At 27.7% G+C, this 41,986-nt stretch carries 38 protein-coding genes and 1 pseudogene; 10 read left to right on the top strand and 29 right to left on the bottom strand.

The features are described 5' to 3' along the window. Nucleotides 1–129: 129 nt before the first annotated feature. The 4 genes from KGF50_RS07850 to pepI all read right to left on the bottom strand — a co-directional run bounded on the left by KGF50_RS07850 (nucleotide 130) and on the right by pepI (nucleotide 4,767). A complete protein-coding gene (locus tag KGF50_RS07850; RefSeq protein WP_227847550.1) occupies nucleotides 130–1,539 on the bottom strand; it encodes a VWA-like domain-containing protein in 1,410 nt (469 codons plus the stop codon). 3 nt (nucleotides 1,540–1,542) lie between these two features. Next, nucleotides 1,543–2,673 (bottom strand): ATP-binding protein, encoded by a 1,131-nt coding sequence (locus tag KGF50_RS07845; RefSeq protein WP_227847549.1) that lies wholly within the window; start codon nucleotides 2,671–2,673, stop codon nucleotides 1,543–1,545. A gap of 12 nt (nucleotides 2,674–2,685) precedes the next feature. Continuing rightward, entirely contained in the window at nucleotides 2,686–3,489 is an 804-nt protein-coding gene (locus tag KGF50_RS07840; RefSeq protein WP_227847548.1) for a hypothetical protein, read from the bottom strand. 396 nt (nucleotides 3,490–3,885) lie between these two features. Then, entirely contained in the window at nucleotides 3,886–4,767 is an 882-nt protein-coding gene (pepI, locus tag KGF50_RS07835; RefSeq protein WP_227847547.1) for a proline iminopeptidase, read from the bottom strand. 456 nt (nucleotides 4,768–5,223) lie between these two features. Between pepI and KGF50_RS07830 the strand changes: the two genes are divergently transcribed. The 5 genes from KGF50_RS07830 (at nucleotide 5,224) to KGF50_RS07810 (ending at nucleotide 9,785) form a co-directional block, all read left to right on the top strand. Continuing rightward, a complete protein-coding gene (locus tag KGF50_RS07830; protein ID WP_227847546.1) occupies nucleotides 5,224–5,925 on the top strand; it encodes a response regulator transcription factor in 702 nt (233 codons plus the stop codon). Then, the gene (locus tag KGF50_RS07825; protein WP_227847545.1) at nucleotides 5,925–6,866 is read left to right on the top strand and encodes a sensor histidine kinase; all 942 of its coding nucleotides are present in this window, start codon (nucleotides 5,925–5,927) and stop codon (nucleotides 6,864–6,866) included. The genes KGF50_RS07830 and KGF50_RS07825 overlap by 1 nt, the downstream gene beginning before the upstream one ends. Before the next feature lie 93 nt (nucleotides 6,867–6,959). Beyond that, nucleotides 6,960–7,877 (top strand): ATP-binding cassette domain-containing protein, encoded by a 918-nt coding sequence (locus KGF50_RS07820; RefSeq protein ID WP_227847544.1) that lies wholly within the window; start codon nucleotides 6,960–6,962, stop codon nucleotides 7,875–7,877. Beyond that, nucleotides 7,877–8,584 (top strand): ABC transporter permease, encoded by a 708-nt coding sequence (locus KGF50_RS07815; protein ID WP_227847543.1) that lies wholly within the window; start codon nucleotides 7,877–7,879, stop codon nucleotides 8,582–8,584. Before KGF50_RS07820 ends, KGF50_RS07815 begins: the two co-directional genes overlap by 1 nt. A 211-nt stretch (nucleotides 8,585–8,795) precedes the next feature. After that, the gene (locus KGF50_RS07810; RefSeq protein WP_227847542.1) at nucleotides 8,796–9,785 is read left to right on the top strand and encodes an aromatic acid exporter family protein; all 990 of its coding nucleotides are present in this window, start codon (nucleotides 8,796–8,798) and stop codon (nucleotides 9,783–9,785) included. 174 nt (nucleotides 9,786–9,959) lie between these two features. On the opposite strand, the gene KGF50_RS07805 is transcribed toward KGF50_RS07810, so the two are convergent. The 15 genes and pseudogenes from KGF50_RS07805 to KGF50_RS07735 form a co-directional block, all read right to left on the bottom strand. Continuing rightward, nucleotides 9,960–10,979 (bottom strand): sensor histidine kinase, encoded by a 1,020-nt coding sequence (locus tag KGF50_RS07805; RefSeq protein WP_227847541.1) that lies wholly within the window; start codon nucleotides 10,977–10,979, stop codon nucleotides 9,960–9,962. Continuing rightward, complete coding sequence (locus KGF50_RS07800) at nucleotides 10,979–11,653, bottom strand: response regulator transcription factor (protein WP_227847540.1); 675 nt, start codon at nucleotides 11,651–11,653, stop codon at nucleotides 10,979–10,981. The genes KGF50_RS07805 and KGF50_RS07800 overlap by 1 nt, the downstream gene beginning before the upstream one ends. Nucleotides 11,654–11,796: 143 nt before the next feature. Beyond that, nucleotides 11,797–13,704 (bottom strand): FtsX-like permease family protein, encoded by a 1,908-nt coding sequence (locus KGF50_RS07795; protein WP_227847539.1) that lies wholly within the window; start codon nucleotides 13,702–13,704, stop codon nucleotides 11,797–11,799. Then, nucleotides 13,705–14,457: an ABC transporter ATP-binding protein gene (locus KGF50_RS07790; protein WP_227847538.1), complete on the bottom strand. Its 753-nt coding sequence runs from the start codon at nucleotides 14,455–14,457 to the stop codon at nucleotides 13,705–13,707. It abuts the gene before it with no gap. Nucleotides 14,458–14,617: 160 nt separating this feature from the next. Next, entirely contained in the window at nucleotides 14,618–14,974 is a 357-nt protein-coding gene (locus KGF50_RS07785; RefSeq protein WP_227847537.1) for a DUF4180 domain-containing protein, read from the bottom strand. 20 nt (nucleotides 14,975–14,994) lie between these two features. After that, the gene (locus KGF50_RS07780) at nucleotides 14,995–15,456 is read right to left on the bottom strand and encodes a helix-turn-helix domain-containing protein (RefSeq protein WP_227847536.1); all 462 of its coding nucleotides are present in this window, start codon (nucleotides 15,454–15,456) and stop codon (nucleotides 14,995–14,997) included. A 321-nt stretch (nucleotides 15,457–15,777) separates the two neighbouring features. After that, nucleotides 15,778–16,977 (bottom strand): S41 family peptidase, encoded by a 1,200-nt coding sequence (locus tag KGF50_RS07775; RefSeq protein ID WP_227847535.1) that lies wholly within the window; start codon nucleotides 16,975–16,977, stop codon nucleotides 15,778–15,780. Between the two features lie 227 nt (nucleotides 16,978–17,204). Next, entirely contained in the window at nucleotides 17,205–17,528 is a 324-nt protein-coding gene (locus KGF50_RS07770; protein ID WP_227847534.1) for a PTS lactose/cellobiose transporter subunit IIA, read from the bottom strand. A gap of 39 nt (nucleotides 17,529–17,567) precedes the next feature. Next, nucleotides 17,568–18,983: a leucyl aminopeptidase gene (locus KGF50_RS07765; RefSeq protein ID WP_227847533.1), complete on the bottom strand. Its 1,416-nt coding sequence runs from the start codon at nucleotides 18,981–18,983 to the stop codon at nucleotides 17,568–17,570. Between the two features lie 103 nt (nucleotides 18,984–19,086). Beyond that, the gene (locus tag KGF50_RS07760; RefSeq protein WP_227847532.1) at nucleotides 19,087–19,413 is read right to left on the bottom strand and encodes a PTS sugar transporter subunit IIB; all 327 of its coding nucleotides are present in this window, start codon (nucleotides 19,411–19,413) and stop codon (nucleotides 19,087–19,089) included. Between the two features lie 23 nt (nucleotides 19,414–19,436). Beyond that, nucleotides 19,437–20,627: an aminotransferase class I/II-fold pyridoxal phosphate-dependent enzyme gene (locus KGF50_RS07755; RefSeq protein WP_227847531.1), complete on the bottom strand. Its 1,191-nt coding sequence runs from the start codon at nucleotides 20,625–20,627 to the stop codon at nucleotides 19,437–19,439. A 21-nt stretch (nucleotides 20,628–20,648) separates the two neighbouring features. Further along, complete coding sequence (locus KGF50_RS07750) at nucleotides 20,649–21,953, bottom strand: PTS transporter subunit EIIC (RefSeq protein WP_227847530.1); 1,305 nt, start codon at nucleotides 21,951–21,953, stop codon at nucleotides 20,649–20,651. Between the two features lie 488 nt (nucleotides 21,954–22,441). Beyond that, complete coding sequence (locus KGF50_RS07745) at nucleotides 22,442–23,161, bottom strand: GntR family transcriptional regulator (RefSeq protein WP_227847529.1); 720 nt, start codon at nucleotides 23,159–23,161, stop codon at nucleotides 22,442–22,444. A gap of 184 nt (nucleotides 23,162–23,345) precedes the next feature. Further along, a complete protein-coding gene (locus tag KGF50_RS07740; RefSeq protein WP_413926807.1) occupies nucleotides 23,346–24,506 on the bottom strand; it encodes an RNA-guided endonuclease InsQ/TnpB family protein in 1,161 nt (386 codons plus the stop codon). Beyond that, nucleotides 24,478–25,068 (bottom strand): annotated as a pseudogene (locus tag KGF50_RS07735) (IS607 family transposase). Before KGF50_RS07735 ends, KGF50_RS07740 begins: the two are co-directional and overlap by 29 nt. Before the next feature lie 565 nt (nucleotides 25,069–25,633). Between KGF50_RS07735 and KGF50_RS07730 the strand changes: the two are divergent. Genes KGF50_RS07730 through KGF50_RS07720 form a run of 3 tightly spaced genes read left to right on the top strand, consistent with a single transcriptional unit; the run spans nucleotide 25,634 to nucleotide 29,229 of the window. Then, nucleotides 25,634–26,407, top strand: a complete 774-nt coding sequence (locus tag KGF50_RS07730) for a sulfite exporter TauE/SafE family protein (RefSeq protein WP_227847527.1) — start codon at nucleotides 25,634–25,636, stop codon at nucleotides 26,405–26,407. A 14-nt stretch (nucleotides 26,408–26,421) separates the two neighbouring features. Then, entirely contained in the window at nucleotides 26,422–27,465 is a 1,044-nt protein-coding gene (locus tag KGF50_RS07725; RefSeq protein ID WP_227847526.1) for a DUF1254 domain-containing protein, read from the top strand. A gap of 33 nt (nucleotides 27,466–27,498) precedes the next feature. After that, entirely contained in the window at nucleotides 27,499–29,229 is a 1,731-nt protein-coding gene (locus KGF50_RS07720; protein ID WP_227847525.1) for an alkyl sulfatase dimerization domain-containing protein, read from the top strand. A 175-nt stretch (nucleotides 29,230–29,404) separates the two neighbouring features. Here the strand turns inward: KGF50_RS07720 and xylA are convergent, their stop codons facing one another. Beyond that, nucleotides 29,405–30,742 carry a xylose isomerase gene (xylA, locus tag KGF50_RS07715; protein WP_227847524.1) on the bottom strand — a complete coding sequence of 446 codons (1,338 nt, stop codon included), beginning with the start codon at nucleotides 30,740–30,742 and terminating at the stop codon, nucleotides 29,405–29,407. A gap of 69 nt (nucleotides 30,743–30,811) precedes the next feature. Further along, nucleotides 30,812–32,359 carry a xylulokinase gene (gene xylB, locus KGF50_RS07710; RefSeq protein ID WP_413926806.1) on the bottom strand — a complete coding sequence of 516 codons (1,548 nt, stop codon included), beginning with the start codon at nucleotides 32,357–32,359 and terminating at the stop codon, nucleotides 30,812–30,814. 207 nt (nucleotides 32,360–32,566) lie between these two features. On the opposite strand from xylB, the gene KGF50_RS07705 reads away from it, so the two are divergent. Further along, nucleotides 32,567–33,748 (top strand): ROK family transcriptional regulator, encoded by a 1,182-nt coding sequence (locus KGF50_RS07705; RefSeq protein WP_227847522.1) that lies wholly within the window; start codon nucleotides 32,567–32,569, stop codon nucleotides 33,746–33,748. 475 nt (nucleotides 33,749–34,223) lie between these two features. On the opposite strand, the gene KGF50_RS07700 is transcribed toward KGF50_RS07705, so the two are convergent. The 6 genes from KGF50_RS07700 to KGF50_RS07675 form a co-directional block, all read right to left on the bottom strand. Beyond that, nucleotides 34,224–34,628 carry a PTS sugar transporter subunit IIA gene (locus KGF50_RS07700; RefSeq protein WP_227847521.1) on the bottom strand — a complete coding sequence of 135 codons (405 nt, stop codon included), beginning with the start codon at nucleotides 34,626–34,628 and terminating at the stop codon, nucleotides 34,224–34,226. Nucleotides 34,629–34,648: 20 nt separating this feature from the next. Beyond that, on the bottom strand, nucleotides 34,649–35,131 hold the full coding sequence (locus tag KGF50_RS07695) for a PTS sugar transporter subunit IIB (protein ID WP_227847520.1): 483 nt from the start codon (nucleotides 35,129–35,131) through the stop codon (nucleotides 34,649–34,651). 19 nt (nucleotides 35,132–35,150) lie between these two features. Further along, entirely contained in the window at nucleotides 35,151–35,966 is an 816-nt protein-coding gene (locus tag KGF50_RS07690; protein WP_227847519.1) for a PTS system mannose/fructose/sorbose family transporter subunit IID, read from the bottom strand. Continuing rightward, complete coding sequence (locus KGF50_RS07685; RefSeq protein WP_227847518.1) at nucleotides 35,953–36,732, bottom strand: PTS mannose/fructose/sorbose/N-acetylgalactosamine transporter subunit IIC; 780 nt, start codon at nucleotides 36,730–36,732, stop codon at nucleotides 35,953–35,955. Before KGF50_RS07685 ends, KGF50_RS07690 begins: the two co-directional genes overlap by 14 nt. After that, nucleotides 36,732–38,816, bottom strand: coding sequence for a TIM-barrel domain-containing protein (locus KGF50_RS07680; protein WP_255654799.1), 2,085 nt, complete (start codon nucleotides 38,814–38,816; stop codon nucleotides 36,732–36,734). Before KGF50_RS07680 ends, KGF50_RS07685 begins: the two co-directional genes overlap by 1 nt. A 578-nt stretch (nucleotides 38,817–39,394) precedes the next feature. Further along, the gene (locus KGF50_RS07675; protein ID WP_227847516.1) at nucleotides 39,395–39,916 is read right to left on the bottom strand and encodes a CD3072 family TudS-related putative desulfidase; all 522 of its coding nucleotides are present in this window, start codon (nucleotides 39,914–39,916) and stop codon (nucleotides 39,395–39,397) included. 166 nt (nucleotides 39,917–40,082) lie between these two features. Here KGF50_RS07675 and KGF50_RS07670 point away from each other — a divergent pair, with 166 nt between their 5' ends. Next, a complete protein-coding gene (locus tag KGF50_RS07670) occupies nucleotides 40,083–40,649 on the top strand; it encodes a CD3073 family putative ECF transporter S component (RefSeq protein WP_227847515.1) in 567 nt (188 codons plus the stop codon). Between the two features lie 279 nt (nucleotides 40,650–40,928). Here the strand turns inward: KGF50_RS07670 and KGF50_RS07665 are convergent, their stop codons facing one another. Then, nucleotides 40,929–41,357, bottom strand: a complete 429-nt coding sequence (locus tag KGF50_RS07665) for a hypothetical protein (RefSeq protein WP_227847514.1) — start codon at nucleotides 41,355–41,357, stop codon at nucleotides 40,929–40,931. Then, on the bottom strand, nucleotides 41,347–41,727 hold the full coding sequence (locus tag KGF50_RS07660; RefSeq protein WP_227847513.1) for a nucleotidyltransferase domain-containing protein: 381 nt from the start codon (nucleotides 41,725–41,727) through the stop codon (nucleotides 41,347–41,349). Before KGF50_RS07660 ends, KGF50_RS07665 begins: the two co-directional genes overlap by 11 nt. Nucleotides 41,728–41,986: the final 259 nt, after the last annotated feature.

Here is a 41,986-nt window from a genome sequence, read left to right as displayed (position 1 = left end):
AAGTAAAACTTTTATTGTTTAAATAATAAAAAATACATTGACTATTAATCAACGTATTTTTTATTATTTTTGATAGTAAATAAACCATAATAATCAAACAAATTATAAAAATCATATCCAGTATAATATTTATAAAATTGGTGCTTGGCTATTCATTGAGTATCCATCATTTCTAATATCATTTATCTCTAATGCATCATCTTTTGTTTTAACTTTACTAAGTTTTTTAACTGCTCCATAAGGCTCTCTCAGTGAAATTTTATCTCCACTTCCAGAAATAATCCATAAAACTTTATAACCTCTAGGTATTACTTGTAGCTTATTTTCACCCTTACCATCAGTAAAGTAAACTAATAAGTTAATCTTTTTATTATTAGCATATTTGAAAACTGGAGTAAATTTTGTGCCTCCACCTATCTTAATTCTATCTTTTATATCTTTTACAGTTTTTGCTTTATATACACGTCTAATTTCACTGTCACACTCTATAATAGTAATTTCATGATTATAATTTTTAACTATATTAAGAACTTCTTTAATTGCTTGTTTAAATTCTTCATCACTAATACTTCCACTTATATCAATAGCAACTGCTATTTCTGCTTTATGGCTTCTAAGTTCTCCTCTTAAATCTAGTCGACTAGGCTGTCTTCTATTTCGCCTTGTTATAGTCTTCTTTTTATTGCTTTCAACTGTTCCCATCAATCTACTAAGATACAAATTCCATGGCAATTCACCTTTACTATTTTTAAGAGCTGCTATCATATTTTCTAAGTGTGCTGGAATTTTACCTTTTTGAGAACTATCAATAAATTTCTCTGTAAATTCTCTAAGAGTTCTTTCATCTATATCATCGGATTCTTCCCATATATCATGAGTTTTTTCTGGGCTATAATCAGTTTCTATAGTTCCATACTTGTCGCTATCATCTTCTTCACCATCTTCATCTTCTTCTAACAAATCTAATTCAGTTTGAATCTTTTCTACATAATACTCAAAAGGCTCATACGGCTCTAGTTTTAGAGAATATTTTAAATTGACCCATTCTAAAGTAGTAGCATATGGTGGTAAATTATTCAAATATTTGTTTACTACTATATCCATTGCCATATTAATTGCTAATGTACTATACTTTCCTTTTAATTCTTTTGCTCTTACTAAATGCATAGATACTATATGATAAATTTCATGCTTTATTGTACTTTCCATTTGTTCTATATTGAGAGTTAAAAAAATTATTGGATTAAAATATATGACGTATTTAGCTCCTTTAAAATTCACACCTGTAGGACTACTTATATCAAATCTTATCTCTCTTGACATTTGAAACAAAAAATATCCATAGAAATTATCTTTTTCTTCCATAAGGCTTAAATTAACTTTATCTACAAGACTAAAAAATTCATCTTTAAAATCTTTTGGTATATCTACCTCAAATTTCTCATTAGCACGATTTGCCTTTAGCATAGAATGAGTATTTATAATTTCACTAGCTTTAATATAGAGTTCTTTTGCTTGCTTATCAAAATAATTTTCCATATATTATCCCCTTATTAAACGATATGACTCAAAGTAAGATTTTACAAACTCTTCATTCTCTATAGCTTTTTTATACACTTCAATATAGCTATTTCTAATATCTTTCATAATTCCTATCATTAAATCTATAGGATATATCTTTAAGAACTCAATAAATCTATCAATATAATATTTTGATTCATACTCATCATTTTTCATATTTAATTCCAAGTTTTTTAGAATATTTATTGCTGATAAATAAAGTCTTGTATGACTTTCATTTTTTACTCTTTCTACAAGATATTCATCAATAGTATCACCTAAAAAAACATCTTCATAAGATATCAGTGGACTAGAATCTGATTCAATAAAACTTATAAACTCTTCTGCTATAACCTTACCTACATTCCCTTTTATAACATTTAAAAATACTGCTCTAGGAATTGATTTCTTTTTGTCCTTATAAACTTTATAAATTTTAGAAACTCTTTCATAACTTCTCGGAGTTGCTCTTATATCATCTTCATTTGTTTTATTCAGATATTCTGGGAAAGTTGAAATAAACTCTATAATCTTTTTTTCAAGCCCTTCATCTATTGCCCATTTCAACCATTGTGTGTGGTCACTCTCCATATTTAACCAAACAAATCTATTTTCTTGAGCTGAATCCATATCTACAACTTGATAATCGAAGTCTGAACCATATTTACTTGATGGATTCATTGCTGCTAAAATCTTTACATCATCATGTAACTTATATCCATTAATCTCTCTATTTAAAATTAGATTCATAAGTTCTTGTTGTACTGTATGCTCACAACGATTTATCTCATCTATAAATAAAAGAACTGTTTTTCCTTTAGATATTTCTTCATCAATTTCTCTTAGTTTATTATGAACAGCATATACTGTAGTTTTCTTTTCTGTCTTATATCCATTAGAACTAACTCCTACATAAGATTCTATAGTTGGAAGACCACCTATTTCACCCTCTTTAAGTAGATTTCCATCAATTACAATCAAACTCCAATTATTTTCTTTAGCAAGTTTTTTTGCTAGAGCTGTTTTTCCTATTCCACTTTCACCAACTATTAGAGGTACTTCTCCAGTGGATAATATTAAGTCAACACTTTTTAATGTATCTATAAAATTCATTTTTTCTCTCTCCTACATAATTTTCAATTTTTCATCCACAGCTATTTTTTTTGCTGTTTTACTTCCATATTTATAAATAAACATCATCTTGTCTATTGCTATATAATCACTATTTCTGTCTATAATATTGCAATTTAAAAAATCTCTAATATATTTTTCTTCAACATCTTCTTTTGATAGTACTTGTTTTAATGCTTCTTCTAACTCATCCTTAGATATTTTCTTTACAATATACTTAACCACTAAAATATTTACTTTTAAAAATTCTAATATTTTATTCTTATCTAAATTAGTTATAAAGTTAATAGCTGCCTCATTATTCTTAATAGCTATAAGTTCTGTATTATAACTAGGAGAATCTATATATCTTAATGCATCATAACTTATTTTTACTGCCTCTTCTTGTACACTTTCATAAGGTTGTTTTATAAACTTTATTGAATCATAATTTTTTTTTACTGCTAATAATTGTAACTCTTCACTTGGATTTTTAGCATATTTAATAGCCCATCCTGCTTGATTTATAGCTAATTTAATCACTTTATCAGTTGGATTTTGTATATAGTCTAATATACTCCATCCATCATTTACTGCTTTTATCATCATATCTTCTGTTGGGTCATTTATAAATTTAATTGCTCTAATATTGTTGTCAATTGCTAATTCTTGCATCTCTCTAGTTGGATTATTTATATATTCTAATACAAGTCCATTTTCTTTGATAGCTAATAGTTTCATATCATCAGTTGGATTATTTATAGTTGCTATAATATTAGGATTATTTTTTATCATTTCAATAACTTTTGAATTTTCCATAATATGCCTTTCCTTCTATAGTTATTTTTATTTATATATTAATATAATAATCTATTCTTATTTATATAATTGTTTCTTATTATAATAAATATACTTTTTAAGCCATTTTAAACAGAATAATTATACCAATTTTTAAAAAAATTTCTAAAACCTCGGAAAACTAAGTATTTTTAAATTCTGTTATTATATGTTAATTATAGTAGTTTTTTAATAATTTGCATGATTTATTGAGGTTTTAAGACTTTTTTCTCTTTAAATACTTTTAAACTTTTTACAATTGTTCATAATATTCTTATTCAAAATTTATCACATATAAAAAATAATATACTTTATAATAAAATAATAAAAAAAGAGATTAAACAATCAGTTTAATCTCTTTTATAAATTTATATAGGCTTAATCATTTTCGTTTAACCATTTAGTTAGAACTTCTATATATTTATCATTTTCTTCAACAAATGGCATATGTCTTGAATATTCAAATAGTTCCCATTTACTATTAGGGATTCTATCATACATAGTCTTTGCAATATATGGTGAACATAAATCTATCGCTCCACTAGTTACTAAGCAAGGTTCCTTTATTTCATGTAATCTATCTGTAAACTCATATCCAGAAAGAGTCCCTGTAGGAGAAAATTCATTGTATCCCCATCCTACAATATATGCTTCAGAACCAGACTTTTTAGGTCTTCTTAAACATTCAGGAGAATCTTCAGTTACTTCCCCTGCACAATACATCTCCATAAACTTTTCTAATGCATCATTATATTCTTTACTAGAGTAATCTCCAGTATTTACTGCATCAAGTAACGCTTTTTGGTCAGCTTCATCCATATATGATATTCTTCTTTTTTGTTCTTTTTCCCAAAGTTTTGCAGAAGAAAGAGTAGATGAAAGAATATATGACTTAATACCCTTTGGTTTATATTCAAGAGCATACCAAATAGCCTGCATACCTCCCCAAGACTGACCTAATAGATGAATTTCATCAAGCCCTAGATGTTTTCTTAGTTCGATAAGTTCTTTTATCCAAGTGTCCGCATTAAATAGCTCAGGATGCCCTTCTACAAATGAATTACCACAACCAATTTGGTCATACATTATAACTTGTCTTCCACTTTCAGCTATCTTGTCCAATACTTCAAAATAGTTATGTGTAGAACCTGGACCTCCGTGAAGTAGTACTAATGGTTTCTTTCCTTCTGTAGCTTCTCCTACTATACGGTAATAGGTTTTAAAACCTTCAAAAGGCATGTATCCTTCAGTGATTTTCATGTTTATCTCCTCCAATTTGTCATTATGAACAATAATTAAGTTCATTAATAAGGCTATTTAAAACTTCTCATACATATTTAATTATGTATTTTTATCTTTATACTTACTTTTATAAATAGTATAACATAAAAGTTAAAAATCACCATACCAAACCAATTATAAAATCATATTAACTATATAATTTTATTTTTATTAATAATAGTATATACATTTTTGACTATTTTCATTTGCTACAACTATTTTTATTTGCTATTATGATATGAAATAACAAAAAATATCATCATGATGTATACCAGTTTTCTTGCATTTGTAATATTCTTATAAACATACTATACTTAATATCACATAAGCGAGGAAAATCTGTCTATGTCTTAATACATGAATATTTAAGGTATACAAAAAAATTTGAAGATAAATAGGTATAAGAAAAAATAATTACATAGTAAGGAGTATAAAATGAAAATCTTATTAGTTGAGGATGATTTAGAAATCAGTGAAATGTTAAGAACCTTTTTACTTTCTGAGGGTTTTGAAATCACTATTGCATATAATGGAGAAGATGCGTGTGTTAAGTTTGATGAAAAACAATTTGATATTATTTTATTAGATTTAATGATTCCTAAAATTAGTGGTATAGAAGTTATGCAATACATAAGGCAGCGAAATATTGTTCCAATCATCATTATATCAGCTAAAGATTCTGATTCTGATAAAACATTAGGATTAGGTCTAGGCGCTGATGATTATATTACCAAACCTTTTTCAGTTGTAGAAGTCTTAGCCCGCATAAAAGCCAATGTCCGAAGAACAAAACAATATTCTGCTATGTCAAACTTCACGCCTGTTATTGATAACAGGGTACTTATATGCAGAGACCTAGTTATGAATTTAGATGATTACACTGTTCATAAAAATAAAAATAAAGTTGAACTTACTGCCAAAGAATTTGATATTTTAAAATTACTTTTACAAAATCCAAAGAGAGTTTATACTAAAGAACAAATTTATTCACTAATCTGGAATGATGTATATTTTGGTGATGAAAATGCTGTCAATGTTCATATCAGCAGATTAAGAAACAAAATTGAAGATAATCCACGTTCTCCAAAATACATCATTACAGTGTGGGGAATTGGATATAAATTAGGAGGAGCATAATGAGTAGTTCAACAATTATTTTTTTCCTTTCTATTTGTATAGTAATTTTAGTCATTATCGTTTTATACCAACAGTTCATTTTTCGAAAAGGAATACAAAAAAAACTGATGGAAATAAGCAATAACCTAATAGATATATTAGATACAAATAATGAAAAAAAAGTAATGATTTTTACAGATAATAAAGTTCTTATAGATTTAGTGTCACAAATTAATCGCCTTTTAGAGGATTGTCAAAAAATTCGTGTAGACTTCCGACGTTCTGAAATCTCTTCAAAAAAAATGCTTTCTAATATATCCCATGACATTAAAACACCTATGACTGTCATACTAGGATATTTGGAAATCATACAACTAAATACCCATGAGGAAAATAAAATGCTTACAAAAGTAGAACATAAAGCACAGAAAGTAATGGACTTGATTAATCAGTTCTTTACATTGGCAAAGCTAGAATCTGGTGACACAGATATAGAGTTATCAAAAGTAAATATTAATGAATGTTGTCGTGAAAATATTTTAGATTTTTATGATTTACTTACACAAAAAAATTTTCAAGTGGATATAGAAATTCCAGAAGAAATCATTTTTGTTCAAGGAAATAAAGATGCACTACAACGTATCCTATTCAATCTTATTTCTAATGCTATTAAGTATGGTTCAGACGGAAAATATTTAGGTATTTTTATCCATTCAGATAAAAAATATGTCTATATTGATGTAACGGACAAAGGAAAAGGTATTGAAAAAGCATTTGCTAAAACAGTTTTTGAACGTCTTTTTACAATGGAAGATTCTAGAAACAGAGATATTCAGGGAAATGGTCTTGGTTTAACAATTGCAAAAAATCTAGCCATTCAACTTGGAGGTGATATAATTCTGGATAGTGAGCCAAACATCCGTACTACATTTACTGTAAAATTAAGAAAACTATCATATTAAAATATCTACGAAAGAAATTCGTAAGATTTACTTAAGAGTTTTGAAAATCTATTTCTCTATAATAAAAATTATCTAAGAAAGGGGGACACTTAAATGTCATATATTTTACAAACAAATCGTCTTACTAAAGCTATTGACGAAAGAGTCATTGTCAATGATGTCAACATTAATATTAAAAAGGGAGAAATATATGGATTCCTTGGTCCAAATGGAGCAGGTAAAACCACAATAATGAAAATGATTACTAATCTTTGGAAGCCCACAGATGGAACAATTGAGATTTTTGGTGAAAGACTTACTTCTTCATCTTACGAAGTTTTAAAACGTATGGGGAGTATCATTGAATTTCCTACATTTTATGATCATATGAGTGGCTTTGAAAACCTCAAGTTACATTGTGAGTATATGGGATACTACAGCCCTAAAAGTATAGACAATGCACTAAAAATGTTAAATTTATCTGATGCATCTAACAAACCTGTTAAGAGTTATTCTTTAGGTATGAAACAACGTCTAGGAATTGCCCGCGCGGTTCTTAACAAGCCAGAATTACTGATTTTGGATGAACCAACGAATGGTCTTGACCCTGCTGGCATAAAGCAAATTCGCGATTTGCTTAAAATGCTATGTACAGAATATGATATTACCATTATGATATCTACACATATACTTTCTGAAATTGAGAGCATTGCAGATACAATTGGTGTTATTAATCAGGGTAAAATGCTTAAAGAAATTTCTATGAAAGATATTTCAGAAATGAACACCACATATATAGAATTAAGTGTAAATGACATTAAGCGTGCTTCTTATCTCCTAGCAGATAAATTGAATATATTTAATTTCAAGATTATAGATGAAAACAATATACGAATCTATGATAAGAATATTACAACGCAAGATGTATCAAGAGAGTTAACACTTGGTGGTGTAAATATAAGTGTTCTACATACAAAAATGGAGACTTTGGAAGATTACTTCCTAAAAATAACAGAGGGGGCTAATAAATAATGTTAAAGTTAATAAAATTGGAATGGAAAAAAAATCATATAGAAAAATACATTAGAAATGTATTTATATTAGCAATTATTCTTTGCCTATTTGTTTTTGCACTAGCATTTTTAGGAATTGCAAATGACCCTGAATCTGGTGTTCTTGATGCAGCTCCAGGAAACAATATTATATCTGCACCAATTGAACTTTTTACAAGTATGGCATTCTTAATTTTTACAAGTGTTATGCTATCTTCTTTTATTGTCAGTGCTTACAAAAACAAAACAATGAACCTGATGTTCTCTTATCCAATTAAACGTAAAAAAATTCTGCTTTCTCAAATATTAGCTGTCTGGATTTTTAATTTTGTAGCACTAATATTAACAAGACTTTTGATTTATGGTTGTATTTTATTAGGTTCTCAGTTTATGACCTCTTCATTCTTAATAGATTTTAATATGGGAAGTTCGTTATTCTATGTACAACTTATTTTAAAGTCAGTTGTACTTGTCAGTATGAGCTTTATAGCACTATTTATTGGTATTATTAGCAAATCATCAAAAGCAACAATTATTACATCCTTTTTGTTAATATTTTTAACTCAAGCAAGTGTAGGAGATTTTACACTGTCAAATAATATGCTCTTTCCTGTTATTTTAACAGTTATATCTTTAGTTTTCGCTTTTCTTTCTATCCATAATGCAGAAACTAAAGATTTGATGTAGATATATCAACAACATATCAATTTACATTATATTTTTATAATCCAAGTGCTACTTTAAATTTTCATAAAAAACTTTCATAAAATAAAAATATATTGATTGTATTTAGCTAAATAGGGCAATAAAATAATTAAGTATAATTAATTACATTTCAAACCCCATTAGTTTTATGTTAAAATTATCTTTATTATATTTGTTTACAGGAGGTTTATATTTGAATAATATTAATTCACTTAAAGTAATAAAATTATCTCTTGGATGCTCTCTTGCTATATCTATTGCTTGGCTGTTAAAATTAGAATACTCCATGGTCGCTGGAGTTATAGTACTACTTACAGTAAAGGACACTAAAAAAGAAACTCTTAAAGGTTCTATTGGAAAGGTCTATGGTTTTCTTTTATGTACTATTTTTTCCTATTTATGTTTTAATATTTTAGGATATAATTTGACTTCATTTTCAATATTTATATTCATAATTATACCGCTTTGTTTTTTATTAAAAATTCAAGATGTTATTGCTATGTGTGTAGTAATCGCATCCCATTACTTCCTCCAAGGAGAAACATCTATTAAATGGATTTTAAATGAAGCTGGAATATTTGCAATAGGTACTGGAATAGGTGTCATAATAAATATGTATATTCCAACAAATATACATAAAATCTATGAAGTCCAAAAAAAGTTACAAGAAGAAGTTAGCATTGTACTTATAGATATTGCTGATATTATTGTAAATCCTAAAAAAGAAAATAGGTTCAGTAGAGATTTATATACCTTAAATTCACTTATTGATAGTAGTATTTCTGAAACTTATGATAATATTAATAATACTTTATTAAGTGATACTAAATTTTTCTTAGAACATATGGATATTATAAAAAGCCAACGGGATATCTTAGAAAACTTGTATAGTTATATATCTCAACTAAATTCTACTCCACCACAAGCTCATATTCTATCTGCTTTCATACATAAGATAGGTTATACTGAATTTGAAGCCGAAACAGGGAATCTTCTTCTTGAGGAATTGGGCAGATTAATGCTTAGCATGCAAAATCAACCCCTACCTGTTGATAGAACAGAATTTGAAAATAGAGCTATTTTGTTTTTTTGCTTAACTGAATTAAAACAGTTTTTAATTAACCGTAGACGTGCTCAAGTTCTTAGAGATAATAATTTTTATAAAGGGGCTGTCTCAAAATAGAGATAAGCCTCTTTTTCATTGTTGAAATAATGAAAATATAGTTGATTTCATACAAAAAAGAGTGCCCCATGAACTAAAAAGTTCCTTTTAAGACACCCTCTTTCAAATTATATTTTAAAGTAAAAATACTACTTTGTTTTTTATATTTAAAATGAATTCAATCTTTCTATTAATCTAATTATCTAGATTTAAATAATCCGATATATCATAAAAATGAATGCTAAAAATTGTATAAACACCATTCTCTGAGCACACATCAATCTTATGTCCTAAATTATCTATCATCTTTTTTGCAAAATATAATCCCATTCCAGTAGATTTATATAACCTATTTCTTCCATTTGTTCCTGTAAATCCCTTATCAAAAACTCTACATATATCCTCTTCATTTATACCAATACCATAATCTTTTATAGATAGCACTACTCCGTTTTCTAATGTTTTTGCATTAAATTCAATTTTACCAACTTCTTTTGAGTATTTTATAGCATTATTAATAATTTGGTCTAAAATATATGCTATACATTTAGAGTCCGTGTAAACAGTGTAATTTAAGTTGTTTAAACTAACCTCAATATTGTTTTTTATGAGTAAAAACGAGTTATTCTTTATAGAGGATTTTATCAATTTTTCTAAATTAACTTTATTCATAAACATGTCCTCAAACATACTATTACTCCTACTGCTATATAAAATAGAATTTACTAAAAAGTTTATTTTTGCAATTTGATTCTTAATATCTATACTATCTTCTATATTATTTAATCTATCTGTAATTATACTCAAAGATGATATTGGAATCTTTATTTCATGAACCCATTTAGCTATGTATTCATCTAATTCTTTTAGAGATTGTTTGTAATTTTTTGTATCATCATCGTTCTTTGATTTCAAATTTTCAATAATATCTCTCATGATATTTTCTTCAAAGGATTGTCCACTAATCAAGTAGTTGTCTATATCATCATTATTTTCTAGACACTTACATAAGTCTTTATAGCTATTTTTAAAGTTAATATAATCTACAATAAAAAATACTATTATTATGAGTAAAGCTAGAAAATCTAAGTATATTAACTCTACATATTGATTGTCAAATATATTTATGGCAAATAAGTAAATATTTATTATACTAATGATAATTAAAAAAAGTACAATATATTTGAGTCTGTCTTTTAAATATTTTACTATCATTATATTATGTATCCTATTCCTTTTTTAGTTTTTATAAAATCATCAAAACCTAACTCTTTGACTTTACCTCTCAATCTATTCATATTTACAGTAAGAGCATTATCTGTAACAAACTCATCATTATCCCATAAAGTCATCATAAGACTTTCTCTTGATACTACTTTATTTTTGTTTTTTAATAATAAAGTTAAAATTTTTATTTCGTTTTTAGTCAATTCTATATCTTTTTCCTTGTACTTGTGCTTTATGATTCCTTTTCCCACATCAAACATCAAATCTTTGTAGTATAGAATACTATTAGAGTCACTATAATTGTAAGCTCTTCTTATTATCCCATTTATTTTGGTAACCAATATATCTATAGAAAATGGTTTTGTAATATAATCATCTCCTCCATTATTTATTCCCATTATTAAATCCATATCAGAGTCTCTTGATGACAAGAATATTATTGGAACATTTGAAATAGCCCTTATTTTCTCACACCAGTAAAATCCATTATATAGTGGTAAATTAACATCCAAAAGTACTACATCTGGTTTTTTATCTATAAACTCTTCTAAAATCAGTTCAAAATTATCAATTGCTTCTACTTTAAATCCCCATCTTTCTAATGCCAAAGCAATTTCTTTTGATAAATCAATATCATCTTCTATTAATAAAATTTTATACATTTATGTAATCTCCATTATTTTAATATAGTATAAATTATCTCTATCATATCATATTTTGTATATATTTATTAGTCAAACGACTTAGACCTAATTAATAAGAGACTCTTATTGTAAGAGTCTCTTTGTTTTAACAAATTTGTTGATTAATTTTCGTATATTACCTTCTTAAACTTATTAACAGATACTGCTCCATATATTATAAATATTATTAAGCATATTACTAAGCTCAATATATATATACCAAATAAATCAGCCATTAATAAATTCCCTGCTAGTCTTAATGCAAAGTAACTTGATATTGTTGCACTTAGCATTGGTAAAGTATAAAATATAGCTACTTCTTTAAGCACAGCTTTATTTATTTTTTTTTCTGCAGTTCCTATCTTCAATAAAGTTTTATATTTCTCTCTATCTTCATAAGCATCACTATATATTTTCATGTATATTATACTTCCAGCCACAAGCGTAAATACTAAAAATAAAAATACAAGCACTACATATGCAAATTTCATCCATTGACTTTCGTTTTGAGCTTTATATCCATTTCTCATGTAGCCACTTTTCATACTTAAATTTTTTTCAATATTATCGAACATCTTTTGGCTATTTTCTTCGTCAGATACTTTTGCCCCATAAAAATATATTGGTTGTCCTTTATTTATTAGCTTAGAGTAGACGTTATCATTTACTACTATAATACTGTCATTAATCCCAGTTCCTAATACTGGTACTTTTACTTCCCCTTTTGTAATATTATATACCTGCCCATCAATGTTCACACTAGTTTCTTTTTTAGCTAATGTTACTATTGTTTGAGGACTTTTTAACTGTATTACATTATTTCCTTCAACTAATTTTTCGCCATACTCTTTTAATTCTTTCTCATTTCCATTTACTTTAAGAATATTATAAAAATCACTGTATTTCATTATTGTGTTTAATTTATCATAATTATCTTTGCTATCTGGATTTTCTAAAGCTATTAGTTCTGGATTTACTGAATACCTTATATTATTAGTGTCTTTTATTATATCTTCTATTTGTTTTCTATTTACTTCATTTTTATCTATTGAAACTATACTAGCAGTATATACATTTCTTTGTTCTTGAGCATTTTGTTGTATATGTTTTATAGCAACTGATGCGCCAAGAGTTGATATTGTTGTAGTTATAATTATAGCTATTATAGAGTAAGTTTTATAGTTTTTATTTAATCTATAATTTATATTGTTTATAGCAATTATATTATTTCCATTAAATAATACTTTTTTATTTTTCATTATCATGTGAAATACAACAGGCATAACTGATTTAAATAAACCATAAGTACCTATTATTATTATCACTATAACTGCCATTACACTAGTTATGTTTCCAGAGCGTATATCCATAGAAAGATAATAACCATATCCTAATACTAAAATTGATATTATGGCTAATATGTATAATCCTATTCCTACTTTTGGTATTTTGTCTTGCTTCTTAGATGTATTAATTAAGTTTATTACACTACTTCTACATATTGTTATAAACCCTTTTATAGTCATTATCATAAATATAGAAATAAATATTAAACTAGCATACATTATAGCTTTGATACTAAGCCCGTTGGATACATTTATATCAAATCCAGATAATTTTATTATTACTACCTGGAAAAATCTAGATGTTATTATCCCTATAAGTATTCCTGTGATACAAGAGCTTATTCCTATAAGCATATTTTCTACAAAATATATTTTTCCTATAGTATATAAATCCAACCCCATAAAAGATAGTATTCCTATTTCTTTTGACCTATTTTTAAAGAATATATTTGTTGCGTACCATATAAAGAAAAATAAAAATACTGATAATATTATTATTACAGATATTAACACTGATAATGTGAATTTCTGATTTTCTCCCTGCAATACATTTATAGCATCACCATATCTTAGTAATTCAAAATTAGTCAGTACAACTACTGAAAAGACCATAGATATAAAAAATGCCAAATAAGTTCTTATATTACTTTTAAAATTATTATAAGCAATCCCAAGTACACTCACTTACATTTCACCTCCCATAGAGGCCAACATATCCATAATTTTTCCATAAAATTCTTTTCTACTACTTCCTTTGTTTAATTTACATTTTATAGTTCCATCATTTATCATATATACTTCATTTGAATAACTTGCTGTTATAGGGTCATGTGTAATCATTATAATAGTAGCATTATTTTCTTTATTTATTTTTTCTAGTGAGTTTAAAAGTTCATAAGCTGATTTAGAATCTAAAGCACCTGTTGGTTCATCAGCAAATACTACTGCTGGGTTTGTAATTAATGACCTTGCTGCTGCACCTCTTTGTTTTTGACCACCTGATAATTGGTATGGATATTTATCTAAATGATTTTCTAATCCAAATTTTTTGGCTATAGAAAATACCTTATCTTCAATTTCCTTACTTCTCTTTTTCCCTAATGCCAGTGGAAGTGCTATATTATTCATGAGTGTCATATTATCTAGTAAGTTATAGTCTTGAAATATAAATCCTATTTTTTCTCTTCTTAATTTTGATAATTCATTATTTTTTACTTTTGATATGTCAATCCCATCTAGTATTATTTCTCCTGAGGTTTGTTTGTCAAGTGTAGACATTAGATTAAGTAATGTTGTTTTACCTGCACCTGATGGCCCCATTATTGCTATAAAATCACCTTCATTAACTGTAAGAGATATACTTTTTAGTACATTTGTTTTAAATCCTTTTATACCATAATCTTTTGATATATTCTTTATTTTTAATATTTCTTTCATATTTAATAACCTCCGTTTGTTCATTTCTTAGTATATCTTCATTTTAAAGGTTTTGTATGGTTAAATCCTTATGTAAATATTACATTTTGTCTACCAATATTACACTTTTGTAACATAGAAAGGTTATTAATACTTCTATTATTTATTTTATTAATCTCTGTCATTTTAGATTTAAAATATAATTTTTAGCATCCTCATAGTTATCAAATATTCTAAAATTGTTTGATTTATTTAATTCTAACATTAATTCTGAAAATCTTTTATTTATCTTATTTTCACCATCAACAATTGCAACAGCTTGTATTCTATAATTTATAAATTTTTGTAATGCAATTCCTGCCAATCCTGTCTTTAAATTAAAAAAATCATCTGTAAGTGAATTATTACTAAACATCAAATAATCTGTACCATGTTCCATACACAGTGATATAACATCCATGATTTCTTCTTCATTACTAAATTTGCTATCTACAAAAATATATTTTTTACCCTTTTGTTCTCTTATATCGTAATTCATTTTACTTCCTCATTTCTACTTTAAATATTTTCTATTAATAAAGATATAGAGCTTAACATCTCTTCAATAAACTTTATATCTCCCCATAACATAACCCTAAGCCTATTTTCATTTTCAGTATATTTCAAATTGATAGTAGCACCACCTGATATTAATGCTGGATTATTTGTAAGTGCCAAAAGCAAATTTGATAAACGTGAGTATTCATTATTGGATATATTATTTATCTCAACTACTGTAGATACATTAACTTTTGGGATACTCACTAAGTTTTTAGATGCATTTAGCCTAAATTCTATACCCTTATCTTCATTTTTACTCTTTACATCCATAAAGCTATTTAAATCCTCTTGTGATACTCTCCACTGCTTACCGACTTTATTAGCTTTTAATTTACCATCTTTTATAAATTTTCTTATTGTTTTATGATGCATTCCTAAAATGTTCGCAACTTGGTCTATTGTATAAAACTTCTCCTCCATAACTACACTTACCTTTCATTTGATAATAATAATATATTAGTTTGAAAATATCAAAAAGTCAACTTTATTTTGTATTTTATTGCTATTTATTAGATTTTATTGCTATTTAATGCGCTATTTAAACTATTATAATCTTTGCATATAGATTCCAGTCAAATTCTAAAATCACAGATAGACCTTATAAAAAACTTCAAAACTCACATAAAAAAGTAACTCAAAATCATTTAAAATCATTTTGAGCTACTTTTTTACAATTTTTTTATATTTTTTAATGCTAAAGATAAATCTCTAAAATAATATCCAGCAACATTTAATTGTTATTTAATAATTGATATTTTCAAGCTTTAATACCTTTTTTATACTGTTATCATCTTTAAAATTTGTTGTTCTTTTACAGTCTTTTACTTTAAACTCAGGAATAGTTTTAAATTCTTCATCACATATTCCGTCTTTGTTTAAATACATACAGCTTGACATTCTAACTATTAAACCAATATTTTTTAACTCAAACAACACAGGGTCTATTCCTCCACCATCACCTCCAGTAGTTTCTCCTACTAAAGTTGCAAACTTAGTCTCTTTACAAAACATAGAAAACGACTCTGATGATGAATATACTTTTTCATCTACAAGTAAGTATATATTACCCTTAAATTTCAAATCATTATTAGCTTTTATAGTATAAGAAGTCTTTTCAAAATCACTAAAATTTTTTAAAGTTTCCTCTGATGCATTTTTCTTTACACCTACTGGTAGACTTTCTATCGGCTCTAACTTTATATTTCTTGCATTGGTGTATTTTTTAACTATTTCATTATTATTTCTATAGAGTCTATAACCCTCTATTTTTATATCATTTTTTATAAGTTTAGATACAATTCCTTTCCAATACCTATCACTTCCGCCTGAATTTCCTCTTATATCAATAATTAAAGCTTGATATTTTCCTAATGTATTAATATAGTCTCCTATCATCTTTAAATCCTTATCTATTGACCCATTTTGTGGTGACATTGCAGGTAAATACATGTATCCAACCTTACCTTTAATTACATCTTCTAAAATTAGTTCTTTTTTTACAAAAATATCATTTGGTATTTTTATTTTAGTATTTATAGAATTATATCTATCTACAACTTTTTTGTCATTAAGAAAGTCATACCAATTATTATTAGAGTATGATTTTTTAAAAAGTTCATATCTGTTTTTATTATCTATTAACTCAGTATGTTTATTGTTTAATTCAGATAATATAGATGTCATCTCTTCTATAAATTCTTCATCATTTTCAGTATTTTTAATTCTTTTTATATATTTGTCCTCATTTTCCAACCAGTCAATATGATTAAGTCTCTTGTTTACATCTAAGTAGGGATACCCTGTTTTTATAACATTATATACATATTTAAAGTCATCTATCTTTTCTTCCTCAGATAGTTGCTTCTTTTGGGAATAAGTAAAATTACCTAGTAAAATTATGGATATACAAATAATTACTAAAAACAATATTTTCTTTTTCATATAATTCTCATCAACTTTCTAGCTTCATATTTTAATATATTATATTATTATAAATATTTAGAGTAATACTTATATATTATATTTCATTATAATTTATATATCCATAAATATCTTTTAAATTCATTTTTCTATAGTTTTATCAAAGGAATTCTAAGCTGTATTTATATAATTATTGTAAATAAAAACGTAGGGAGACTTATCTAATAAAAATCTCCCTACGTTCTTATTTATCCTATTTTCCTTGATATAAATTCATACATTTCTATTATTTCAGTTGCTAATTGTATAAAATTCATAGTAGTCATAAGATGATCTTGAGAATGTACTAACACAACACTCATCTCTGTCTTACTTCCACTTGCTTCTGCCTGTATTAATTTAGTTTGGAATTTATGTGCCTTAATTAAAGTTGCTTCAGCTTCTTTTATGAGTTCTCTCGCTTCTTCATATTTTTCCTGCTTTGCTTGTTTTATAGCTTGCTTAGCTGTACTTTTTGCATCTCCAGCATGTGCTATTATTCCAAATGCTATCTCAACTATTTTTTCATCCATTCGGCTATCCATCCTTTGTAAAAATTAATCTTAATAATATTATTTTGTCGCTAAATAATATAAAGTTCTTGCTCCTTCTCCAGTAGCACCCTTACTTTTATATCCTTTATCTTTTTTAATTGAGACTGTTCCTGCTATATCCATATGAACCCAAGGTACATCACCTACAAATTCACCAATAAATAATCCTGCTGTTATACAGCCTCCATACTTTCCTGAAAAATTTTTTAAGTCGGCATTCTCTCCTACTATTAATTCTCTATATTCTTCAAAATTAGGCATTCTCCAAACTTTTTCATCACATAACTTAGCAGCTTCTTCTAAATTCCTATATAAATCATCGTTATTTGATACTATAGGAGTTGTTATACTTCCAAAAGCTGTAACTGCAGCTCCTGTTAGTGTGGCAATTGTAACCACTTTATTAACTTTCTCCTTATTAATTATGTAATGGACTGCATCAATTAAAGTTAGTCTACCTTCACAGTCAGTATTTAATACTTCTATAGTCTTTCCAGACATAGAAGTTATAATATCTCCAGGTTTATATGCTTTAGAAGATATTATATTCTCACATGCTGCAATAACTGATACTACATTTTTTTTAAGTTTATTTTTTGCAATTGCACACATAGCACCTATTACTGCACCTGCTCCACCCATGTCTGTTTTCATATCAACCATAGAAGCTGTACGTTTTAAAGAATATCCTCCAGAATCAAAGGTTATCCCCTTGCCAACAAAACCTAACCTATCATCACTATCCACATCACCATTGTATTTCATGACTATAAACTTTGGACTTTTATTAGATCCTTTTGCAACAGATAAAAAAGCTCCCATATTTAAATCTTCTATATCTTTTTCATTATATATTAGAGTCTCAAATCCATACTCCAAACCAAGTCTTTTAGCTTCTTCTGCCAAAGTTTGCGGATACATAAAATTTGCTGGTTCATTTATTAAATTTCTTGACACTATATTGCATTGTGCTAGTAACTTTCCATTCTCTACAGCATCACAGTATTCTTCATCCAAAAACAAATGAATACTAGTAAGTGAATTTGTTGACTTCTCAGTCTTATATTTTTCAAATTTATAACTTCCAAGAATTAAACCCTCCACAAACACCTCTATTTCTTTTTTGCTTAATTGTAAATTTTTAATGTTTGTAAAATTAATTTCAGTTATATTTTTTTTATTTAGTTCTCTTATTATATTGGCTGCTATAGTTCTTATCTTTTCAGTTGTTAGTGATTTACGTTCTCCTAATCCACATAAAAAAGTTCTTTTTTTAATTTTTTCTAAACATATAATATCATCTATACTTCCATATTTAGAATCAAATTCATCTATTAATGCTAAACCATTATCCATACCTTTATATAAAAGCAATATGTTTGAGTTGTCAAAATTCGTTTGACTCTGTATATTTTCAATAATTTTTATATCCATTATGTATCTCCTTGTATTACAATGTAGATATTATAATAACTCACCAAGCTACTTTAATAATTGATACGTTCATCCGTGTGGTAGTTTCTTTACTTATATTTAGCTATTTTACTGAACGCTCTTTAATCATTTTTACAGCCATTTTTAATACTTTTTCACCGTCCATTGCACCATAATCTTTACTATCTATAACTGCTACTGGAACTATAGAATCATAAGTTGCTTTTACCTCATCTAACATGTATTTAACTTGTGGTCCTAATAATATGCAATTAGGATTTTTTTCTTTTACTATATTGTCTATTTCTGAATATGAATAAGCTTCTACCTCTACAGGTAATTTAAAATTATTTGCAACACTTTGCATCTTATTTGCTAACAAACTTGTTGACATGCCTGCACTACAAAATAAATATATTTTTTTGTTCATAAGAAATACCTCCTAATAAATAATTAACTATTATATATACTATCTAATGCTTGTTTTAAATCTTCAATCAACGAGTCAGCATCTTCTATTCCAACATACAGCCTTACATGCATTTTAGACATTTTTCTCTTTTCAAGTTGCTCTTGATTAATACCTTTAAATGCTGGTAAAACTAAACTTTCATAGCCACCCCAACTCACACCAATTTGAAATAATTTTAAACTATTAACAAACTTTTTTAATTTATCAAAATCATTTTCTTTTATTACAAATGATAATAAACTTGCATATCCCAATAAATATTTATTTGCTAACTCCTTTTGTCTTTTATTACCGCAAAATGGATGATTTACTATTTCTATTCTATCATCTTGCTGTAAAAAATTTATAACTTTTTTTACCGATTGTTGTTGATAATTAAGCCTCATAGGTAGTGTTCTCAATCCTCTTAACAATAACCATGAGTTAAACGGACTATTTACTGCTCCTAAGTTTTGGTGAGCAAAATCAAATATTTCATCAATTATTTTATTTGTGGATATAACCGCTCCTGAAACAACATCAGAATTTCCACCTATATATTTAGAACATGAATGTATTACTACATCAACGCCATGTTTTATAGGCTTTTGAAAAATAGGTGTTGCCCATGTATTATCAATTACTGTTATTATATTTTTTTCTTTAGCTATTTTTGTTATAGCTTCTAAATCTAATAACTCCATAAGCTGAGAAGATGGACTTTCCATATATATTATTTTTGTATTTTCTTGAATATTATCTTCAATATCTTCCATTGATTTTACAAAAACATTAGTATGTTCTATTCCATACTTTGACAACGAGTTCATAAATGTAGTTGCTTGTCCATATATGATATTTAAAGATATTACATGATCTCCATTTTGCAGTAAAGTTAATAATGTTGATGATATAGCTGCCATTCCAGAACTAAAAACTTTACAACCTTCTCCACCTTCTAATTGAGCCAACCTTTTTTCAAGTAACTGTGTAGTTGGATTTGTTCCTCTAGTATACATATAACTATTTTTTTCATCATTGCATATATCTAAAAATTGTTCATAACTATCAAAGCTAAAAGTACTTGTTTGAACTATTGGAGGAGTTATTGGTTTATAACTTCCTATTTCATTTTCACCAAAATGTGTACATATATTCATTTCTTTAGTATACATTTTATCTATATTTTCCATATCGATTTTCTCCCTTAATGTCTAAAACTCAAATGATGCTAAATCTATATCGTCTTCTTCTTTAGCTTTATTTTCTTCTTTATGTAGTTTAGAATCTAATGCTTTTACAAATGGATAATATATAACAAATCCGACGCCTATTAGCACTACTTGTAGTAATAATCCACTCAATCCTGATACTAAATATCCACTAGCAAGTGCTGGTGTTGTCCATGGTATCATTACACCATTTGCAAAATTTACTAAACCAAGTTTCATTGAGAAGTAAGTTATCAACCCTGCTATTGGAGTATTGATTAACCAAGGAATAAATAATAGTGCATTTAAAACAATTGGCAAACCAAATATTATAGGTTCATTTATATTAAATATACTTGCAGGCAAAGCTAGTAATCCAAGAGCCTTTAAGTGTTTAGATTTAGTAAATAACAATAAGCTTAAAATTAATGGTAATGTATTACCTGAGCCACCTATAAGCATAAAAGTGTTTCGCATTTGAGTTGTAATTATATTTGGTAAATCTAATCCCGCTGTAAATGCTTGTAAATTTGCCTCATTTTGAGCTAACCATATTGGACTCATCACAGAACCTACTATATCATTTCCTTGTAACCCAAAGAACCATAAAAATTGACCTGTGACCTCTGCAACTAATAGAGATATTACATTATTACCCAATATTAATAATGGCTTTTGAACTATTTCAAATACAAAATTATGTATATCTCCATATGGAGTTAGCATAAATATAACTCTTAGTGTAACAGCAAATATAGATACCGCAAGTATTGGCATTAATGCTGAGAATGATTTCATTACTGCTGGCGGAACACTATCAGGCATTTTAGGAGCTATACCTAAAGCTTTGACTTTTCTATATATATCAGTAACTACAATTGCTAATATTATAGATATAAACATCCCTTTAGCCCCTAACCATTCTAAAGGAAACACACCATCTGTTATTGGAGTTACAATCAGAAATGCCATTAATGTACATACAACTGAATAAATTATATCTGTTTTCTTAATATGTGCATAATTATATGCAACTGCTATTAATACAAATAATCCCATCATATTTATAGATGCTCCTGATACAGAAGTTACAATTCCCTGAAAAACCCCTTCCCCAAAAGTATTATTTAGAAAATTTTCATATCCTTTTGATGGAAAATATGCTGCTAGCATAAAGAATGAGCCTATCATAAAAAACGGAGCCATTCCCATCATTGAATGTCTAATAGCATTTAATATATCATTACTTGCTATTTTGTTTGCTACTGGCATTAGTTTTGCCTCAATTAAATCGATAAATTTTTTCATATTTCCTCCCTACTTTATAACCTAGAATCAGTACCCTCTGTCTCCTATTTATAATAATATATTTGTTGTTACTATTTAATTATACATTACGCTTTTTTAATTGTCTAGAGTTTTAAAATAATAACTCTAGTTTTTTAACTAAAATACCCTATATTGCATTCACTGTATGGACATTATAAAAGTAGAATTTATATATCAATATTATTTTGGAAACCTCCATTTAAAGATAAAAGAAATTTAAACTTTACAGATAATAAAACTTTTATATTGTATGACATATTAAATTACTTAGGAAAATTATTTATAGATTGGAATATATGAAATAGCTCTAACTGGTCAAACTTTATTTTACTAGATATCATTTCTATATTTTCTTTAGATTATGTTTTAAAAGTTATTGTACCTAATATATAAATAGTTTTTTTCATTACAAATAAAAAAGTGTCACTAATGATTTTTATAATCATATCAAGACACTTTTTCTTATATTATTCTTTTTTAGTAACAAAGTGAAGTTCATAACTATCACCCCTATAATGTATTATTGCGTATTCTATAGGACTATTATTTTGAGAGTATACAACGTGTTCCATCTCAATTATTGGGTCACCTTCTTCTATTTTCAAATAATTTATGTCATCGTTATTAGCACTTTTAGCTCTAATAATTTTATCAGCATTATATATTTTTATCTTTATGCTATTTTCTATATAATCATATAAAGAATTCTCTACAACCTCTTTATTTAAACCAACTATTTTATCTATTGGCATATATATTTGTTCTAATATAATTGGTTTTTTATTCAAAAATCTTACTCTTTTTATCGAGTATACGAATTCGCCTCTTTTTAATTGTAATTTATCAACTATTTCTTCATTAGCTTCTATTACTTTAAACTCTTTAACCTCAGTCTTTTTATCATACCCTTCAAAGTTACTTGAGAAACCAAAAGTGTTAGGATGATTAGAGTATCTTTTATTTTTATTATCTGGTCCATATTGAGGTCTAACAAAAGTTCCTATACCTCTTGACTTTATTATATAACCTTCTGAAACCAACATATCCATAGCCTGTTTCATAGTCATTCTACTACACTTAAACATATTTGAAAGTGTCTTTTCATCAGGAAGCTTTTCATTTATTTTAAATTCATTAGCTTTTATTTTATTTCTTATTTCATTAGCTATAATCTCATACTTATACATCAATTATCTGCTACTCAAAATATGGTCAAATATATCCATATCGAGATTTTTCCTTCTTCACTGAACCTCGCCTTGCCTAAGCTACTACGATTTGGTATAGTTCTCCAAAGGCTTAAATTCCGAAGTTAGCCTTCTGTACATATATAAGTGCTTTTAAGGCACGTGTGGGCGAATTACTTTGTATTTAAACTATCTTATATTTTTTAGCATTTTTAAGATTAATACTTGCATTTAAATCTCTATCAATAGATAAACCACAACTACATTTATAAACTCTATCTTTAAGTTTTAAATTCTTATTAATCTCTCCACACTGGCTACAAGTCTTTGATGATGGATAAAATCTATCAACAATTCTAAGTTCTATATTGCTTTGCTTACACTTAGACATTAGTTTAGTTTTGAACTCAAAGAACTTCTGACTTGCTATAGCCTTTGATAAATGCTTATTTTTCATCAAATTAGAAACTGCTAAATCTTCAATAGTTATATAGCTTGGTTTTTGCTTTATAATCGAAGATACAGTTTTATTAATATCATCAGTTCTTATATTAACTAATCTTTGATGGAGTTTTTGTACTTTAACTACTTGCTTTTGGATATTTTGACGAGTAGCTCTCCCTTCTTCTATTTTATTTCTTATTTTTAAACTTTCATATTTCCTTGAAAGTTTTATCTGTTCTCTTTTTAATTTCTTTTCAACTTTCTTAACTACTGAAGTTTTATTTATGTTTTTAAACTTGCTTCCATCACTACATATAGCGAATTCTTTTAATCCTACATCGATACCTATACCTTCATTAGTAGACTTTGATAGCTCTATATCATCTTCTTCAACTAATATAGACACATAATATCTATTAGCTTTTTGACTAACAGTACCACTCTTAACTATTGAATTTGTAGGAATATAACCAAACTCTTTTAACTTTATCCACCCAAGAGTTGGTATTTTAACTCTATGTCTTTCTAGGCTCCAATCAGTTTTATTATTCTTAGGGAAATAAGCTTTTACATCTTGGTTTTTCTTTTTCTTGAACTTGGGAAATCCTTTAATCTTTTTAAAGAAATCTTTAAATGCTTTATCTCCATTCATAATAGCTTGTTTGGTAGCTTTAGAAGATACTTCTTTAATCCATTTCATATCTTGATTATTAGGTATATATTCATTATTTAGCCATTTTGAAAAATCAATTCCACTGATAAATTTTCCTTCTCTTTCATAAAGTTCTTTATTATGAGCAATATAGAAGTTGTATATAAACCTTGATACACCAATAGTTTTGTGTATTTTAGATTTTTGTTCATCAGTGGGGTTAATCTCTATCTTGTATGCTCTTTTCAACATCTTCATCCTCTCTAATCTTTTTCTTGTATTTTCTTAATCCATATATGCGACAACTAAAAATATGAAGTATTGATATTATATCTTGAACTAATTCTTCTTGAGGTGAAAGACTTTCATTATTTACAACTATAATCTCTACATTGAATTTAGTTAAAAATCTTTCAAACTAATCATATCCAAAACGAATAAATCTATCTTTATGAGTTATTATAATTGTACTTACTTCATTAGTCATACAACTATCAATAAGTTTATTCTATTTTTTGCAATTATAATTTAACCCGCTTCCATAATCCTCAATGACTTCATCTACTATTATTCCTTTAGAATTAGCATATTGTCTAAGAAATTCAACTTGATTTTTTAAATCATCTTTTTGATTAGAGGTTGAAACCCTTGTATAAATAACTATTTTTCTATTATCTGTTTCTTTATGTATTCCTGTATATTCTAGATATTGTTCATAAGTGTAATACCTTCTATTTGTAGGCGTTCTAAATGACTTTAATTTACCATAATTATCCCATCTTTGCAGAGTTATAACTGACATATTTAACAATTCTGCAAATTATTTAGGCTTATAATGTTTACTCATATAATCACACCTTTCTGTGATTATATGATACTATATTTGATTATATTTAAATATATTTTTATTTTCTAATTATAACTCCTTTTTTCTAATACTAAACATGTAAGCTTATCATTTATATATTTTATCATATAAATTAAGTTTTCTTGGATTTTTATGAAATAACTTATTTTACATTCATATTTTCTTTATGTAAAGCAACTACACTAGCATCTGTATATATAACTTCTTAATAAGTTTATTATAGCTTATTTTTTACTTAGTGTTATATATGTTTTATCTCAAAGGCATTTGGAAACCCACTATCAATATAAAATCTTTCAGACGATTTTTTATCCATATCCTTCTTCACTTAATCTGCTAAATAAACGTAAACATCCGCATTATAGTAATTGAATATAGCTACTCTAAAGCGAGATTATTATTTAAATAATTTTCTTTTTATGTCTAAATACAGATATTATTTTACTGTTTTAGGGCATACTTACTATTAATAAAATTAGCGTAAAACTTTAGGATAGGAGAAACACATATGATATTTTTCATAGTAGGATTTATTGCATCTATTGTAGGAGCAATTTCTGGACTTGGTGGAGGCGTTATTATAAAACCAGTGTTAGATGCAGTAACTACACTAGATGCTTCAGTTATAAGCTTTTTATCAACTTGTGCAGTATTTACTATGTCTTGTTCGGCTGTTATTAAACATATTAAATATAAAACTAGCTTTGAAAAACCAACAACTATATTACTTGGAAGTGGGGCAATTTTAGGAGGTTTAATTGGTACTGAAATATTTGAATTTATAGTTGAATTTATTAACAAAGATAAATTTATAAAAATAATTCAGAATGGACTTCTTTTTACTTTATTAATATCTATATTAATATACATAAATCTACCTAATAAAAAACAATTCCATATAAAGAATCGTATATTTATAATTTTACTTGGATATACTTTAGGAATGATTTCATCTTTTTTAGGAATAGGTGGTGGCCCTATAAACATAACAGCTCTGACATTATTTTTCTCAATGGATTTAAAGAATGCATCTGTTAACTCAATAATACTGATACTATTCTCTCAAGCTTCAAAAATAGTAACTCTATTAATTTCAAACTCTATACCTTTAGGTCTTGATATATCAATGTTATTATACATAATCCTTGCAGCAATTTTAGGTGGGTTATTAGGTACTTCTATTAATAAAAAAATAAGTAAGACCAAATTAACCATTGCTTATAATGCTGTTATGTTATTTGTGATAATAACATGTTTATGGAACATAGTAAGATTATTTTAAAAGAGAAATTTTCAATGAATAAAAATGATTTACTTGAAATAGTTAAAAATACTTATATATATGGATATCCAATAGTAGGTATGTACTATTTACTATATATACAGATTATGAATCCCCAAACTAAATTAACAAATTTTAATGAATTTGCTCATACTGCTACTGTAGCATCACCAAAAACATCATTTATACCAGCACCAAACAATGATACTACATACTCAAGAGCTTGGCTTGACTTACGTGAAGAACCTGTAATAATAGAAGTACCCAACACTAATGATAGATACTATTCTATACAACTATTAGACTTATTTACAGAGACAATTACTAATATTGGTAGAAGATTAACTGGAACAGAGCCAGGCAAATTTGTCATTATTGGTCCAGATTGGGTTGGTAATTTACCTCAAAATACTCACATAATTAAAAGTAATACACCTCTTGCATTAGCATTTTTAAGAATTCTTATAAATGACAAAAATGATATTCAAGAAATTAAAGATATCCAAACCAAATTTAAAATATATAGACTTTCACAGCTCTCTAATAATGCATATTATGATAACTATAATACTAAGGATTTGCCAACATATAAAAATTCAAATTACCATGAATTTTTTGAAACTCTTAGTAACATACTTTCATTAATGCCAAAATTAAATATTGAGCCGAATGTGTTATTATCGCCTAACCAACTAAAAGAATTTCCTGATGATATATTAACTGAGGCTTGCGATAAGGCAAAAGAGCTTATCAATAATGAACTTTCTCCAGTCAGTCAATTTTGGTCATTAACAATGTACTTGTTTAAAAATGCATTCTTAGTAGACAATGAAATTGACCGTTACTCTATTGGAGACCGTACAAAAGGATTAGTCTATAATGAAGATGGTTCACTAATAATCTATATACAAAATAAACGTCCAAAAGATGAAAATAAAATAGCAAATTGGCTACCATCTCCTACAGAGAAATTTTACATGACTTTAAGATTATATGATCCAAGTGAAGATGCTATCTGTGGTAAATGGTTACCTCCTGTTGTTACTAGAGTAAACTAATAAAATTTTTAATATTTAAAAGGAGTTATATCTATGAGTAATTTTGCTTATACTGAAAAATCGAAGTTTGTTAATCCTAGATTGACAGAACATTCTAAAACAATGGAACAAAAAATTTATAAAACAGGTGAAAATGTATATAGCGCTGTTGGATTTGGATTATCTTATCCAGTTATGATTGAAGGAACTGACGGTATTATAATCATAGACCCAGCTGAAACTATAGAAATGATGGAAGAAGTAATGAAAGGTTTTCGTAAAATCACTGATAAACCAATCAAAGCAGTAATAGTTTCTCATAATCATGGTGACCATTGGGGCGGTATGAGTGTCTGTGTAAGTCAAGAACAAAGCCAAAATAAAGAAGTTTTAGTTATTGTTGATGAAACATTTATAAAACATTTCTCTCAAGCTAGTGGAGAATTGTTAGATATTAGAATGGGAAGAGCTGTTTGGATGTATGGTTCCATACTTCCCAAGGGAGAACATGGCTATGTTAACTTAGGCTGTGGACCTGTTTTATCTAAAGGTTCTAATAAATTTATTACACCAAACACATTTGTATCTGTTGAAAATGGATTGAAAATTACTATATCAGGTGTTGATTTAGAGTTATTCCACTGTGAAGCAGAAACTGAAGATGCTATATGTGTATTTTTACCTAAAGAAAAGATAATGTTTGTTGGAGATGCTGTTCAAGGTGAAATATTTCCTAACATATATACTGTTAGAGGTACTGTTCGTGATGCTAAGAAATGGTATACAGGAATTGATAAAATTCGTAAGTATCAACCACATTATTTAGTTGGAACTCATATGAGACCATTACATGGTAAAGATGCATGTACTTCGCTTCTAACAGACTACAGAGATGCTATACAATATACTCATGACCAAGCAGTTAGACTTATAAATATGGGATATACGCCTGATTATGCAATAAATGAATTAGGACAACTTCCCCCTCATCTATTTCAAAGAGAACGTTTAGGTGAATTTTATGGAACTTTTAAACAAGGAATTAAAGGTGTTTATGACCAATATATAGGCTGGTTTAATGGTGAAACAAGTAAATTAAATCCTATTTATCCTAAGGATGCAGCTAAAAAATATATAAAAATTATGGGGGGCCGTGAAGTAATATTAACTGAAGCTAAAAAGGCTATCGATGAAAAAGATTATGAATGGGCCGCAGAAATATTAAATTACCCTATCCGTATAAATAATAACGATATGGAAGCTAGAAACCTTAAAGCATCTGCTGTTCGTATGCTTGGATACCAAACAGAAAATGCCACTTGGCGTAATTGGTATCTAACTAGTGCTATGGCATTAGATGGAACCTTTGAACAAATAGTAAAACAAGGTGGAGCCAATGCAGGATTCCCTCCTTTTTCAAACTCATTTATAGGTCTAACATCCAAAGCTATGTTTGAATCTTTTAAAGTTAAGCTAAATGGTCCTAAAAGTTCTGCTGTTCATATGACTCTATTAGCATGTGTAACTGATACTAATGAAGTATTTAATTTAGAATTACGTAGAGGAATTATTGAAATACATGGTCAAGATAGTGATATAGAAGCTGATATTTCAATTGATGCATCCAAAGAAATCTGGGCAAAGCTAATCACAAAAGAAGTTAATATTATTGAAACTATTGAAAATGGCCTAGCAAAATGTAATGACCCACAAAAAGTTCAAGATTATTTAGACTTATTTGATGAATTTACTCCATTTGTAGATATGCCATTCTGGTTACAATAATTTTAAAGTGCCTATTTTGGATTTATTATTCAAATGTAGGCACTTTGTTGTAATTTAAATTTATTTTTAGTATCTTTAGCCTCTTACTTTGTATCTTTAGTCTCCTACTTTAAAATAAAAACTAGAGAATACTCTCTAGTTTTTATTTAATCAGTTAAGATTCATAACTATACAACTACTTGCTACAAATTGTATCAACTTCATATATATACCTATTAAGTATATTTTCTAACATTTCTTGTCTTCCAGACTTATTCTTTATAGTTGTCATTTGAAGTGCATAAGTTTCTAATTCCTTAAATCCAACTTTACCTTCTACTATATCTTTACCTATACCTTCACTAAAGCTTATATATCTATCTTTAGTAAAGTTTTCAAATACTTCATCCTCTAATAATTTATGAGCTATTAATAATCCTTTTGCAAATGTATCCATTCCTGCAATATAAGCTAAGAATAAATCTTCTACTTCAAAAGATGCTCTTCTTACTTTAGAGTCAAAGTTAAATCCACCTGGTGCTATTCCACCTTGTTTTAACACTTCATACATTGCAAGTGTTGCATCATATATATTTGTTGGAAATTGGTCTGTATCCCATCCTAATAATAAATCTCCTTGATTTGCATCAACACTTCCTAAAACATTGTTTATTCTAGCTATATTTAATTCATGTTGGAAAGTATGACCTGCAAGTGTTGCATGATTTGCTTCTATATTCATTTTGAAATATTTATCTAAATTGTACTTTCTTAAGAATCCTAAAACTGTAGCAGTATCAAAATCATATTGATGTTTAGTAGGCTCCTTTGGCTTAGGTTCTATTAAGAATTGTCCAGTAAATCCGATTTCTTTAGCATAATCTACAGCCATTTGTAGAAATCTTGCAAAGTTATCCATTTCAAGTTCTGTATTAGTATTAAGTAAAGTTTCATAACCTTCTCTTCCACCCCAAAATACAAAGTTTTCTCCACCTAAATACTTAGTCACTTCCATAGCCTTTTTCACTTGAGCTGCTGCATAAGCGTAAACATCAGCATTACAAGTTGTAGATGCCCCATGAACAAATCTTGGATTACCAAACATATTAGCAGTTCCCCATAATAATTTTATTCCTGTTTCTTTCATTTTAAGCTTTATGTACTCAACTATTTCATCTAATATTTTATTTGTTTCAGCTAAATCTTTTCCTTCTGGAGCTATATCTCTATCATGGAAACAGAAATACTCAATCCCCATCTTAGTCATAAATTCAAATCCTGCATCAACTTTAAATTTTGCTATTTCCATTGGATTTGTCATGTTGTTCCAAGGTCTATCTACTGTACCTACTCCAAACGGGTCGTTACTTTCTCCACATAAAGTATGCCAGTAACTCATTGCAAACCTTAAGTGCTCTTTCATAGTCTTATCTCCTACTACTTGCTCAGGATTGTAGTATCTAAATGCTAACTCATTTTTAGGATTTATTCCTTCAAATTTTATCTGCCCTATTCCTTTAAATATTTCACTCATTTTATATCCTCCCAATGTTTTACACATATGATGTATGTAATATTTTTTATCAGTTTAAAACTGTTTTAATTATTTATCTTTAAAGTTAACTGCCTCATCCAACATCTTAAAATCATCTTTTAAAGATTTATATAGTTTTTTATACAATTTATGATATCTCTTGTATATGTCCACATTTTCACTTATTGGCTCTAACTTAGTTGAAGTTTTTATTATGACATTGCAAGCTTGTTGTATATTTTCATATATACCTGCACCTACTAATGCAAGAATTGCAACTCCCAGTGCTGGACCTTCACTTGAGTTTATAGTATATACATCTTGATTAAACATATCTGCCTGCATCTGTCTCCAGACTTTACTTTTTCCTCCTCCACCAGAGGCTCTTACTTCATTAACTTCTATATTAAGACTTTGTATTATATCCATACAGTCTTTTAAACTGTACGAAACACCCTCCATAATTGCTCTCGCCATTTCTTTTTTAGAGTGCATTGGAGATAATCCAAAGAACACACCTCTAGCATAAGGGTCAAGATGAGGAGTCCTCTCTCCCATCATATATGGTAAGTAAAGTAATCCATTACATCCTGATGGAACCTGACCTACTTGCCCACTTATAATTTCATATACATCTTTCTCTAAAGATTTTGAAATTTCTATTTCTCTTTGACAGAAATTATCCTTAAACCATTTTAATGATAATCCTGCCCCTTGAGTAACGCCCATAACATGCCATGTATTTGGTACTGCGTGACAGAAAGTATGAACTCTACCTTCTTTATCAATTTTAGGTTCTTTTGTATATGCAAATACCACCCCTGATGTGCCAATAGTAGATGAAACTACCCCTTCTTTAACTATTCCATTTCCTATAGCTCCTGCTGCTTGGTCTCCAGCTCCACCTACAACTATTGTTCCTTCCTCAAGCCCTGTTAAGTTTGCTACCTCTTTAGTCACATATCCTGTAATTTCTTGAGATTCATAAACTTTCCCTAAAAGGCTTTTATCTATATTCAATTTTTCAAGGACTTCATCACTCCAATTTCTTTTACTTATATCAAGTAACTGCATACCACTTGCATCTGATACTTCTGTAGCATATTCTCCTGTCAACTTGTATCTTATATAATCTTTTGGAAGAAGTATTTTATTAGTATTTCCGTAAATATCAGGTTCATTATTTCTAACCCATAATATTTTTGATGCTGTAAAACCTGTAAGTGCTGGATTAGCAGTTATTTCAATTAATCTTTCTTTTCCTACTAAATCAGTTATCTCTTCACATTCTTTTATTGTACGTTGGTCGCACCATATTATAGAGTTTCTTAATGTATTACCTTCTTTATCTAACATAACTAGGCCATGCATCTGTCCTGATAATCCAATTCCTTTTATATATTCACTACTTATATTTGAACTTTGAATTACATGTCTTATAGATTTTACTACAGCTTCCCACCAGTCATTAGCATCCTGTTCTGCCCAGTCTGATTTCTCTTGTATAAGAGGATATTCATATGTACAGCTTTCTATAGTATTTCCTAATTTATCAAATAAGACAGTTTTAGTACCTGATGTACCAATATCTACACCTAATACATACTCCAATTTAATCCCTCCTTGAGATAGTGCTTTATAATTACCGTTTTCCTATTGCAAATTTTTTATATTTAGATATATTTTACTTGCTTTATTTTTGTTAGTATATTAAACTAACTTATGAACTAATAATAAAATATTTAATTATCTTTGTCAATGCAAAATAACCTTTTATTTTTAACTAAAAAGTATTACAATATTATTTTAAGGAGGAATGTCAAATTGGTTACTGATAAATACACTATTCGAGAAATGAATGAAAGATTGGTACTTGAACAAATTATAAAAAATGGTCCTATTTCTAGGGCAAGTATCGCCTCTACCATAGGATTAAACAAAGCAACTATATCTGCTATTACAAAAAAACTTATTGATGAATCTCTAGTCCATGAGATAGGAATTGGAAATAGCACTCATAGTGGTGGAAGAAAACCCATACTTTTAGTATTTAATAAATGTGCAGGGATTTCTTTAAGTATGGATATTGGATATGACTATATATTTTCTTCTCTATCTTATTTAGATGGAACTATTGTAAATTCAAAAAACTTGACAGATATACAGGTAAATAAAGATAATGTCATACAACTAATAGATGAAATCATAAATAGTTATAATATATCCAAAATAGACACTCCTTATGATGTAATAGGATTCACTCTGGCTATACATGGGATTACTTGTGAAAATAAAATACTGTTTACTCCATATTATAATCTTAATGAGATTGATTTATATAGTATCCTTAGTGAGAAATACGACTTCCCTATTCATATAGAAAATGAAGCAAACTTAACTGCTTTAGCTGAGAGTACTTTCTCAACTGTACATAATTCACTACTTAGTCTTAGTATTCACAGTGGATTCGGTTCAGGCATTATAATAAATAATAAATTGTATAATGGTAGAAATGGTATGAGTGGTGAAATTGGTCACACTATTATCATGCCTAATGGTAAACCCTGTCCTTGTGGAAACCTTGGATGTTTAGAACAATATTGTTCAGAGAAAAAAGTATTTGAACAACTTTCTTCTTTAGAAAATATATCTAAGATAGATTCTAATACGGTAAAACAGCTATACTATGCAAATAATCAAAATACTAAGAAAGTTATTCAAGATTTTTGCAGTTACTTATCAATAGCTATAAATAATGCTATTGCAACTTATGCTCCTGAGATAATCTATTTAAATAGCCAAATAATTAGAGATATCCCTGAGATATTACAGATTACAAAAGATATGTTAGTTAGTTCTTTTAACAAAGGTATAAATATAGAAATTTCATTATTAGGGTCTGAGGCATCTCTATATGGTGGTTCTGCTGTAAATATTAAGAGCTTTCTAAACATACAAAATTTAACTTTAATGAACGAAATAAATGATAAAATAACTACACTATAATGAGTAATCTAAAAACTAGCTTGAAAAGCTAGTTACATTTTTTAATATCTAGACGAATTAAAAGCCATTACTTATACTATAATTGTAATGGAATACTGAAAAAGGTAACTACATCTAAATCGACATTTACAACAGATGAATCACTTCATAAATCACTTTATTTAATAACTTCAAGTATTATATATAAGTGAATTCAAAGTTTTAGAACCTGACCTAAAGTATTAAATCGATTAAATATTCATATTAATAAAATATTAGTTACAGTTATTATTAAAGTCAAAAAATTTAAGAATAGTTTTAGATAGATGCTATTTTTATAAAAATAGTAATAATCTTAAATAAGGGTTATGACTACACAGCCATAACCCCTTTAAAGTATAAATTCTAAAATTAAATTTATCCTAGAGTTTACATAAGATTATTTATAGTATCTTTCTTAAAAGTTGCACATTAATTAAATATTAATATAAGGTTTCTATTCATCATCAGATAATAAACCCATTGTAGGTTCAACTATAGAAATATTGTCTTTACCTATCTTCTCTAACTTTACTGCTAGTTCTTTTGCATCTGAAAAAGCTGATTCAATAACCATACCTAAATTTAGCCCTGAAATGATTTTAATTCTACTATCACTATTGGCCTCTAATAAAGCTGCATTGCATGGCGTTCCACCTATTAAATCCACCATTATAGTTATTTCTGAACTTTCTTTATATACTTCTAAAGCTTTTTTTAGTTTTTCTATTGTTCCTTCAATTCCATCATCTTGCTTCATATTTACAGTAGGATAATCTATAGTATCCCCTATTATCATTTTAGCAGAATTCAAAACTTCTTCAGCCATATTTCCATGACTCATCAAAATAATACTATTCACTTTAATACACCTCTCTAATTTTATAAAATATCTACAAGATAAGTTTTCTTATCATCAGGCGTCATTATAGTTGTAATTTCAATTCCTTCATCTAGGAGTTTTTTGAATGCTTCTTTTTCTTCTTCAGTAACACTGATATTCGGCTTTAACACAGTTGTGTTCTTTCTACTTGACATATTTCCAACATTTATATTATGTATTTTTAATCCTGCTTCTATAAACGGAATAAGGTCAACAGGAGATTTTACAATTAATAATACATTTTGTCCTTCATACTTACCAGAAGTAATATTTTTTATAGCAGTTTCTTCTGTAATTATAGATGATGCTATACCTGCAGGTGTCGCCATTCTTAGAACTTGTTTTTGAACAGAATTATTAGCTACTGCATCATTTACTACCATTAATCTTGTAACACCTAATTTATTACTCCACATAGTTGCAACTTGACCATGAATTAAACGGTCATCAATACGAATATTTTTAATTCCTTTCATTTCCATATCTAATATCACCCTTTCCTTATTTTAAAATACCTAACGCATATAGAATTATTGAAACAACCATTACACCCAAAATTAAGTATATTGGTTTTATGTTCTTTTTAAGAGCCCAATAAACAATAACAACTAAAATTGCAGGAACTAAACCAGGCATAATTTGGTCTAATATTTCTTGACCTTTCATTGTAAAGTCACCTTGTTGAAAGTTCAGAGCAACATTAGCTTTTACTACAGAAGGTATTAAGGCACCTACAACCATTAACCCTAAAATAGAAGTACTCTCAGTTAAGATTTTTAAACTTCTTTCAATTGAAGATATCAGTTTAGTCCCTGATGTATAACCTGCATTAAATAGTGGTATACTTAATAGTTTCAATGCTACACTTACTACAATCCATAATAAGATTCCAAATGGACTTCCATCTAGTGCCATATTAGCTGCTATAGCTCCAAAAATTGTCCATGGAATAACAACAAATAAACTATCTCCTAGACCTGCTACTGGTCCCATCAATCCTGTTTTAATTGAAGCAACAGCCTCTTCAGTATCTTCACTTGATAACTCCTCCATAGCTACATTAATACCCAAAATATAAGGTGCAACCCATGGATTAGTATTAAAAAATTGTAAATGATTTAATACAGCATTTTGAAGTTTTTCTGGCTTATCTTTATATACTGTTTTTAAAAATGGTAATACTGCATAACAATATGCTAAAGCTTGCATCTTCTCATAGTTTGAAGAGACAGAACTAGTAAAAAACCAGCGCCATAAAACACTTTTTTTGATTTTTTCATTTGATTTATTTGATGACATATTATCACTCATCTTCATCCATACCTCCTACTACAGTATATTGTTGTGCTTGATTTTCCACATTCTTTTTATAAATTATAAGGGCGATTGCTCCTCCGATTAAAGCCACACCTAATAATGGTACTTTCATATAGACTGCTAAAACAAATCCAATCACTAAATAACTAAAGTACTCTTTGGCAGGAAGATATCTAAGTAATAATCCTATTCCTACTGCTGGAAGTAACCCTCCAGCTACTGTTAAACCACCTGTTAACCATTCAGGTGTATATTTTAAAATAGTATCAACCAAAGAAGGCCCAAATATTACAGCTAAAGCAACTGGAATACCTGTTGTAGCTGCTGTTAATAATACTCCTAGCATTTGCATATATGTTATATTTTTATAATTTCCTTTTTTAGCTCCATCTTCTGCTTTATGAACTAGCCATATACCAATAGTGTTTCTAAGTACATCTAACTGTACCATCAACAAAGCAACTGGAATACCTATAGAAATTCCTACAGATGCTTCTTGGCCAGTTGTAATAGTTATAAATGTAGCTACTATACTTGCTGTTTGATAATCAGGAATTGATGCTCCACCAAAATTACTAATCCCTAATGATAGTAATTGTAATGTACCCCCAATATATAGACCTGTATTTATATCACCTAATATAAGCCCCGTAATAAAACCTGCTGTTACTGGTTGATATGTCCCAAACATTGTTGAATTTTTTTCATAGTTTATAAAAAATCCATATACTACGATTAATAATAATTGCCATAATTGTGGCTCCATTATGATTTCACCTCTCTCAAAATATTTTTTACTTCTTCAAAGCTATGCTTAGAATTTTGCTTTAAGAAAATAGGAATTTCTTCAAGTGGGCATTCTATTTCATAAACTTCTCCACCTTCATAACTAATTCCACTAAATATATTTTCCCATGTATATCCTTTTGGCAAATATACTTTTCTACTTCTGTCTTTATAATTCATTATTGGAGCAACCAAAATTTCCTCTCCAAACATATATGTATTATCAATCTCCCAAGTTTTATCATCTTCGGGAAATTCATAAAATAGAGTTCTCATAACTGGCGTTCCATCTTCATGAGCTTCCTTCATTAAATCTTTTAAATAAACTTTTAAACTTTCCCTGATTTTTATAAACTTTGTAAGAATTCCTTCAACCTCTTCACCATAAGACCATATCTCATTAGGAGCTCCAGTAACCATCGAACCACCACCTTTATTTGATAATGGCTTACTGTGAGGTAACCTATCTCCATGCATTCTCAAAATTGGTGAAAAAGTAGCATATTGGAACCATCTTACCATAAGTTCTCTAAACTCTGGGTCTTTAGGATTTCCTCCATGGAAACCTCCAATATCTGTAGTCCACCAAGGTATACCTGCTAGTCCCATATTCAACCCTGTATTTACTTGATTATTAAAAGCCTCAAAACTAGAATCAATGTCTCCAGACCATACTAAAGCCCCATACTTTTGAGCTCCTGCCCAAGCTCCTCTTACAAGAGTAACAACAGATTCTGTATTATCATGTAAACCATCATAAATCATTTTTAAATAATCAATAGGATAAATATTTCCACAGCTCAAAACATTTCCTTTTTTATATCTATAATTATCAAAATCATAAACAGAATATCCTGGTTCAGCTACATCTAACCAATAATAATCAATTCCAAGTTGCTTATAATTTTTATCTATTCTATCCCAAACATATTCCCTTGCGTTTTTGTTTGTCATATCTACAAAGACTGTATTTCCCTGAATTTGCATTGTCATTCTAACGCCACGATTAACATTAACCAAATAGCCATTTTCTAAATAATCATTGTAATTTTCTGCATCACTTTGAACTGTAGGCCATACAGATACTATTGGTTCTACTGAATACTCTTCTTTCAGTTTTTTAACTAATTCCTTAGGATTTTGCCAATAATCTAAGTCAAATTTATATTCCCCTTGCTTAGGCCAATGAAAATAGTCTATTGCAATTGATGAAAGTTTAATACCTCTTTTTGAGTATTCTTTCACAACATCCAAAACTTCTTCCGAAGTTCTATATCTTAATTTACTTTGCCATAGACCTAATAGGTTTTCAGGCATCATAGGTACAGTTCCTGTAACTTGAGAGTAATTTTTACTTAACTCTTTTGGGTTTTCTCCACAAGTAATCCAATAATCTATAAAGTTTGTAGAGAACATCTTCCATTCTGTCATGTTCTTGGCAAAAGATACTCTTCCAATCCCTGGATTATTCCATAAAAATCCATAACCTAAACTAGAAATATAATAAGGAACTGATATTTGAGAATTTCTTTGTGCTAATTCCAAAACTGTATTCTTTAAATCTAGAAATTCATGCTGGTATTGTCCCATCCCAAAAACCTTTTCACAAGGTTCAGACTCAAATCTAGTAGTTACTTCAAATTCTCCACTATAACTCGGCTTATATTCTCTTGATTTTAATTTAAGTGTAGAGTTAAAGTCTCTGGTAATTTCAATGGTTCCTACATCCTCTCCACCATCATCATGTTTTACAGCTCTTAATCTAATAAATTCCTTTAACAGTATTTCATTTTTATCATTATAAAAAGTAATTCTATCTCTATGGTCTAAGACAGCCTTTACTTTTCCATTTTTAATACTTACACTACCATCTTCACTCTTCTCGATTTCAATATCTTCTTTATTCAACTTAGGTTTTTCATTAAGAGCATAATTTTCATCAATAAAATTTTGGTCGACAAATGACCTAATACGTAAAGAGTTTTTTCCCCATGCTTCTATTCGCAGTAGTTCATTGTCAAATCTTTTTTCAATATAATCTTCAAATATTCTTACCACAGCCATCCTCCTAAATCGATAATTTAATATTCCATTTTGATGTACTTTAAAATTAAATAACTCAGTCTAATATCTTAATTTTATATATTAAACATTGCATACAATTTATTTGTACATTAAACTAACTTACTAATAATATACTTTATTTGCCTCTCTTTGTCAATCGTTTTCCAAAATTTGATATAATTTTCCAATTTAGTTATAGATAATAGTTTCGAGATGTCTTAACTCTCCTTTATTTTATCTTTTTGTGACTTTTCATTAATTTTAATTTTTATATAATGTGATAAATCCAATACAAGTAAAAAACAAAAAATACTAGTGGATAAAAACTAGTATTCTCAAATATCTTATTATTTTAATTTTAAAATTGTCAGAAACTTCATTAATATATATCAACAAGTGATGCTTATATATACTTATTATTCATTACACCATGAAAATTTCACTTCTTCTTCATATGCAATTAATTCATAGATACACATATATCCTTTACAATATTTTATTATTATATTGATGTTCTTTAGATATAAGAAAATTAGCATATATCATACTTCTTAAGCATATATCAATAAAATTTTCACTTACTTATCTTCTCTAAGTTCATCAAATCCAACTATAGGTATTTCTAAATTATATTCATTAAGTAATTTTTCTAACTCATCTATAAAAATACCTTTTCCTTCTACCATTTGAACATCATTTATTTTATTCATCAAATCCTTGCAACCACTCAATTCACCAAACCAATTTTTAGAACTACAGGTCTTATTATATCCACAACTTGGACTACCATCTATTGCAATAATACTTTTTATATCATAATTATTTTTTAAATATTCATTAAACTGTCTTACATAAGGTAGTAGCATTTGTCTACATTGTTCTCTAAAAAACAAATTGTCAAACTGTTCTTTTACATGTCCCCACCTATTTATTCCATACATAATCATTTCTGGACATGGTAATTGAATTATTCCATATCCATTATTTACTAAATCTATTGTTATACTTTGTGCACCTTTAAATTCTGATAAACCCTCCACTTTAGAATTACAGTTTAATATACAATGACACACTACTACAATCTCTCTATTTCTTTTCATAATATTCTCCTTAATTATTCTCACTTTTAATAATACTACATATTTTGATAATTTTATTATTCATTCGTTCTATATTTATAGTATTCTATATAGAAATATACAATTAGTAATCTTTTATAATCTATACTATGATAAATATATAGATTTTTTTTAGGAGGTATTATAATTGAATACTAAGAAAATAACATTTTCTTCAATGTGTATAGTTATTAACATTGTCTTAGGTATAGCTATATCTATGATAAATATACCATTATTATTTTTAGATACAGTTGGTACTGTGCTTGGGGCTGTTGTATTAGGTCCTTTTTGGGGTGCTCTTATTGGTGGATGTACAAACTTGGTTTTAGGAGTTATATCAGGCCCTACAAATATACCTTTTGCTCTTGTAAATATTGTTCTTGGTCTTATCGTTGGTTATATTTCTAAGAAAAAAGGGTTTGGTTATAAGGAAGCTATTATTACAGGACTAATTCTATCTGTTGTTTGTCCTTTAATTGGTACTCCTATTTCAGTTTTATTGTTTGGTGGTTTAAGTGGAAGTGGTGCTGATTTATTGGTTGGTTTTTTAGTTCAATCTGGTCAAGAGATATTTACTGCTGCATTCTTTCCAAGAATCCTTAGCAATATAGTAGACAAGCCTTTATCTTGTATTATGGTTGTGTATTTTATAAGTAAAATGCCTAAAAGTTTTATATCTCAATATAATAGAAGTACATCTAGTTCTTCTTAATAAGTTGTATATCATATCTAATTTGTTAATCTTTATAATAAATTTAAATGCATATATTTGTATAGTGATATTTTATATTTTTTTTATTAACTTTTAATATTGATGATTTAATTATGCAATATTTGTATTAATTTTAATTAAATACAACATCTTAATATAAATTTAGATTCTAAAGCTATATTAAGATGTTGTATTTTTATTTTATAATACACTTAGAGTTTTATGGTAACATATAGAATACATATTTTAGATATTAGCTAAAATGCTTTTCACTAAAAATCATTTTTTACAAGTATTTCTTATACTAACAAATACCTCTTCATTTTCTGTAAACAACTCATACATATCTTCAAACTGTGGTATATCATATCCATGAGAATCATCATTTCTTAACTTTCTAAGTGTTTCTATAACTATAGAAGAATTTTTTGGCAATAAGTTGTGATACTCACAGGCCAATAGATAATCATAGAAAGTCTTAGATTTTATGTTTAAATTAATTGATTTGTAATACAACATTGCTTTTGTTAATTCTAGAAATGAGACCATATAGCTTTTAAAACCTTCTTTTACATATCTATCCCATAATTCAGGCATCTCTTCTTTAGTATATAGTATTTTGAAGTTTTGCAAATCATATAAGCAAGAACCAAAATCCCTATTTACTTCTTCTATTGAATTCCAAGACAATTTATTTCTAATTACCATACATATCCCTCCAGTCTAAGATATCTATTACATCACTATTTTCAAAATAGAAATTATTTATATAATCCTTAAAACCGTTAGATTCATAAATAATATCACCTTCTAAAATAGCCTTTTTAAGTGCTATTGTATAGTTATCTGTAACAATTTTTAAGTCTACATCAACATCTAATATATTTCTTAGAGCCTCTGTTTTTGTTGCAAGTTCTGTAATTGGTACTTTTTTGATAGGAATCCATGCTATATCTATATCACTTTCTGATGTGTGCATATCTGTTCCATAACTACCAAATATTATGATGGCCATAGTATTTTCTTTTGGAAATATATTTATTATCGAGCTTCTAATCTCATCTGGTATATTTCTCATTTAATCACCTCATATTAATTATGTAATATTACTTAGTTAAATAATTCTCCTTCAAAAGCTCCTTACATTAATGAATTAAAGTTATCTTATAACTATTTTAAACCAATTTTCATTTCTAGTTTTTATTTATCTACTTGATTGACAGAATCATTGAATTTCAATTTAAAATTACTTTAAATAATTATCAAATTTTCTTTTTTATTATACTTTTTAATTTTAGAAAGTAACATAACAATCTTATTTTATAATTATTATATAT

Origin of the sequence: Clostridioides sp. ZZV15-6598, from assembly GCF_020657705.1 — a bacterium.
Lineage (GTDB): Bacteria > Bacillota > Clostridia > Peptostreptococcales > Peptostreptococcaceae > Clostridioides > Clostridioides difficile_F.
This window is presented reverse-complemented; position numbering and strand designations above follow the sequence as displayed.

Excerpts from the sequence above, each read along its gene's own strand:
- KGF50_RS07815 (WP_227847543.1), top strand. The coding sequence starts at position 7,877 with ATGTTAAAGTTAATAAAATTGGAATGGAAAAAAAATCATATAGAAAAA.
- KGF50_RS07800 (WP_227847540.1), bottom strand. The coding sequence starts at position 11,653 with ATGTATAAAATTTTATTAATAGAAGATGATATTGATTTATCAAAAGAA.
- KGF50_RS07765 (WP_227847533.1), bottom strand. The coding sequence starts at position 18,983 with ATGGATATAAAAATTATTGAAAATATACAGAGTCAAACGAATTTTGAC.
- KGF50_RS07665 (WP_227847514.1), bottom strand. The coding sequence starts at position 41,357 with ATGGTAATTAGAAATAAATTGTCTTGGAATTCAATAGAAGAAGTAAAT.
- KGF50_RS07675 (WP_227847516.1), bottom strand. The coding sequence starts at position 39,916 with ATGAAAAGAAATAGAGAGATTGTAGTAGTGTGTCATTGTATATTAAAC.
- KGF50_RS07755 (WP_227847531.1), bottom strand. The coding sequence starts at position 20,627 with ATGGAAAATATAGATAAAATGTATACTAAAGAAATGAATATATGTACA.
- KGF50_RS07725 (WP_227847526.1), top strand. The coding sequence starts at position 26,422 with ATGAATAAAAATGATTTACTTGAAATAGTTAAAAATACTTATATATAT.
- KGF50_RS07785 (WP_227847537.1), bottom strand. The coding sequence starts at position 14,974 with ATGAATTACGATATAAGAGAACAAAAGGGTAAAAAATATATTTTTGTA.
- KGF50_RS07820 (WP_227847544.1), top strand. The coding sequence starts at position 6,960 with ATGTCATATATTTTACAAACAAATCGTCTTACTAAAGCTATTGACGAA.
- KGF50_RS07685 (WP_227847518.1), bottom strand. The coding sequence starts at position 36,732 with ATGGAGCCACAATTATGGCAATTATTATTAATCGTAGTATATGGATTT.
- KGF50_RS07745 (WP_227847529.1), bottom strand. The coding sequence starts at position 23,161 with ATGTATAAGTATGAGATTATAGCTAATGAAATAAGAAATAAAATAAAA.
- KGF50_RS07825 (WP_227847545.1), top strand. The coding sequence starts at position 5,925 with ATGAGTAGTTCAACAATTATTTTTTTCCTTTCTATTTGTATAGTAATT.
- KGF50_RS07830 (WP_227847546.1), top strand. The coding sequence starts at position 5,224 with ATGAAAATCTTATTAGTTGAGGATGATTTAGAAATCAGTGAAATGTTA.
- KGF50_RS07775 (WP_227847535.1), bottom strand. The coding sequence starts at position 16,977 with ATGAAAAAGAAAATATTGTTTTTAGTAATTATTTGTATATCCATAATT.
- KGF50_RS07690 (WP_227847519.1), bottom strand. The coding sequence starts at position 35,966 with ATGAAGATGAGTGATAATATGTCATCAAATAAATCAAATGAAAAAATC.
- KGF50_RS07660 (WP_227847513.1), bottom strand. The coding sequence starts at position 41,727 with ATGAGAAATATACCAGATGAGATTAGAAGCTCGATAATAAATATATTT.
- KGF50_RS07720 (WP_227847525.1), top strand. The coding sequence starts at position 27,499 with ATGAGTAATTTTGCTTATACTGAAAAATCGAAGTTTGTTAATCCTAGA.
- KGF50_RS07850 (WP_227847550.1), bottom strand. The coding sequence starts at position 1,539 with ATGGAAAATTATTTTGATAAGCAAGCAAAAGAACTCTATATTAAAGCT.
- pepI (WP_227847547.1), bottom strand. The coding sequence starts at position 4,767 with ATGAAAATCACTGAAGGATACATGCCTTTTGAAGGTTTTAAAACCTAT.
- KGF50_RS07760 (WP_227847532.1), bottom strand. The coding sequence starts at position 19,413 with ATGAACAAAAAAATATATTTATTTTGTAGTGCAGGCATGTCAACAAGT.
- KGF50_RS07790 (WP_227847538.1), bottom strand. The coding sequence starts at position 14,457 with ATGAAAGAAATATTAAAAATAAAGAATATATCAAAAGATTATGGTATA.
- KGF50_RS07770 (WP_227847534.1), bottom strand. The coding sequence starts at position 17,528 with ATGGATGAAAAAATAGTTGAGATAGCATTTGGAATAATAGCACATGCT.
- KGF50_RS07840 (WP_227847548.1), bottom strand. The coding sequence starts at position 3,489 with ATGGAAAATTCAAAAGTTATTGAAATGATAAAAAATAATCCTAATATT.
- xylA (WP_227847524.1), bottom strand. The coding sequence starts at position 30,742 with ATGAGTGAAATATTTAAAGGAATAGGGCAGATAAAATTTGAAGGAATA.
- KGF50_RS07845 (WP_227847549.1), bottom strand. The coding sequence starts at position 2,673 with ATGAATTTTATAGATACATTAAAAAGTGTTGACTTAATATTATCCACT.
- KGF50_RS07680 (WP_255654799.1), bottom strand. The coding sequence starts at position 38,816 with ATGGCTGTGGTAAGAATATTTGAAGATTATATTGAAAAAAGATTTGAC.
- KGF50_RS07805 (WP_227847541.1), bottom strand. The coding sequence starts at position 10,979 with ATGATAGTAAAATATTTAAAAGACAGACTCAAATATATTGTACTTTTT.
- KGF50_RS07695 (WP_227847520.1), bottom strand. The coding sequence starts at position 35,131 with ATGGAAATGAAAGGAATTAAAAATATTCGTATTGATGACCGTTTAATT.
- KGF50_RS07780 (WP_227847536.1), bottom strand. The coding sequence starts at position 15,456 with ATGGAGGAGAAGTTTTATACAATAGACCAAGTTGCGAACATTTTAGGA.
- KGF50_RS07730 (WP_227847527.1), top strand. The coding sequence starts at position 25,634 with ATGATATTTTTCATAGTAGGATTTATTGCATCTATTGTAGGAGCAATT.
- KGF50_RS07750 (WP_227847530.1), bottom strand. The coding sequence starts at position 21,953 with ATGAAAAAATTTATCGATTTAATTGAGGCAAAACTAATGCCAGTAGCA.